The 56,537-nt window shown below is 48.8% G+C and carries 59 protein-coding genes and 2 pseudogenes (1 of these 61 running past the window's edge); 26 read left to right on the top strand and 35 right to left on the bottom strand.

Going from position 1 to position 56,537, the window contains the following annotated elements; genetic code table 11:
* Positions 1-184, top strand: the 3' portion of a protein-coding gene (locus MUG06_RS18835; protein ID WP_243079649.1) for a hypothetical protein. The gene continues 356 nt to the left of window position 1, outside the view; 184 of the gene's 540 nt are visible here — the last part of the coding sequence; its start codon lies beyond the left edge, outside the window; it ends in the stop codon at positions 182-184.
* Positions 185-702: 518 nt separating this feature from the next.
* On the opposite strand, the gene MUG06_RS18830 is transcribed toward MUG06_RS18835, so the two are convergent.
* Complete coding sequence (locus MUG06_RS18830; RefSeq protein ID WP_243079648.1) at positions 703-1,323, bottom strand: LysE family translocator; 621 nt, start codon at positions 1,321-1,323, stop codon at positions 703-705.
* Positions 1,324-1,790: 467 nt separating this feature from the next.
* Between MUG06_RS18830 and MUG06_RS18825 the strand changes: the two genes are divergently transcribed.
* Genes MUG06_RS18825 through MUG06_RS18815 form a run of 3 tightly spaced genes read left to right on the top strand, consistent with a single transcriptional unit; the run spans position 1,791 to position 3,711 of the window.
* On the top strand, positions 1,791-2,624 hold the full coding sequence (locus tag MUG06_RS18825) for an SUMF1/EgtB/PvdO family nonheme iron enzyme (RefSeq protein WP_243079647.1): 834 nt from the start codon (positions 1,791-1,793) through the stop codon (positions 2,622-2,624).
* Positions 2,621-3,169: a CpmJ protein gene (locus MUG06_RS18820; RefSeq protein ID WP_243079646.1), complete on the top strand. Its 549-nt coding sequence runs from the start codon at positions 2,621-2,623 to the stop codon at positions 3,167-3,169. The genes MUG06_RS18825 and MUG06_RS18820 overlap by 4 nt, the downstream gene beginning before the upstream one ends.
* On the top strand, positions 3,166-3,711 hold the full coding sequence (locus MUG06_RS18815) for a CpmK protein (protein ID WP_243079645.1): 546 nt from the start codon (positions 3,166-3,168) through the stop codon (positions 3,709-3,711). Before MUG06_RS18820 ends, MUG06_RS18815 begins: the two co-directional genes overlap by 4 nt.
* A gap of 208 nt (positions 3,712-3,919) precedes the next feature.
* Here MUG06_RS18815 and MUG06_RS18810 read toward each other — a convergent pair whose 3' ends face one another.
* A complete protein-coding gene (locus tag MUG06_RS18810) occupies positions 3,920-4,150 on the bottom strand; it encodes a pyridoxal-phosphate dependent enzyme (RefSeq protein ID WP_243079644.1) in 231 nt (76 codons plus the stop codon).
* A gap of 309 nt (positions 4,151-4,459) precedes the next feature.
* Here MUG06_RS18810 and MUG06_RS18805 point away from each other — a divergent pair, with 309 nt between their 5' ends.
* Complete coding sequence (locus tag MUG06_RS18805) at positions 4,460-5,134, top strand: aspartate/glutamate racemase family protein (protein WP_243079643.1); 675 nt, start codon at positions 4,460-4,462, stop codon at positions 5,132-5,134.
* Between the two features lie 812 nt (positions 5,135-5,946).
* On the opposite strand, the gene MUG06_RS18800 is transcribed toward MUG06_RS18805, so the two are convergent.
* Together MUG06_RS18800 and MUG06_RS18795 are read right to left on the bottom strand one after the other, a co-directional pair.
* Entirely contained in the window at positions 5,947-6,465 is a 519-nt protein-coding gene (locus MUG06_RS18800; RefSeq protein ID WP_243079642.1) for a GNAT family N-acetyltransferase, read from the bottom strand.
* A complete protein-coding gene (locus MUG06_RS18795) occupies positions 6,459-6,893 on the bottom strand; it encodes a rhodanese-like domain-containing protein (protein WP_243079641.1) in 435 nt (144 codons plus the stop codon). The genes MUG06_RS18800 and MUG06_RS18795 overlap by 7 nt, the downstream gene beginning before the upstream one ends.
* Positions 6,894-6,988: 95 nt before the next feature.
* Between MUG06_RS18795 and ftrA the strand changes: the two are divergent.
* Positions 6,989-7,990, top strand: a pseudogene (gene ftrA, locus MUG06_RS18790) (transcriptional regulator FtrA).
* Between the two features lie 162 nt (positions 7,991-8,152).
* Here ftrA and MUG06_RS18785 read toward each other — a convergent pair.
* The 3 genes from MUG06_RS18785 to MUG06_RS22865 form a co-directional block, all read right to left on the bottom strand.
* Positions 8,153-8,896 carry a hypothetical protein gene (locus MUG06_RS18785; protein WP_243079640.1) on the bottom strand — a complete coding sequence of 248 codons (744 nt, stop codon included), beginning with the start codon at positions 8,894-8,896 and terminating at the stop codon, positions 8,153-8,155.
* A gap of 540 nt (positions 8,897-9,436) precedes the next feature.
* Positions 9,437-9,628, bottom strand: coding sequence for a hypothetical protein (locus tag MUG06_RS18780; RefSeq protein ID WP_243079639.1), 192 nt, complete (start codon positions 9,626-9,628; stop codon positions 9,437-9,439).
* Between the two features lie 359 nt (positions 9,629-9,987).
* Positions 9,988-10,443: a DUF6790 family protein gene (locus tag MUG06_RS22865; protein ID WP_347568908.1), complete on the bottom strand. Its 456-nt coding sequence runs from the start codon at positions 10,441-10,443 to the stop codon at positions 9,988-9,990.
* A gap of 396 nt (positions 10,444-10,839) precedes the next feature.
* Here MUG06_RS22865 and MUG06_RS18770 point away from each other — a divergent pair, with 396 nt between their 5' ends.
* On the top strand, positions 10,840-11,004 hold the full coding sequence (locus tag MUG06_RS18770; RefSeq protein WP_243079637.1) for a general stress protein: 165 nt from the start codon (positions 10,840-10,842) through the stop codon (positions 11,002-11,004).
* Positions 11,005-11,083: 79 nt separating this feature from the next.
* Here MUG06_RS18770 and MUG06_RS18765 read toward each other — a convergent pair whose 3' ends face one another.
* On the bottom strand, positions 11,084-11,641 hold the full coding sequence (locus MUG06_RS18765; protein ID WP_243079636.1) for a hypothetical protein: 558 nt from the start codon (positions 11,639-11,641) through the stop codon (positions 11,084-11,086).
* Positions 11,642-13,021: 1,380 nt separating this feature from the next.
* Here MUG06_RS18765 and MUG06_RS18760 point away from each other — a divergent pair.
* Both MUG06_RS18760 and MUG06_RS18755 read left to right on the top strand, forming a co-directional pair.
* Positions 13,022-14,011, top strand: coding sequence for a YsnF/AvaK domain-containing protein (locus tag MUG06_RS18760; RefSeq protein ID WP_243079635.1), 990 nt, complete (start codon positions 13,022-13,024; stop codon positions 14,009-14,011).
* A 134-nt stretch (positions 14,012-14,145) separates the two neighbouring features.
* Positions 14,146-14,382 carry a hypothetical protein gene (locus tag MUG06_RS18755; protein ID WP_243079634.1) on the top strand — a complete coding sequence of 79 codons (237 nt, stop codon included), beginning with the start codon at positions 14,146-14,148 and terminating at the stop codon, positions 14,380-14,382.
* Between the two features lie 411 nt (positions 14,383-14,793).
* On the opposite strand, the gene MUG06_RS18750 is transcribed toward MUG06_RS18755, so the two are convergent.
* Positions 14,794-15,309, bottom strand: a complete 516-nt coding sequence (locus MUG06_RS18750; RefSeq protein ID WP_243079688.1) for a JAB domain-containing protein — start codon at positions 15,307-15,309, stop codon at positions 14,794-14,796.
* Between the two features lie 1,042 nt (positions 15,310-16,351).
* On the opposite strand from MUG06_RS18750, the gene MUG06_RS18745 reads away from it, so the two are divergent.
* Positions 16,352-16,903: a diguanylate cyclase gene (locus MUG06_RS18745; protein ID WP_215844907.1), complete on the top strand. Its 552-nt coding sequence runs from the start codon at positions 16,352-16,354 to the stop codon at positions 16,901-16,903.
* A gap of 131 nt (positions 16,904-17,034) precedes the next feature.
* Here the strand turns inward: MUG06_RS18745 and chrA are convergent, their stop codons facing one another.
* From chrA to MUG06_RS18730, 3 genes are all read right to left on the bottom strand, one after another.
* On the bottom strand, positions 17,035-18,408 hold the full coding sequence (chrA, locus tag MUG06_RS18740; protein ID WP_243079633.1) for a chromate efflux transporter: 1,374 nt from the start codon (positions 18,406-18,408) through the stop codon (positions 17,035-17,037).
* Complete coding sequence (locus MUG06_RS18735) at positions 18,365-19,336, bottom strand: chromate resistance protein ChrB domain-containing protein (protein WP_243079687.1); 972 nt, start codon at positions 19,334-19,336, stop codon at positions 18,365-18,367. Before MUG06_RS18735 ends, chrA begins: the two co-directional genes overlap by 44 nt.
* Before the next feature lie 282 nt (positions 19,337-19,618).
* Positions 19,619-19,801, bottom strand: a complete 183-nt coding sequence (locus tag MUG06_RS18730; protein ID WP_243079632.1) for a DUF1289 domain-containing protein — start codon at positions 19,799-19,801, stop codon at positions 19,619-19,621.
* Positions 19,802-19,978: 177 nt separating this feature from the next.
* Here MUG06_RS18730 and MUG06_RS18725 point away from each other — a divergent pair, with 177 nt between their 5' ends.
* Positions 19,979-20,254, top strand: a complete 276-nt coding sequence (locus MUG06_RS18725; RefSeq protein WP_243079631.1) for a metal/formaldehyde-sensitive transcriptional repressor — start codon at positions 19,979-19,981, stop codon at positions 20,252-20,254.
* Between the two features lie 34 nt (positions 20,255-20,288).
* Entirely contained in the window at positions 20,289-20,639 is a 351-nt protein-coding gene (locus tag MUG06_RS18720; protein ID WP_243079630.1) for a DUF3147 family protein, read from the top strand.
* A 332-nt stretch (positions 20,640-20,971) separates the two neighbouring features.
* On the opposite strand, the gene MUG06_RS18715 is transcribed toward MUG06_RS18720, so the two are convergent.
* Entirely contained in the window at positions 20,972-21,454 is a 483-nt protein-coding gene (locus MUG06_RS18715) for a cold shock domain-containing protein (protein ID WP_215844910.1), read from the bottom strand.
* Positions 21,455-21,754: 300 nt separating this feature from the next.
* Complete coding sequence (locus tag MUG06_RS18710) at positions 21,755-22,000, bottom strand: YmjA family protein (protein WP_243079629.1); 246 nt, start codon at positions 21,998-22,000, stop codon at positions 21,755-21,757.
* 277 nt (positions 22,001-22,277) lie between these two features.
* On the opposite strand from MUG06_RS18710, the gene MUG06_RS18705 reads away from it, so the two are divergent.
* Entirely contained in the window at positions 22,278-22,976 is a 699-nt protein-coding gene (locus MUG06_RS18705; protein WP_243079628.1) for an RluA family pseudouridine synthase, read from the top strand.
* Positions 22,977-23,093: 117 nt separating this feature from the next.
* Here the strand turns inward: MUG06_RS18705 and MUG06_RS18700 are convergent, their stop codons facing one another.
* From MUG06_RS18700 to MUG06_RS18690, 3 genes are all read right to left on the bottom strand, one after another.
* Positions 23,094-23,633, bottom strand: a complete 540-nt coding sequence (locus tag MUG06_RS18700) for a DUF2058 domain-containing protein (RefSeq protein WP_215844913.1) — start codon at positions 23,631-23,633, stop codon at positions 23,094-23,096.
* A gap of 273 nt (positions 23,634-23,906) precedes the next feature.
* Positions 23,907-24,431 (bottom strand): VOC family protein, encoded by a 525-nt coding sequence (locus MUG06_RS18695; protein WP_243079627.1) that lies wholly within the window; start codon positions 24,429-24,431, stop codon positions 23,907-23,909.
* 42 nt (positions 24,432-24,473) lie between these two features.
* Positions 24,474-25,040 (bottom strand): NADPH-dependent FMN reductase, encoded by a 567-nt coding sequence (locus tag MUG06_RS18690; RefSeq protein WP_243079626.1) that lies wholly within the window; start codon positions 25,038-25,040, stop codon positions 24,474-24,476.
* 126 nt (positions 25,041-25,166) lie between these two features.
* On the opposite strand from MUG06_RS18690, the gene MUG06_RS18685 reads away from it, so the two are divergent.
* Positions 25,167-26,096 carry a LysR family transcriptional regulator gene (locus tag MUG06_RS18685; RefSeq protein ID WP_243079686.1) on the top strand — a complete coding sequence of 310 codons (930 nt, stop codon included), beginning with the start codon at positions 25,167-25,169 and terminating at the stop codon, positions 26,094-26,096.
* A 161-nt stretch (positions 26,097-26,257) separates the two neighbouring features.
* Positions 26,258-27,427, top strand: coding sequence for an MFS transporter (locus tag MUG06_RS18680; protein WP_243079625.1), 1,170 nt, complete (start codon positions 26,258-26,260; stop codon positions 27,425-27,427).
* Positions 27,428-27,588: 161 nt separating this feature from the next.
* Here MUG06_RS18680 and MUG06_RS18675 read toward each other — a convergent pair.
* Together MUG06_RS18675 and MUG06_RS18670 are read right to left on the bottom strand one after the other, a co-directional pair.
* Positions 27,589-27,687, bottom strand: a pseudogene (locus MUG06_RS18675) (recombinase family protein); the annotation flags it as partial.
* A 451-nt stretch (positions 27,688-28,138) separates the two neighbouring features.
* The gene (locus tag MUG06_RS18670; protein ID WP_243079624.1) at positions 28,139-29,422 is read right to left on the bottom strand and encodes a DUF1173 family protein; all 1,284 of its coding nucleotides are present in this window, start codon (positions 29,420-29,422) and stop codon (positions 28,139-28,141) included.
* 168 nt (positions 29,423-29,590) lie between these two features.
* On the opposite strand from MUG06_RS18670, the gene MUG06_RS18665 reads away from it, so the two are divergent.
* Together MUG06_RS18665 and MUG06_RS18660 are read left to right on the top strand one after the other, a co-directional pair.
* Entirely contained in the window at positions 29,591-30,337 is a 747-nt protein-coding gene (locus tag MUG06_RS18665; protein ID WP_243079623.1) for an HNH endonuclease signature motif containing protein, read from the top strand.
* A gap of 467 nt (positions 30,338-30,804) precedes the next feature.
* The gene (locus MUG06_RS18660) at positions 30,805-32,163 is read left to right on the top strand and encodes an esterase-like activity of phytase family protein (protein WP_243079622.1); all 1,359 of its coding nucleotides are present in this window, start codon (positions 30,805-30,807) and stop codon (positions 32,161-32,163) included.
* A gap of 292 nt (positions 32,164-32,455) precedes the next feature.
* Here the strand turns inward: MUG06_RS18660 and MUG06_RS18655 are convergent, their stop codons facing one another.
* Positions 32,456-33,367, bottom strand: coding sequence for a LysR family transcriptional regulator (locus MUG06_RS18655; RefSeq protein WP_243079621.1), 912 nt, complete (start codon positions 33,365-33,367; stop codon positions 32,456-32,458).
* A 165-nt stretch (positions 33,368-33,532) separates the two neighbouring features.
* Between MUG06_RS18655 and MUG06_RS18650 the strand changes: the two genes are divergently transcribed.
* Together MUG06_RS18650 and MUG06_RS18645 are read left to right on the top strand one after the other, a co-directional pair.
* Positions 33,533-34,231, top strand: coding sequence for a glutathione S-transferase C-terminal domain-containing protein (locus MUG06_RS18650; RefSeq protein WP_243079620.1), 699 nt, complete (start codon positions 33,533-33,535; stop codon positions 34,229-34,231).
* 202 nt (positions 34,232-34,433) lie between these two features.
* Positions 34,434-34,805, top strand: coding sequence for a DUF427 domain-containing protein (locus MUG06_RS18645; RefSeq protein ID WP_243079619.1), 372 nt, complete (start codon positions 34,434-34,436; stop codon positions 34,803-34,805).
* A gap of 207 nt (positions 34,806-35,012) precedes the next feature.
* Here MUG06_RS18645 and MUG06_RS18640 read toward each other — a convergent pair whose 3' ends face one another.
* Both MUG06_RS18640 and MUG06_RS18635 read right to left on the bottom strand, forming a co-directional pair.
* Positions 35,013-35,744, bottom strand: coding sequence for a 2-phosphosulfolactate phosphatase (locus MUG06_RS18640; protein ID WP_243079618.1), 732 nt, complete (start codon positions 35,742-35,744; stop codon positions 35,013-35,015).
* 277 nt (positions 35,745-36,021) lie between these two features.
* Entirely contained in the window at positions 36,022-37,035 is a 1,014-nt protein-coding gene (locus tag MUG06_RS18635) for an NAD(P)-dependent alcohol dehydrogenase (RefSeq protein ID WP_347568907.1), read from the bottom strand.
* Positions 37,036-37,207: 172 nt separating this feature from the next.
* On the opposite strand from MUG06_RS18635, the gene MUG06_RS18630 reads away from it, so the two are divergent.
* A complete protein-coding gene (locus MUG06_RS18630; protein WP_243079616.1) occupies positions 37,208-38,113 on the top strand; it encodes a LysR family transcriptional regulator in 906 nt (301 codons plus the stop codon).
* 243 nt (positions 38,114-38,356) lie between these two features.
* Here the strand turns inward: MUG06_RS18630 and MUG06_RS18625 are convergent, their stop codons facing one another.
* From MUG06_RS18625 to MUG06_RS18615, 3 genes are all read right to left on the bottom strand, one after another.
* The gene (locus MUG06_RS18625; RefSeq protein WP_243079615.1) at positions 38,357-39,478 is read right to left on the bottom strand and encodes a serine hydrolase domain-containing protein; all 1,122 of its coding nucleotides are present in this window, start codon (positions 39,476-39,478) and stop codon (positions 38,357-38,359) included.
* A 127-nt stretch (positions 39,479-39,605) separates the two neighbouring features.
* Positions 39,606-40,580 carry a helix-turn-helix domain-containing protein gene (locus MUG06_RS18620; RefSeq protein ID WP_243079614.1) on the bottom strand — a complete coding sequence of 325 codons (975 nt, stop codon included), beginning with the start codon at positions 40,578-40,580 and terminating at the stop codon, positions 39,606-39,608.
* Between the two features lie 129 nt (positions 40,581-40,709).
* The gene (locus tag MUG06_RS18615) at positions 40,710-41,489 is read right to left on the bottom strand and encodes an MBL fold metallo-hydrolase (RefSeq protein WP_243079613.1); all 780 of its coding nucleotides are present in this window, start codon (positions 41,487-41,489) and stop codon (positions 40,710-40,712) included.
* 607 nt (positions 41,490-42,096) lie between these two features.
* Here MUG06_RS18615 and MUG06_RS18610 point away from each other — a divergent pair.
* Together MUG06_RS18610 and MUG06_RS18605 are read left to right on the top strand one after the other, a co-directional pair.
* Positions 42,097-42,999, top strand: a complete 903-nt coding sequence (locus MUG06_RS18610) for an alpha/beta hydrolase (RefSeq protein ID WP_243079612.1) — start codon at positions 42,097-42,099, stop codon at positions 42,997-42,999.
* A gap of 309 nt (positions 43,000-43,308) precedes the next feature.
* The gene (locus MUG06_RS18605; protein ID WP_243079611.1) at positions 43,309-43,968 is read left to right on the top strand and encodes an NAD(P)-binding oxidoreductase; all 660 of its coding nucleotides are present in this window, start codon (positions 43,309-43,311) and stop codon (positions 43,966-43,968) included.
* Between the two features lie 244 nt (positions 43,969-44,212).
* Here the strand turns inward: MUG06_RS18605 and MUG06_RS18600 are convergent, their stop codons facing one another.
* From MUG06_RS18600 to MUG06_RS18590, 3 genes are all read right to left on the bottom strand, one after another.
* On the bottom strand, positions 44,213-44,800 hold the full coding sequence (locus MUG06_RS18600) for a TetR/AcrR family transcriptional regulator (RefSeq protein ID WP_215844927.1): 588 nt from the start codon (positions 44,798-44,800) through the stop codon (positions 44,213-44,215).
* Positions 44,797-45,393 carry an NAD(P)H-dependent oxidoreductase gene (locus MUG06_RS18595; RefSeq protein WP_243079610.1) on the bottom strand — a complete coding sequence of 199 codons (597 nt, stop codon included), beginning with the start codon at positions 45,391-45,393 and terminating at the stop codon, positions 44,797-44,799. The genes MUG06_RS18600 and MUG06_RS18595 overlap by 4 nt, the downstream gene beginning before the upstream one ends.
* 144 nt (positions 45,394-45,537) lie before the next feature.
* Positions 45,538-46,170, bottom strand: coding sequence for a TetR/AcrR family transcriptional regulator (locus MUG06_RS18590; protein WP_243079609.1), 633 nt, complete (start codon positions 46,168-46,170; stop codon positions 45,538-45,540).
* A gap of 78 nt (positions 46,171-46,248) precedes the next feature.
* Here MUG06_RS18590 and MUG06_RS18585 point away from each other — a divergent pair, with 78 nt between their 5' ends.
* Positions 46,249-46,974 carry an SDR family oxidoreductase gene (locus tag MUG06_RS18585; protein WP_243079608.1) on the top strand — a complete coding sequence of 242 codons (726 nt, stop codon included), beginning with the start codon at positions 46,249-46,251 and terminating at the stop codon, positions 46,972-46,974.
* A gap of 263 nt (positions 46,975-47,237) precedes the next feature.
* Here MUG06_RS18585 and MUG06_RS18580 read toward each other — a convergent pair whose 3' ends face one another.
* Positions 47,238-48,806, bottom strand: a complete 1,569-nt coding sequence (locus MUG06_RS18580; protein ID WP_243079607.1) for an MFS transporter — start codon at positions 48,804-48,806, stop codon at positions 47,238-47,240.
* 484 nt (positions 48,807-49,290) lie between these two features.
* On the opposite strand from MUG06_RS18580, the gene MUG06_RS18575 reads away from it, so the two are divergent.
* Positions 49,291-50,469 carry an oligogalacturonate lyase family protein gene (locus MUG06_RS18575; RefSeq protein ID WP_243079606.1) on the top strand — a complete coding sequence of 393 codons (1,179 nt, stop codon included), beginning with the start codon at positions 49,291-49,293 and terminating at the stop codon, positions 50,467-50,469.
* Positions 50,470-50,579: 110 nt separating this feature from the next.
* On the opposite strand, the gene mdtI is transcribed toward MUG06_RS18575, so the two are convergent.
* From mdtI to MUG06_RS18550, 5 genes are all read right to left on the bottom strand, one after another.
* Positions 50,580-50,909: a multidrug/spermidine efflux SMR transporter subunit MdtI gene (gene mdtI, locus MUG06_RS18570; RefSeq protein WP_243079605.1), complete on the bottom strand. Its 330-nt coding sequence runs from the start codon at positions 50,907-50,909 to the stop codon at positions 50,580-50,582.
* Positions 50,896-51,249 carry a multidrug/spermidine efflux SMR transporter subunit MdtJ gene (gene mdtJ / locus MUG06_RS18565; protein ID WP_243079685.1) on the bottom strand — a complete coding sequence of 118 codons (354 nt, stop codon included), beginning with the start codon at positions 51,247-51,249 and terminating at the stop codon, positions 50,896-50,898. The genes mdtI and mdtJ overlap by 14 nt, the downstream gene beginning before the upstream one ends.
* A gap of 856 nt (positions 51,250-52,105) precedes the next feature.
* A complete protein-coding gene (locus MUG06_RS18560; protein ID WP_243079604.1) occupies positions 52,106-52,510 on the bottom strand; it encodes a GFA family protein in 405 nt (134 codons plus the stop codon).
* Positions 52,511-53,069: 559 nt separating this feature from the next.
* Positions 53,070-53,420 (bottom strand): cupin domain-containing protein, encoded by a 351-nt coding sequence (locus tag MUG06_RS18555; RefSeq protein WP_243079603.1) that lies wholly within the window; start codon positions 53,418-53,420, stop codon positions 53,070-53,072.
* Positions 53,421-53,569: 149 nt separating this feature from the next.
* The gene (locus tag MUG06_RS18550) at positions 53,570-54,211 is read right to left on the bottom strand and encodes a TetR/AcrR family transcriptional regulator (protein WP_243079602.1); all 642 of its coding nucleotides are present in this window, start codon (positions 54,209-54,211) and stop codon (positions 53,570-53,572) included.
* Positions 54,212-54,303: 92 nt separating this feature from the next.
* Here MUG06_RS18550 and MUG06_RS18545 point away from each other — a divergent pair, with 92 nt between their 5' ends.
* Both MUG06_RS18545 and MUG06_RS18540 read left to right on the top strand, forming a co-directional pair.
* Positions 54,304-55,011: an SDR family oxidoreductase gene (locus MUG06_RS18545; protein ID WP_243079601.1), complete on the top strand. Its 708-nt coding sequence runs from the start codon at positions 54,304-54,306 to the stop codon at positions 55,009-55,011.
* A 73-nt stretch (positions 55,012-55,084) separates the two neighbouring features.
* Positions 55,085-55,930 carry an alpha/beta hydrolase gene (locus tag MUG06_RS18540; RefSeq protein WP_243079600.1) on the top strand — a complete coding sequence of 282 codons (846 nt, stop codon included), beginning with the start codon at positions 55,085-55,087 and terminating at the stop codon, positions 55,928-55,930.
* Positions 55,931-55,958: 28 nt separating this feature from the next.
* Here MUG06_RS18540 and MUG06_RS18535 read toward each other — a convergent pair whose 3' ends face one another.
* A complete protein-coding gene (locus MUG06_RS18535) occupies positions 55,959-56,216 on the bottom strand; it encodes a hypothetical protein (RefSeq protein ID WP_243079599.1) in 258 nt (85 codons plus the stop codon).
* Between the last annotated feature and the right edge of the window lie 321 nt (positions 56,217-56,537).

Below are 56,537 nucleotides of genomic sequence, written 5' to 3'. Positions count from 1 at the left end.
TCTCGGTGCTGGCCCGGAACAGGTCATAATTGCTCTCGTCTATGTTGTTTTCTGCACTGCACATGCTGAAATGATTAAGAACTTACGCATCAAATATGCGGTTCACTATCACAACAATTGTATTTCGAGCGGAAGTTTTAATAGCGCTGAGAAATGGGGAGAAGTGATCCAAAGTCTGGAATGATTATTAAGTCTTTAATGTAACCGATACGAAGATACTGGTCTGACTAGATTTCATTTTATGAATAAACGTGATGCCAGCAATGTGTTAATGACTTGTGTGAAGCATTTAGGTTTACTGCTTTTTCACTTTCGACAGAGCCACACACCCGACCGCAACGCGGACACCCTCAGGGGCCACGTCTTTTTGTGGCCATTAAACGCGCTGGCATCAGCCAGCTGCAGGGGTGAGTCTTGCCGTTGCCATCAGGCCCCAGCCGTCAGGCCCGAAACCCGCAGGAACTCGGCGGAGCTTACCGGCTCTGCCGGTTAGCGGAGTGGGGCTTGACGACCCGGCAATGCCGGGGAGCCGAAGGGGGCCATCTAGGTGTTGATACTAACGTCCGCTAAGTGCCAGAAGCGGACGCCCACAGGTCCCTTAAATTTGTTAAATCTCGCTTAGCCAGGCGAGCAGGTTATTATCGATGCAACTCAGAATTTATGACAATCCCTTGATTTTCATAATTAGACTAAACATAGCTATTATCGGGTGCTAAAAGCCAGCCTGGCTGCAAAGCATAAAAAGAGCCCTCCGGTTGCACGATCCATTGCTCTGATGACGCGGCTTTTTTTTAGTATGCCGGATGCAAAGTGTGTGGACATGATAAGAGTAACTGACCACAGTGTGCCGATAAGGACATGAATGCTGACGAGGATAAATGTCCAGATTAAGGGTGAGTGCCCGGCTGGTATGAACTGAGGTAAAAACGACACATAAAAAATGCCCATCTTTGGATTGAGTACATTTCCAAGCATCCCTTTTACAAACCAGTTTCCCTGAGAAGATGTATTGCCATCATTTTCACTGAATGACGAGCGGGGACGCCTGAGCAACTGTAAGCCCAGCCAGCACAGGTAGCCTGCTCCGCAGATTTTCAGAATCGTGTAAGCAAGCTCTGAAACCGCCAGCAGAGCCCCAAGCCCGAGTGCGACAAGCGCCCCCCAGATGAAACAGCCGGTATCGATTCCAATGGCGGCCTGAAAAGCTTTCCTCCCACCTTCAGCGCAGGCAGTTCGAAGGATCAGTGCTGTATCAAGACCGGGAGTGAGGGTAAGCAACAGTGCAGCTAAAGAGAAAGCGAGAAGTGAATCGGTGACTGACATTTTCTTTATCCGAAAAAGCGGATGCTACCTATTAATTTCCGGTTGATCAATAGCTTGAAAAACAGCTCTGGAAAAAATAACAAAAAACCGATAGCGTGTGGATCAGGTCACAGCAAACACGTTGAGGCCGTATTCAGGTTGTCATGAGGTATGATGTCCGCTTTTCGCTCATAGCGACTTTTCCCCATGAGCATGCCTGCTTTGTGCTAAAAACTGATACTGGCAGAACTCCTGCGACACACATTTCATGGCCAATTTATGCTGTGAGTGAAGACGCTGTTCAAATTGCAGCGTACTGCCTGTACCGGTCAGTCAGTATAAGGGGGCTGAAAATCCGGCATTGTCGTAAGAAATTTCAGAACGTACCTGCTTAATATTCTTAACTTTAAACCCATACCGTTGCTATAGTCTGGCGACGTTAGAAACCAGCCATGTGAATGGCCATATTAAGCAGCCAGGATGGCTCTGTGAAAAATAAACTCCTCTGCCTGCTGTCTGCCTTTTCCGCCTTTGCCGCTGCAACACAGTCACCTGAAGAAGTCGTGGTTGCCGGTGGCAGGTATTATGCCGGTAACGTTTTTGGCCAACATGACTATGCAGCACACGCCAACATCACGCTGAATGCCTTCTGGATCATGCGTAATGAAGTCACCTACCGGCTTTATACAGACGTTCACGAATGGGCTCTTGAGCATGGTTATGCATTCGGTGTCGGGTGTAACGGAGCCGCTTATGAGGACTGCCGGCCGGCTGATACAGACAATGGCGCACATCCGGTTACCAGTATTGAGTGGTCAGATGCGGTGATTTTTGCAAATGCCCTGAGTGAAAAAGCGGGGCTGAGACCGGTCTATCTCAATAAGAAGGGCGTCCCGGCGCGTGACAGTTCCCGTTACGAATTTACACAGGATGACCGGGCTAATGGTTACCGCTTACCCACGGCTGAGGAATGGCAGGTCGCCGCCCGTGGAGGAAAGGCCGGGCTGGGGAATGACGCTTATGGTTTCAGATTCGCTGGCAGCGACAACGCAAAGGATGTCGCCTGGTTTCCTGACTTCAACGATCCGAATGTCGGCACTGCCCGCGTGAAAAGCCTGCAGCCCAATGCGCTCGGTCTGTATGACATGAGCGGTAACGTTTCGGAATGGGTAGATGCTTTCGACACCCTTTCCGGCGTGAAAATGTATTATTTTTGCGGCGGCAGCTTCCTGTTGCATACGCGCAGCCTCGCTGGCTGCGACACGCACAGCGCCGGCTACGCCCTGCCGGATACCGGCTTCAGACTGGTGCGAAAATTTTGAACCTGAAGATTCCTTTTATTATGTTGACGACCATTCTGATAAGCCTTCCGGCTTCATCACAGGCAGACACCCGCGTTCACCTGAATAAGGGGCTGAACAGCATTGATTTGAATGATGACGGTATAGCTGACGCCATCTTTTCCGCCACTTATGACAATAACACTTCTCATCCCAGTGAGACCCTCAACGTCTTTATCAGACAGGGAAAAAACTGGTTTATCGTACCGGTTCCGGACGACGATGGCTTTACGTGGGCAGATTTAAGACTGTCAGCATCTGCCCTGAAGGTAAGCGGCACAGAACTTCACCGCTATAAAGGGCGGGTTTACCTTATCAGGGCTGTCAAATATGCCGGCAGCGCCGGTGGCGGAGACCTTACCGATAAATCGCGAGTCAGGTTTTCACGATTCCGGCTGGAGGAAAATAACGACGATCCCGGGACGTCTGTTTTTTACTGGGATCCGGCAGGAATTTATCTCACTGAACACACTTTTGATGAAGTGAATGAAGCTTTTCAGATTCTGGACATGGAGAAATTTCGTTGAAACGTATCACAGGGATTTTGCTTTTTTTCCTGCCGTTCTGCTGCTATGCGGGGGACAAAAGTCAGTATCGTGAGCTCATACAGCAGTCACTTAATCAGCAGTCTCTTTGCCTGGGTGAGAAGCAGTGGCCGGTTTCAATAAGGACAGGCACTGACCAGTGGATTAATGCAAAAATGGAGGCGCTTGTCGATGCCGGCCTGATTACTTCGCATGTGAAAGCAGGAAGGAAAATCTGGGAGCTGACCCCGTACGGACAGGCTTCATTCATAAAACATCATGATTTCTGCTATGGAACGCTGCGCGTCAGAACCATAAAGGCAGTTTCGACAGATAACGCAGGCGTTACTGATGTGACCTTTACTTATTATATCCATGCTCTGCCCGCCTGGGCGAAGAATCACTCAGTGCGCGTTGCCAATACCGATCTCGATAATCTGGTCATGGGGATTGATTCAGTACGCTATCAGGCCCTCTTTGATACAAACAGTCAGGGAACTCCGCGGCTTATCAGTGAACCTGAACAGCTTGACTTACTGTATTAACTGACGGGCCTGAAACAGGTTTTTTGGGCTTAAAGTTTAACAGGCGACTTCTTTTAAGAGTGTAAAGACTGACTTTCCAGCAATGAACTCCCACGCCGGAGCCGTCTGTTCCTGACAGCTTCAGCATCGGATATGTTTTCAAAGCCAGCGTCTGCTGTCAGCCAGGAGCAAACTGCACGCTCCTGGCCGCCTGGTGCCAAAAGCAGACTTACCCCAGTTTGCGACCGCTGTGAGCCACCGCAATTCCGGCATTTCCGCCCGATGAACTGACAAATGCTGTAGCGCCCTTACTGGCGTAATGGCAACAGGCATGCCCCGCGCTCCGGAGTTTAAAAGAGCCGGTGGGCTGGGAAGACTCCATCTTCAGCCAGACATTGCATCCACTGTGTTGACTTAAAGAAAGGGAATGTATCAAAGGGGTCCGAATGCTTATTTCCATTTATTTAATTCCTTATGAATTCATCTCTCAGCGTAACTGCTGTTCTGCCCGAAGCCTTTTCAGAAGGACATCATAAAATTTATTAGCAAAACGCGGTGGATACACCTCTTACTGATTGGGGGGGTTAGAGTTTCATCTCTGTGTTCGAACGATGTGTTCTTACCCATGACATTTTCACTGACGGGAAGCAGCTCGCAAATTATACTCAACCCTCTTAAATAACCAGAAAAATCAAAAACATGTAATTCTTAAGTCAACTTAGCAATAATATGTTAACCGGAAAAAGGATCTTGAAAAGAGGCACTGGCGATGACTGTTTCTATAGGTGTACTTGCAGGTATGGGACCCCGATCCACAGCCCCCTTTGTTGATATGCTGGTGGCAGACTGCCAGATCGGGTACGGAGCGAAATATGATATGGATTTTCCCAAAATGCATATCATCTCGTTGCCTACACCTTTCTGGCCGGGCAAGATAATTGATGATGATGCGATGATCGCTGCCCTGCAGCAGGGGATTGCCGAACTCGTCAGGGCAAAAGTGAGTTTGATAGCTGTTCCCTGTAACCTTGCACACTGTTACTTTGCCGAAATGAAGGCGGTGAGCTCTGGTATTCCACTTCTGCATATCGCAGACAGCGCACTTGAGTCACTGCCTGCAGAAGTAACCAGGATAGCTGTACTGGCTACAGAACCTACGCTGGAAGCGGGCTTCTATCAGGCGCGGATTGAAGCTACTGGCAAAAAGATTATTGATTCACCTCTGCTTCGTGAAATGACCACCTCGCTGATTGGTCGGGTTAAAACAAAAGGCTTTCACGAGCCTGATGTAAAGGCAGAGTGGCAGAACTTAATGTCTGTAGTGGCAAGTTATAAGGTGGAAGCTCTTCTTATTGCATGTACAGATCTTAGTCCCCTGATAACTGACAATTCTTTCAGCTTTGTCATTGTGGTTAATCTGTTTAAGTCAGAAGTTAGCCGCTGAGTGTTTTCTGGGTACGCGTTTGATATGACTGGCACTTTTTGCCTTTAATTCAGGGAGAGGTATTCTGGATGAACGCGTATCAGGTTTACTCCCTGTACTTACAGACTTAATTTCAGGCTTCATCGTAACGGGCACATCAGTGTCGCGCTGGAATTTCATACAGACCGAACACTGGTCTGTTTCAGCGTAACGCTGCTTAGCCACAGCCATAGCCTGAGAATAATCATAAAATGAACCCAGGAAAGCTTGTTCCTTTTTAAGAAGATACTTACACCCTTTGCGATGTACAACTATTCCCAAAAAGCAATTATTACAAGCATAATAATAGCTCGTTTTTACCACAGTGATGTCCTTAAATTTCTGCTTATATCGTAAGCGTCTCACTAAAAATAGCCAGGGAGTTGACTTACGAAGATGTAATCATTTTTTCATTATTACTTAAGTCGGCTATATCAAAAATATATGAATTTTAAACCAACCTGTTAAATTAGCAGGTTGCGCCATAGTACCACTTGGTAAATATCACCCTTGTTAAATGCTTTAAATAGGAACTTATTTACCTTTAGTTAAGTAAGAAGTTGCTATAAACAGATCGCTTTATAAATTTCGAAGTCAGTCCTTAAAGCATTTTGAATAAAAGATGCAAATCCGGCCGGCAGCCGATGTATGATCACTAGGTTTTAACGCGCAAGTTTCAGAGCTTGTAATAAAGACGCTTAATCGAAGCTATTATTGCATGCTTTCTGCACAGGGAACACAGTCAGTCGATTCAGCCTGAAATCTCAGTTACCGCATATTCGACATATTCCAGTTCAGAAAATCCCCTGCTGGTAAATCGTTCCCGCTTCTTTTGCAGAAGATTTTAATGCTTCTTCATCCATCACGTAAGGTGTCCATTTATTATCAGGACGGCCTCCCTGCTTCATATAGAATGCCTCAGCATTATGATTGCCGGTCAACACGTCCCATTTCAACCGTCCGCTTCCCTGACTCAAAGCCCAGGCAGCGACATGGCGAAAAAGTGCAGACCCGGCTCCCTTTCCTCTGTAGCCCGGATCTACAAATAGTTCCTTAAGAACTACCGTGCTTTTTAAATCGTAGGTAAAAGGAATAATCAGCCCTACTGCATAACCCACAATAGCATCAGTACACTCAGCGACAAAAATATGGCATTCAGGATGACTGCCAAAAGCGCGTATAAGCAGCGATTTTTCGTCGACCCTGAACTCGCTGATATAAGATTCGAATTCTGCCAGCGAACGCATATGACCAAGTAGAGCTGGTAAATCATAAGGCTGTGCTGACCTGATATTTATTTGACGGGTTAACATGCGCAGGAAATTCCATCAGCTCGAGCGGAAGGACTCATTCCCTGCAGGGGAAGGCCTTCGTCAAGCCAATCAGTAAGACCACCGATCATTTCTTTTACATGAAAACCCAAACCAGCCAAACGTACCGCTGCCCGGTGAACGCCATTACAATGAGGACCTGCGCAGTAGACAACAAACAAGGTTTCGCCTGGATACCCGGACATCCGCTCCTCAGTAATGAAACGAGTTGGAATATTAACTGAGCCCGGAACATGCGATACCGAAAATGCCTCATGACTCCTTACATCTACCAACACATAGTCAACATTGCCCAACTTCTGGCTTTGATGCACATCGGAACAATCGGTTTCGAAGGCTAAACGACGGCTAAAATGTTGCAGAGATTCCGGGGGACTGGCGGGAAGTATTTCACTGATTAAGCTTGGCATAAAAAATGGCTCCTGTCTGAATGTGCGTTGATTGTATTAAGCAGTTTCATACTGATAAAGTGGCGCATCTGACAATAAGTGGTAATTTTCCGCCAATGTTAAATCAACCGGATTTAGTTGATATCCTTGCCTATGACGGGCTTTGCACATTTGAGTTTGGTATTGCCGTAGAAATTTTTGGCCTTCCACGCCCTGAATTTAATTTTCCCTGGTATAAACACCGTATAGTGTCTGTTGATCCTTATCCCATGCAGGCAGCAGGAGGGATTCAGATCATGTCCGGTTTCGGCCTGAAATCTCTGAAGGAAGCCCGAACCATTATTATTCCTGGCTGGCGTAATCGCGACGAAAGACCACCTCAGGAGTTACTGGACGCATTGTGTGACGCCTGTCATCGCGGAGCACGCATCCTATCGATATGTTCAGGTGTCTTTGTTCTCGCCGCAGCAGGACTGTTGGACGGGAAGCGCGCAACAACACACTGAAGGTATACGGATGAACTGGCAGAGCGCTATCCCAACATAACTGTTGATCCCAATGTTCTCTATGTCGACAGTGGCCAACTCATCACATCAGCGGGTAGCGCGGCGGGTATCGATGCTTGCCTTCATTTGATTAGTCGTGATTACGGCATGCATGTTGCCAACATTGTTGCACGACGTCTGGTAATGGCTCCTCAACGTTCTGGCGGGCAAATCCAATTCATACCTTCTCCTGTTGCACAGAAGCCTCGCGATGAAATTGCACCTGTACTTGAGTGGGTACTTCAAAATCTGGACAGTGCACTGTCAGTCAGTCAAATGGCGAAGAGAGCATTGATGTCAGAACGAACTTTTTTGAGGCGTTTCAGGGATGCGATGGGTAATACGCCTAAAGCATGGTTGCTGCAAATGCGAATGAACCTTGCGCGTGAATTACTGGAAAGCAATTATTATGATAATGAGCAAATTATGGAACGCTGCGGGTTCGGATCCATGGAAAGTTTCCGTGCTGCGTTTCGTAAATCTGTTGGGATCTCACCTTCTTCCTACCGTAAAAATTTTGGAGGGGCAAGCACGGATCGGGTTAGTTCATCGGGTTCGTCCCTCTCTGACTAACCTTCCAGCGTTTTTAATCTGTAGGTCCGTTTTTCGCTCATAGCGGACCTTGTACTGCGAGCATGCTTGTTTTGTGCCTAATGCGGACGCTTATGGCATCTGAGATGGTCATATTCAGGAAGCAGGTCACGTCAGGTGGAATGAGCAGACAGGACTTAAACGCTAGTTTTTAGATCTGACAATCCTTTTTGTTATTTTACCACTCAATACTAAGTCATCTTGCGTTGAAACGAGCCACAACTCCCTGAGGTCATCTTCCCAAAGCGTTTCATTACGAAAGCTGCCGAGGATAGTAGAAAGTTCCTGCGTTTCATGCTGGTCGAGATGGTCTGTCAGGTTAAAATATCCAACAAGAAAGAACTTCGTATGCTTAAGCCCAAGCAGTGACTGTATCTCCCCGAAGATGTGTCCCGCACCGTTTGCTTCGGGATATACTTTTAAATACAGTCTTCCCGTGTTAACCGGCCCAATGAAAATTCCGCCAAGCCTGTATTTCTTATAGGGAGAAGTATTTATAAATGACTGAAGGGCTTTTGTGACATGCTCGGTGCAATCATTAGTCAACCCGCTACTTATAGTCGCATGTAGTAGGCTTTTCCGCTTATCCAGTAAATCCCAGGCTATCTTCCCGGAAAAAGATGCGTTGCGCAGTGCCTTTTCAATCTTGATAAAAATAGCCGTCTCGCGCAGACGCCCATCGCTGACAGGCAGCACAAGAGAATTGCGTTTAGTGGTATAAGTACCCATACAGTAGTCTTCATCAATGGCTATAACGTCAGGGTGTGACGGATTAACCAAAGGAAGATGAGCGCGACGGTAATGGGTGTCCAGAACAATCTCGTCTCCGGCTGAGAATGCCCGTTGAGCACTACCGTACCCCAGCATGCTATCGTCAGTAAAAATCATCCCAATAATCCTTTTCTGCGGATTAAAAACTGCGACGGCTTACCCATTAACTGTTAAATGTAACAGTCAATCGAGCTTAAGCATTCCCTAGAGCTCCACGCTAGCAGGCCTTTGTTACAGTCAAATTAGGGAATTATTTGTTGGTGTGATGACCCGTTCCCCGTTCATTAACACAATCCGATGTTAATAATTACTCCATTTGTGGTGGGAACGATTGCGAACTTCAGCTTCTCGCTGACAGAAGACTGTGCCCTCACCTCACCCGCAACTGGGAACCCACTTAATTTGGTATCAGAACACGGACCATTTTCTTTTTCTTCGATCTCATTTGAGGCCAGCCGGCGCAGTCAGTAGCAGGAACTGGCCTTGCTGTTGCCATCAGATTCAAAGGGAAACGCGGAATGCATTGCGCTTTTGTATGAACTCAGATCATTCAAAAAAGAGCCGGCATAACTTAACTTTCACTGGATTTTCAGGGGCAAAATGAAAGCTATAAGACACTTTACCCGCCCTCACCTTTAATACGTAGGGAGTCCTGACTCAGTTAGCGTTATGTTTAGGGACATTCAGGTAGGCCTGAACGTAGCGGCTGAATTTGCCAACAAATATGCCAGCGAAGAAGCCGTAAGTCAGAACCTCTGACACCATTACCCAGGGTCGTGTAGCCAGCTCCGGGTCAGTTGCCTGCAGTACGCCAAATGCATATTTGCTGGCGAAGGCCAAAAGCATCACCGGGAGTACGGTCAGATCGGCGGGGCGATGGATAACTCCGCGAGCACGGCCGACGGTGAGTGGATTTTATACTGATAAGCCGCGTGCCAGTTGCTGTGCCCGCAAGCAGCGAGGCCAGCCAGTGGGATACGGTTTCCAGCGTAAACCCGTACAGCCGCTGCATCTCAGCCAGTCCCATAATGGTGAAAATCAGCGGAATTATTGCCAGTTTCCCCAGGGTAACCTCACCCGGTTTTCTGGCTTTAATGCCGCGCAGGATCAGGTAAAGAAACAGCAGGTAAACCCAGAAAGGTGTGTCTGTCAAAAAACGGGATAATATTTCCATCATCCTCTCCGGATAAAATCTGTAATGGTGCAGCTCACTGCGTGTTACGTCTGTCCTTAGCGGCCAGTATCAGGAGAAGCGGTAACAACACAACGTGAACTATTGTTAATCCCAGTAAAACCCCGACGTTGCCAGCCTGATAATCTCCGGCGCTGGTGATTTGGTGAAAATGTCCGTAAGCCAGCCCGGCAAACTCAATAGTTACAAACATTACCACGGCCAATTTAAATTCAAGTGTGCGCCAGAAAGACATCACAGCCACTATGCCCAGCGCAATATCCGACATCCCCATTTCGAACTGAAAGGGACTGCTCTGCCAGCCAATGAATGCGGCTGCAGTTTGTGGGAAAACTGTGTGGTAAAGTCCCGCCCACAGAGACGTGAAGCCTGTTGAGAGCAACAGTAACCATGAAAGAAGATTTTCAGCGCGACTGACTGTTTTTGGGGCGTGAATTAACGATATGAGTAGCGCAAGAATAAACGCTACCAGCGGGATATTCGTTAAACCAGGCGGATAATACTGGCAGCCGTAATCGTTCTCTCCCGGAATGAAAGCACCTGAATTATATCCCCCTGTTTTTGGTTGCGCCTCTCTTCAGTCAGACGCTCAGATTGTTAATGGCCCGGCAAAACACAAGCCTTTAAAATTTTTGCTCTGCTTAATACAGGTGATAAGGGATTTTTCTTTGTTGCTAAGGCATTCACGCTGCAGCATCTTCCTGATGAACGATCCAATATAATGAATCTACCCAGCCGTTGAGAATTATCTTAAAAGCCAGTAGTGCCACTCTTATATCCCCCTGTTTTGCCGCAGGTGAACTTAGCTTAAGCGGAGGCGTTTATTCTGTCGGACATACCGGCATCTCTTTACAGGCTGAGGTTTCTCATGAGTGAATACCGTGGTGGTGCAGGTAATTTTGCAGTTAATCGTGAAAAAGCCGTTGAGGCAGGCAGGAAAGGCGGTCAGCTGAGCGGGGGAAATTTCAAACATAATCCCGATCGTGCTGCAGAGGCAGGAAGAAAAGGTGGCACAGTCAGTCGCCGGAAGTAATCACCCGTTTGCCCTGCCGTTTTGTTATGGCAGGGTACGCTCTGGCTTTTGTAGGCGGGTTATAACTCATTCTGTTCACCTATAATGCAGCATTTGCATTGTCCGGATGTTGCCACCCCAGTGCATCAGCTATAGCGCGACGATAGGCAGTATTAATTTGTCGGGGGACCTGGTCGATGTAACGCCGGGCGTGATCGCGTTTTTCACCTTCAAGCTGCTGAAGATAGTTAATTACCTCTTCAACGCCGGGAACGCGCCCTTCAGTTGAATCTGTACGCGCAGGCAATGCCGTCCATATCAGCGCATCAATGTTTTTGCTGCGCGCCCACGTTTCCAGCGGACCGGTTGCTGTATGGCTGGTAAGCATGATACCTGCCCCGTCCACGCGTTGTTCCGGTATGCCTTCACGTTCGCGTAACGCTTTGCAGGCCGTATCCAGTGAAGCCGTGGCCAGCAAAGCCCAGAATACCTGCACCGGCCCGGCATTCAGACAAAGTGCAGTTGCGACTTCCCCGCCATCACTGACGCGGGCAAATTCAACCGGCACTTCCGGGCCATCCGCATACCAGCTTCCTTCGACAGGCAACTGACCGGGTTTCCAGATCAGCGAGCCCCAGCCGAGGCAGGCAATTTTCATGCTGCTGACTCCTGAACTGAGTTAATCATGAATGTGCATTATGACTAAAGAGTAGCTGGTACTACGCAACGGCGGAAAAATTTATACGGTGTACGTATACGGCCTTCGTCATGAGCAGTTAATGCAAAAATCTCTACTGATAAGTAGCATTCGCTTTAATTCGCAAGTAGTCCTCTGCTCTGGTTGTTGGTTATCAGATCCCAGCCATAAGACCCGGAACGCACTTTTTGCGGTCTGGCGGAACTTGCCGGCTCTGTCGGCCAGCACAGTAAGGCTGACGACCCGGTTCATCGAAATGTCGGGAGGAACCATGCGGTAGTTATTTCTTTCACAGCTTGCAGGCAAAAAAATACCCGCACAGGGCGGGCTAAAATTCGTTACAGAGGAGTCCTCCTCTGTAACTGTAGACAGACATGCCGGCGTAAAGTTCATTAATTGTCTGTTTAATAATGATTTAACCTGACGGTAGTTTTATTCCGGGCCAGTCAGATTAATTAATACTGTTGTCTTCAGCCTACTACCAGATTTCTTCACGAATGGCTTCCTGTTCCTTTTCATCCGCCGCGGCTTCAGGTTCAGCAAACAGCGACCAGATTCTTTCTTCCAGTCCCGGTTTCTCATACTGATGGTCTGAGACACTAGACTGCGTGTCATTACTCGCATAACGCCCGCCGCTCTTTGTCCGGGTGGATGAAAAAGAAAAAAGCCCGCAAACAGAGCTGCGGGCAAAAGTAACAAGGATTTCTCTTAGGTGCACATTTCGTACTTTCTGTGCAGCTGTAGATTCTGGCTAAAGAGTTTATGTTTGCAAGCGAGGCGTATTCCGGCTGCGCAGTTTCAGCCCTTCGCCATCAGTCTCCGGCCAGTAAGCGCTGCAGGGCTGGCTCTCCTGCCCTGCCGGGGAGCCAGAAGAAGTCTGCGAGGTGTTGATGAAACTCCTTTTAAAAAAGGCCATTATTCCTTTTCCTGCAGCAGGATTCAGTAGGGCTACGCGAAACCAGGCGCGGGCAGATTCATCTTGTGTTGTTACCCCGTCTGTTAAACACACTGTCATTTCTCAGAAACCGCCAGCTTTTGCTTACGAATTTATGACGAGCCGTATGGGCTTGCGTCATTTTTTCTCATCACGGCCTCTTCACCCGGCACTTTCTGTCAGTTTCTCCAGGTTATGCCAGGCTTGTTTGTGTACATGCCAGTGATTTCGCCGGAAAATTTGCAGGGGAACATATTTTCTGTCGCTCGAGTCGGGCATAAGACCATGCTAAAAGCATGCCGGCCCCAGCCCGATTAAAGGGTTATGCCCGCGAGACCCGGTAAAAGGCACGTATGTACAACCGTTGCAGGATATAACACATCTGAACTGTCACCCAGGAGAGACCAATGGCTCATGAAACAATCGTAACAATGTTCAGTACCCTAACTCTGGCAGAAGGTGCGAAGCGGAACCTGATTAAGGCCGGCTTCAGCGATGATGATATTGATATTATCTCAGGCGAACGCCTCCGTTCTGAGGGGCATGAAGCGCGTCATCCCGGTTTCTGGCAACGCCTGTTTGGCAACACCCTTGAGGAAGATCAGGAAGAAGTTTACGAAGATGCGCTGCGTACTGGCGGGGTGGTTCTGTCGCTTCGTGCCGATGAGGATGAGACCCCGCGCGCGCTGGGTATTCTGGATGCGCATGAGGAACTTACAGGGCGCAGCGCAGCGGCCCCGGCTGATTACACGACTGATGATGAGCTTACTTCGCCTCCGAGTGGCAAAAGTAACCAGACCGGCACGGATGCAGTACGGACATCACTGACCGGTGATGAAAGCGAGGAAGACATTCTTCGTCTGGCTGAAGAACGTCTTGAAGTCGGTAAGCGACTGGTCAGTGAGGGCTCCACCCGTGTCCGCCGCTATACCGTTACCGATCGCGTTTCCGAAAATATCACATTGCGCGAGCAGCACGCCGAAATCTTCCGTCGCCCGCTCAGTGAAACCGGCGCGCCAGACAGCGTTGACTGGTCAGAAAAAACGGTAGAAGTTGCTGAAACCCATGAACAACCCGTCATTAACAAAACGGCGCACATCAAAGAAGAAGTGGTGGTACGCACAGATGAAAGCGATCGGGTGGAGACGGTCAGTGACTCAGTGCGCCGTCAGGAAGTGGATATTGATCATGCAGATACCGCGCAGGCCTCAGACATAGCTCATAATGCCGGGACATTGCCGGAAGCATCCCGTTCAGATAATGCCAGAGAATATGACGTCACGTCAGGCCAGGCACGAACAGATCGCCCGGAGCACAAAGAAAGCTTAGCCGACAAGGCAGGTGACAAAATTGCGGAAGCCAAAGAGAAAGTCGAAGACAAGTTCAAAAAGCCGTAATTTATTTCCCTGGCGATAACCACCGCTCAGGCCCGCATCCCGGAATGCGGGCTTTTTTTTATCTGTTAATTACCTGCTTCTGTGCGTGCTTTCCGCTCACAGCGGCCCCTGAAAACCTGCTCAATGACAGCTTTATGGCAGGTGCGGATATTACAAACCTGAAAGTGACTGAAACTGGTCATAGTGATTATTTGTCAGCCCTGCTTTTGCCTGAGGATATAAATGAAGTTTTCCTGCCTAAATCGCTCCAGATTACCGGAAGATTATACAGTCCGCGCGAAGGCAATATATCTGTTTTTGGCTCACAGAGAACTGTGCCCTCTCCTCAACCACAACTGAAAACCCCACTTAATTTGGTGTCAGAACGCTGACCATTTTAGCTTTTTTCAACATCGTTTGAGGTCAGCTGGCGCAGTCAGCTGCAGGAACTGGCCTTGCCGTTGCCATCAGACCCCAGCCGCAAGGCCCGACACCTGCAGGGGTTCGACGGCGCTTCCCGGCTCTGCCGGTTAGCGCCGTCGGGCTAACGACCCGGCAACACCGGGGGAGCCGGAGAATGGTCACCAGGTTCTTAAAGCTGTTAACCTCAGAGAAGACAAACCCGGAACCGCGACATAGCCACGGTAAGCAGCAAGAGAAAACCATAAGACAGCGCTCCGGAGAGAGAAAGTACAGGCGGAGGGAGATGACCGGTGCATCAGCACCGGTCCTTCCCGGCCCGCAGGGCCGCTCGCCTGAAGCAGGCAGAGTCGCCCCCGCCTGGCTTACTTTTTCACAGCGGCTTACTGGTTAATCCCCAATCCCACCATTGATACCGTTTCGTTACCCGCCACCACGATATGATCGAGTAACCTCACTTCTACCAGGTTAAGTGCATGACTTATGCGGATCGTAATTTCTTTGTCAGCGCGTGACGGCTCCGTCGTAAATGAAGGGTGGTTATGGCTCAGTATCACCGCGGCGGCATTCAGCCGCAGCGCCTCACGCACGATTTCGCGCGGATGAATATTGACGATATTAAGTGACCCACTGAACATTTCATCGTAAGCCAGCAGCTGATACTGATTATTCAGGAACGCCACCGCAAAAATCTCGCGCTCACGTCCGGTGAGTTTTGCCCGAAAATACTCCTCAGAAACCTCAGATGAGCTGAAGGTGGTGCCACGAGGATAGCGATAGTCGATGGCGCGCACCGCCTCAGCGAGGATCTGCACGTTTGATGCCATAATAAAATTGCCCTGCGCATCACGAAAATGAAGTGTACTGAAGAAGCGGACGTTATCGCCGACAGCCTCCATTGATGATTCGGTATATTCTGAAGCGGTGCTGTTGACGTTCTGTGTGTTCATGCTGGTTCTCCTCTCAGGTGGTTGTGATGTTTCGGTGAATTCGTCGCGGTTAAGGGCTGGTCAGCAGCGTCATTCGTTCAGCACAGGGGCGCGCAGCGTGCATTTCACCCTTGAGCTGAACGAATGACGCTGCTACTGAAAAAACCTCCGCGCCGGACGGACCAGGACATCAACACCGGGAACATAGATGAGTAGGAACGCACCCGCACACCGGAGCGTGAGGCTACAGACGACGGAGCTATCCGGCGTGGTCAAGGCGCTGGTGCAGGCCAGCTGCAGGGGTGGCGGTTAGCCATCAGACCCCTGCAGCAAGGCCCGGAACGCATTTTTTGCGGTCCGGCGGTGCTTACCGGCTTTGCCAGTTAGCGCAGTCGGGCTGAGGACCTGGCAAAGCCGGGGTGCCGGAGGAGACCATCAGGGTGTTAAAGCATTTGACCTTTGCTGACCTGCAGGAATACCAGCAGCAGAAAGCAAAGAGAGGAAACCGTGAGACAGCGTCCCGGAGAGGGAAAGCGAAAGCAGTAGCTTCTGTCTCTTTCTGAACGGTGTAGGAAAACGCGGTAACCGGAAGAAAACTGCGTTGAGATACCTATCTCTTGCCAGCGGCCTGAAACCGTAGTTCATCCTACCTTGCCAGTTTGCGTGCATGCCGTGCGATTCTCTTTTTCGGTGCCAAGGTTAGTGGATGAGTCAGTTAAATGCATTTAAGCTTTGGGTAAACAAAGCTATTCATGTCAGTTGGTCATGCAGGTGAATGGGCACGCATAAAAATCAACGCTCAGACAAGCTTCCTTATAAAGAGGATGAAATGACGGTCAGCCTCGCAGAAGCAAAGCTGAGTATGACACGGCGTCAGGTTGTTTAAGGCCGGGTCAGAGTAGAGCGCTTTCTATTTATTGATGAAGAAACGGTAAATAGCGTGTTCCAAATTTCTTGGACATAGCCTGCAATGGCTATGCTTTACCTCCTTACGATATGCAGGAAAAATGTGATGTATCATTCCGACCCACAGATGCTGCTGCTGCTGTATTTCGTTCTGCCTGTATGGCTTATTGCCGGATTTGCCGACTGGCTTTGCCACAGGGCAACGGATATAGAAACGACTACTGGACTTAAAGAAACTTACATTCATATCTTGATGTTTTTAGAGATGGGCTTGCCTTTACTTTCAGCCCTCTTTCTAGACGTTAACGCGTTGGTTATTGCGTTCATGATTGTGTTGTTCTTTTGTCATGAGGCCACCGCCTTATGGGATGTCAGTTATGCAGTGACCGCAAGGCGAGTTTCCCCGGTTGAGCAACATGTTCACAGTTTCCTTGAAATGGTTCCCCTTATGGCCCTACTGCTGGTCATCTCCCGGCACTGGCCGCAGTTTCTGGCGTTGTTTGGTTTCGGGGAAGAACCTGCCCGGTTTGAACTGAAACAGAGAGCAGACCCTTTGCCGACCGGTTATATTGTCGCCGTCCTTACGGGGATTTTTCTCCTGGAAGTGCTGCCTTATCTTGAGGAATATTGGCGTGGAAGAAAAGCCAGGAAAGGCTGATAAGGTGCAGGTTAAACAGGAGAGCAAAATACCTTTATGGGCGATTCAGGGTTTCCTCTTTTACAGACTGTAATTTATTACGCCGATTTCATGTTGTTGACAGACGCAATTCAGCAATGGCCATACGAATATCACACCGGTGAAAAGCCGAACAGATGCACCGCAAGCCCCATCATTGCTGCAGCAGCAATGACATGAGTGACTTTCCACTTATAACGGAAAAGCGCCACGGCGGAAGCAACAGCAATAACAGCTGCCCAGACATCAATGCCGCCTTCTGCGCCTGCGGGCCAGATGATGTGCCAGATAAAAAATAATGCCAGGTTAAGAATAACTCCCACTACAGCGGCGGTAATCGCCGTCAATGGGGCAGTGAAGCCAATTTTATTGTGCGTTGTTTCAATAAAAGGGCCGCCAGCAAGGATGAAAATAAACGAGGGTAGGAAGGTAAACCATGTCACCAAACAGGCAGCTACCGCGCCTCCAATGAATAGTGTATCCGGGCCGAACACGGCTTTCGTGTAACCGCCTACAAAGCCGACAAAGGTTACGACCATAATCAGCGGTCCAGGCGTGGTCTCGCCCAGCGCCAGACCGTCCATCATCTGTCCCGGCGTCAGCCAGCTAAAATGTGTAACCGCGCCCTGATAAACATAAGGAAGTACCGCATAGGCACCGCCGAAGGTCAGAAGCGCGGCTTTAGTGAAGAACCAGCTCATCTGCGTAACCGGATGGTCCCATCCCAGCAGGACAACCAGCGATACCATCGGAATGAACCAGAGCACTGCACCGGCAGCGATAACTTTTGCCATACGCAGCCAGCTGAAAACGGCATGGGCCGAAAGCGGTGTGTTGTCGTCAATAACGGCAGCACCATATCTCTTATCCTGCACCTTGTGCTCGTTACCGCCCGTAAAATTTTCCGGTGCCATGCGCCCACCAATGAATCCGGCTACGGCTGCAAAAATGACAATCAGCGGGAACGATACGTTGAGGGCAAAGACGGCGATAAATGCCGCCGCCGCGATGGCCCAGTGTGTGCCATTTTTCAGTGCGCGGGAGCCGATGCGGTGTGCGGCCTGAAGCACAATGGCCGCCACGGCAGGTTTGATACCATAAAATATGCCGGCCACTACGGCTACATCTCCCCAGGCAATGTAGATCCACGAAAGCGCAATGAGAAGCAGCAGCGAGGGGAGTATGAACAGCAGTCCTGCCAGCACGCCGCCCCACGTTTTATGCATCAGCCAGCCAATATAGGTTGCAAGCTGCTGCACCTCCGGGCCAGGCAACACCATACAGAAGTTAAGCGCATGCAGAAAACGCCGTTCGGATATCCAGCGCCGATTTTCGACCAATTCCTGATGCATAATGGAAATCTGCCCAGCAGGTCCGCCAAAGCTGATAAAGCCCAGCTTCAGCCAGAACAGAAAAGCTTCACGTAAAGTGACCGGAGAGATTTTACTTTCTGTCTCCGGTAGAGCGACGGATGATACTTTGTTCATGATTACCGCACCTTTTTTCACAAGAGTTCAACAGACCGTCAAACACCAGGCAGGCTGCTGACAGCAGTTCGTCATCATCCGTTATATTTTGGCGTAATCCTGCCAAGATGCTTTCGACGCCTACTGCCTCAGCGGGCTGAATACCACCCACATCGAGATAGTGCACCAGCTGCCCGAAGGCATTCAGTGCCTCCTGCTCAAGACCGAAGCGGGTGACGAGTACTTCAAAAGTCACCCGCATGTCTATGTGACTGAAAAGCGCGCCGTCAAAATCAAACCCAATGGCGTCGGGCGGACAGGCATTTGCATTTTCAAGCCACAGAAACCGGGCTTCGTCATCAATGAATCGACGGATAAGCCAGGCGCTGGCCAGCCTATCAACCCAAGGCCGCTTACGCGTCGCCCACACCTGGCGGCGAAAATCTTCTTTATAGAGTCGGGTCAGATCTCCTTGCCGGGCATGCGGCTCGTCAGGAGAAATCAGCCAGTTTATATGCAGTTCACATTCAGCAAGAGCGGCTCTGGCCTGTCTCTGCGCTTCGCTGGGAAAAAAGTCAATGGCGCTCAGCTTGTCAAACTCGCGGCGCAATTTCCTGAGCGGCTTAAGCTGGCTGGCTGCGGTATCGCTGGTCAGTCCGTTTCTGCAGGCCGTCAGGTTCTGCAGAAACGCGCCGTACTGTTCTGAGCGGTCAAACAGCGGACGAAGTGCATCTTCTTCTGCAGAATCTGCGGTAAACACGTACGCTGAGCCACCTTCGTCGCGTATCTCCTGACTTGTCTGGACGAAAGTCGCATAACCCTCTTCAACGTCAGGAAGCAGGTATACGCCGTCGCGCAGCACGGCTGCACCTACATTTTTCAGCGATCGCCATACGCGCATGCGCAGCGTGGCCTGCTCTGTCGAGAGCGTCAGTACAAGAATGTGTATTTTCATTATGTAGAAATTACTACAAAAAATAATAAACGCTACAAATTTATTGATTCTAGGATTAGGCCGCTTCCTGTGTCATTCGAAAACTCAGGAAACAGGCTGGTTTTTGTTTCAGAAAGGGAACCCAATGAGGAGGATGATAAAACTGCGTTACGCCATAATCGCTATGCCACCCGCATGCTTCCGGCCAGCAGTGGCTCCGCAGAAAGAAAGCAAAAACAAAGATTACCTGGCATCCGGTGTCATTATGGCAACACGGTACAGCCGGAGCCGGTGACTTTATTCTGTTTCAATACGCACGATTTTGAGGCGAGCCGGTAGAACGCGCTCAATTTCCTTGCGGTGGTAAGGTGAAAGTTTACGCCACTCCCGCGTTTCCTTCAGCGTACGTCCGCAGCCCCGGCACCATCCTTTGGCATTATCGAAAGCACATATGTCTGTGCAGGGTGATTTAGCGGCCATAAGAACTCCTCATTAAAGATATCAAAACCCCTTCCGGGGGATTCCGGCATGAATGCCAGCCAAAATGTGAACCGGGACATTATCCAGAAAGTATCTCACTACGACTTAAGCATGCCATAACGTTAACCTTTATATATACTATACCCCAGTATACTACATAACAACATGGAGGCACCTTTGTCGCATACGCTGAAAGACCAGAAAAAATTGCTGTTGCGCGTTAAACGCATTAAAGGTCAGACAGAATCGCTTGAAAAAGCACTGGAATCAGGCACGGAATGCCTGAAGGTGTTGCAGCAGGTGGCTGCTGTCCGGGGAGCCATCAACGGGCTGATGAGTGAGTTGCTGGAAGGCCATATTCGGGAACACCTGATGAGTGAATCCGCCACGCCGGAAGATCGAGAAAACGACCTTGAAGACATCGTGGCGGTTATCCGCGCCTATATGAAATAACCGATAAGCCGGATTACCGCAGAAAGGAGAACAAATGCTCTGGATCATAATAAAATACGCCATTACCGCCGGTATGGTGGTTCTGATTTCTGAAGTGGCAAAACGCAGCGACAGGCTTGGAGGGTTGCTGGCCGCCCTGCCTTTGGTTACGGTCCTGGTGCTGGTGTGGATGAAGCTTGAGGGGCAGACGCAGGAAAAGATTGCCAACCACGCCTGGTATACGTTCTGGTACGTAGTGCCAACGCTGCCGATGTTTATCGCCTTTCCATTTTTGTATCAGCGTTTTGGTTTCTGGCTCACCCTGGCGATATGCTGCGTAATGACGATTCTGCTGTTTGCGGTCTGGGCCGTCATATTGCGTCGCTTTGGCATTGAGCTGATGTAAATTTACTCGCCTCCTTTCCTGCCGGACCTTTCACACTTTCAGCAATGACGGAGTCAGCATTAATCCCGCAGTCTGGTGAGCTGATTTCATCATGCGTGCGACTTGCCCTTACAGGAAGACATTTCAGGCTAACTAACCAAAACCATTAATAGAATGATGTAACTAAACTGGCAAAACTATCACTTACCGTATCGATAAAAACTTCATTATTCTGCAACCCACCAGCAGGGTTCCGCATTGATGGCAAGAAAACGTATTAAGCTCAGTAAGCAAGGCCGAAATCCTGCTTATTAATGGCGCAGGATTTCGGCCTGAAGTTAGCCCAAAGTATTTCAGACCTTGAGCATTTTCACTGTGGTATCCACGTCAATCTCATCTTCCGAGAAAATGAGTGTCGTTCCCTGAAAAGTGGTGATCGCCAGTTTTTTCAGTGAGCGCATTTCACCCGCTTTAGCAGATGTTTTCGGCCTGATACTGCCCATCAGTAAACCCACAGACAGTACCGCATTTTCTTTATCAATGCGGGTATCAGCAGGGACTTCTTCGCTGTAAACCAGGTAAGATTTGATTGATGTGAGCTTGATGCGCTCGCCAGCGATATAGATGTATTTGCTTTCCGGTGCGACTTTCACAGCATAAGCTGACAAGCCTTTGTTATTTGTGGTGGGTTCAAAAGTCACCGACGCATCTTTCTTAATCAACTCCGGGTTAGCGACCTTAATCACATGAAAATAACGGTTATCACCGTTTTCATCTTTGATAAATCCAAAACCTTTATCTTGAAACCAGGTTGTGATCGTTCCGTTCATCGCCATTACCGCCTACTTATTCGTTTATCTACTCAATTTTTTTCAGCGCGCAGTGTAAAACACAATGCGTGCTCAGACTATGTCTTCAGTTTAAGTCTGGACGATAAATTTCTGCTATGCGAGTAGACAGTCAGAAGAAGGCGTAAGCGACGCCAACTGAAACGCTGAAGAGGCGACAAGAGAGAAGTGAAGGGACCTTAAGGCTGCGCGCTCGGCGCAGCTGGAAACCATTTAGACGTACGTCGGAACGGGTAAGCGGACACAACCCACTCACTTTGTACCCTTCTCAAACGACGCTAATAAGCGCTACTCATTGCCCCATTGATTCAGGAACGTAGCGATATCATCAATATGCATCTCGTCGATACCCGCTTCAACGGCTATCTCTTTCTGGGTATCTTCACTGATCTCTTCGTTATTCATTAAGCGGGTGATCAGCTGCTGAAAATAGCGCGCCAGTGCATCGCGTTCTGAATCGCTTACCGGCTTTGCGGCTTCCGTAGAATACTCATCTACGATGTCATAGTATTTTAATGGTACTTCATTGTTCATAAGTCATTCCCAGAGTGAGTACGTATGGCAATTGCTGCCTGCATCCTATGGCCTGAATAATAACATTATGATTTTGTTTTTTCTGCTCGCCATGCATAACTCAGCGTGAAATTAACACCGTTGTGCTTGCACCGCCAACAGAGTAAATCGCGAAATATCTGGCGCCGTCATTACTGTGACAGGGTGTTCTTAAACGCTTTATTAGACTAACAGCCAGAGTCGTCAGTCGACTTAAATTTCGTTATCATCCGCTCCCCTTTTCCATGCGGATAGCCTGATGTCTAAGATTATCGATACCTTTATTGCCCCGCCCTGCCATGAAAAGATTGAGATTCTCTACCAAGACGATCATCTGGTGCTTATCAATAAGCCCGCCGGGCTGCTCAGCCTCTCGGGGAAAAATCCGCAAAATCTCGATTCTGTGCATCATCGGCTGGTACAGATATTTCCCGGCTGCACTCTGGTTCATCGCCTTGATTTTGGTACGTCCGGGTTGATGGTGATTGCCCGCAATAAAGCTATCAATGCCGCCCTCTGCCAGCAGTTCAGCCAGCGCAGTGTGACCAAGGTGTACAGCGCGTTGCTTTGCGGACACACAGAAAATGACGAAGGGGTAATAGACGCTGCGATTGCTAAAGACCCTGCGCTGTTCCCGCTGATGACGATTTGCGCAATTCACGGCAAGCCCGCTCGCTCTCGCTATCGGGTCGTTGAACGCTTTTATCATGAGTTGGACAATGGGATGTCTCTGCCGTTAACGCGTGTGACGCTAACCCCGGAGACCGGGCGTACCCATCAACTCCGCATTCACTGCCAGCAGTTGGGCCACCCTATTTTGGGCTGTGACCTGTATGGTGGTCGTATGCTGCCCGGTACTGAACAGACGCCGCGGCTGATGCTGCACGCCAGCGAGTTGCATTTTGTTCATCCCATCAACGGAGAGGGGATCAACGCCCATAACGCCTGCCCGTTCTGAATGCAAATGAATCGATGACGATGCCGCCGTAAAGTCACCCGACGTGATGCTAAAGACCCTACGGGGAGGCTAAAGTAGATGAGCTTGAACGTAAAATCCGACCTCTGTAACCGCTGATTACCACATCAGATCATCGGGCACTTTAAAATCAGCATAGGGATCTTCTTCATCCTGCTCTTCCTGACTGAGGGCGCTGTTTAATACAATACTGTTTGCATCTCGCTGCGCAATTTTATCGGCTACGCTCGAGGGGATAATCGCGTATTCACTCTCGCTACTGTTATCAACAACCAAACGAGCAATGGCGAGACGCCCACTAATCAGCTGAGCTTGCGTCATCTTATCCACAACTATTTTTTTAATTAAATTACCGTCTGTGAAGTTGAAACCAATATCCCCTTTTGAAATGTCGATTCTGTTCATTTCAATGAGTTGCTTCACCTGAGCTTTATATTCTTTAGATAAAGCGGCTTGTTTTTGTTGTTCGCTTAGCTGTTTGTCACGTTCTAGCTGTGCTTTTTTATTTTCTTCAACCGCTTCTCTTGCCGCACGGGCCTGAACGCGTGATTTTTTAGCTGTTCTTTGGACTTTATCCATTTTTTTGCTGGTTACTAATCCAGCTTTAAGCATCTGCTCTTGTAAGGTAAGTTTTGTCATCTTTGTTTCTAAACCAGTTGAATAATTTGCGGGATTATACCTGTAATTTTTGCGGCTATACCAGATCGCAAGCGCTTATCACGATGTGGCTTGAGTTTGAAAGGGTCTAACAGCGCTGGCGTGACCTGTTATCAGGCTTAGACAACCGCTCTGTTAATAATGCCCGTTTATGGCAGGAAGCAGACAGCAAAGGAGTCGTTCTCTGTCCGCTATGAGCAAAGAGCGGACATTCTGTCCTTACGGATACGCCTGCCTAGGCGCACCCAATCACATTCAAGGCTTCCAGCGGCGCAGAGAAGTATGATCTTCATAAGGCAATCTTGTTGGCAGGGATATCAGCTCAATGACGCTGCCCCACGGCGTGCGGCCGTAACAGAAGAAGTTATTGTCTCCGACCTCAGTCGGAAACATCAGCGGCTGAGGAGAGGTAAACATTTTCCCGCCGGCACGTTCAAACAGGCTGATGGCTTCATTGATATCATCAACGTATACGGCGAAATGCTGTAACCCGTAGTCGCTTGGCCGCACAGGCTGATTCTGCTCTGGCCCTTTCATTTCAAAAAGCTCAAGCCCCGGCCCGTGCTTTAGCGTCATCATTCTGACTGTGGTGATACATGTTCCCGGGAACAGATTAAGGATGTTTTCCGTATCTTCCCCTTTCACGTCGTCGTCCGATTGTGAAACGGAGTCATAGATAACTTCTGCACCAAAGGCTTCTTCGAAGAAGCGGGTCGCCTCATCAATATCAGAAACGGTGATGCCAACGTGGTCCATACCGCGAATAGTTTCGGTAGACATAATTTTCTCCCAAGGGGTTTACGGATAAGAGTGATGGGATGATCAGCCCTGGTTGGCCGTCATTTTTGCAAGTGCAGCGAGCTGTGCTGATATCAGGCTGCGGGTGTCAGCATCCGTTATGCTGTCATTTTCGGGATCCAGTCTTGAAGGGGCCTGACCGATCATGACTTCAGGCTTGTTAAGAACCCTTCCGTCCAGAAAGACCAGAATCTGGCGCAGGTGATACTGGGCCCTTGCACCGCCTATCGCCCCGGGTGACGCCGTCAGTATGGCAACAGGCTTGCCGGCAACTGGGGTGTTCGGCAGGCGGGAAAGCCAGTCCAGCGCATTTTTCAGGGCGCCCGGGACGGAGTAGTTATATTCAGGCGTGACGATAATCAGCGCATCCGCTGCCGATATTGCTTTTCCCATTGCCACCACCGCATCGGGGAAGCCATGCGCCTGAAGGTCTGCATCATAGTGCGGTATCTCTCCTACAGAGCCGAGTGCGCTAATCTCCACATGTGTGGGTGCAAGTGAGGCAAGATTGCGCGCCAAAATGGCGTTAAAAGATGCTTTGCGAAGGCTACCCAGAAGAGACACAAATTTAAGTGGTTTTTCCTGTGACATAGCTGTTCCCTGTGGTTAAAAATGAATTATCCGACGGCTGCCGGTGCTTTATTTACTGTCGGGGATAAGCCTGGTATAGAATTACACATCGATAAACACACCCTGAGTCGCCACAGAGTCAACTTTATGTCTACCTTGTTTACTGCCGATTCCCTGCGGGGAATTACCAACTTCGTCATTACGGCAAAATCGAGCAGTTTTACCGAGGCTGCGGAGCAACTCGGGATTACTAAATCAGCCGTCGGTAAGAGCGTGGCACGGCTTGAGGAGAGGCTGGGAACGCGTCTTTTTCACCGATCAACGCGTAAACTGAGCCTGACGAGTGATGGAGAGGCTTACCTGACCAGTTGCCTCTCGGCGCTTGAAATTCTCGACTCTGCCGAGAATACGCTCAGCAGACGTCAGGAAAATCCCGCTGGGACGGTCCGTATTGATATGCCTGCGTCTTTCGGACGGAATCTGATGATGCCGGTATTAATCGAGATAATGACCCGCTACCCGGCCCTGCGGCTGGCGCTAACTTTCAATGACCGTCTTATTGACCCGGTGGAGGAAGGCGTTGACCTGGTTCTGCGACTGGGAGAGCTACAGAGTACCGATGAGCTGATCGCCCGTCGGCTGAGCCGGCAGCGGCTTATCCTGTGCGCCTCTCCAGCCTATCTTGAACAGAACGGGCTGCCTGCCGATATGGAGGATTTGAAAAGCCACTACTGCATTATGGGCTACCGTCGGGGCGCCCCCCTTGCCTGGCGGCTGCGAAAGGCCGGGGAGCGTGAAGTGAAATATATATCCCCCACAGCACATCAGATAAGCGACGGAGATGCCATGATTCAGGCCTGTCTGGCTGGCGTGGGGCTAGCGCAGTTTCCTGAGTCTATGGTTAACAGCCATATCGCCGCAGGCAACCTGATTTCCGTGATGGCAGATCATGCCCCCATCCCGGTTGAGTTGAACGTCATCTGGCCCCGAACAAGGCACCTCATACCCAGAGTTCGCCTAATCGTTGACGCACTGCTGAAAAAGGCCGGAGAAGGCTATTTCGGTTCGCTTAGGTAGACTTTTTGTCGTCACTGAGGAGATACCAGGGCCGTTTATCGCCTTTTAGCAAACTTATATCCTTATCGTCCCGCTGCTTTAATTGCCTTACGGGCTGAAACCTTCCCGTCTGCCGGAGCAGTTAAAACGTAAAACATAATGTTACTTACAGGATATTTGTTATGCCATTAGCTCTATGGGCGCTGGCGATAGGTGCATTCGGTATCGGAACAACTGAATTCATCATTGCCGGGCTGCTCCCCGTCATTGCCGTTGATTTTAACGTCACCATCCCCGTTGCCGGCTACCTGGCGACCTCATATGCGCTGGGGGTCTTCGTCGGCGCACCGGCCCTGATTATTCTGGGTTCAAAAGTCCCGCGTAAAGCCATGCTGGTTTTCCTGATGCTGCTCTTCGTGGCAGGTAACCTGGTGACGGCGTTTGCCCCGACACTTGGCATTGCCATACTGGGCAGAATTATTACCTCGATGACGCACGGCGCTTTCTTTGGCCTTGGTTCGATTATTGCAGCAGATATGGTTGCACCGTCTAAGCGCGTGAGGGCCATTGCGTTCATGTTTATGGGGCTGACCGTAGCAAACCTTATAGGCGTACCCGCAGGTACCTGGATAGGTCAACACCTCTCCTGGCGTGATGCCTTTATGGCCATAGCCGTGATAGGGGTCATTACGGTTATCAGTATCGGAATGCTCATCCCGCACCAGCCAAAACCCCATAACCAGAGATTTGCGCATGAGTTTAACGCCTTCAGAAACGTCAACGTGCTGCTGGCAATGGGTATTACTGTTTTCGGGCCGGGGGCATTTTTTACATCAATTACCTACATCGCGCCAATGATGACGGAGCTGGCAGGATATAGTGAAAGCAGCCTCGCGTGGCTGATGCTGCTGTTCGGACTGGGATTGTTTACGGGAAACCAGCTTGGTGGCCGTTATGCCGATCGCGCTCTTATGCCGATGCTCTACATCACGCTGGCTGCTCAGGCCGTCGTGTTACTGGTATTTAACTTTACGGCGCACAGCCAGGTTATGTCAGTTCTCTGCATTTTCCTGATGGCTGCGTTTGGATTTGCGACAGTTTCACCTATCCAGAAACTGGTGATGGATAAAGCACGGGCAGCGGGTGCCCCCACGCTGGCCGCTGCGGTTAATATCGGTCTTTTCAACCTCGGTAATGCCGTAGGAGCCTGGCTGGGTGGCGCAGTGATTGCTGCGGGATTCGGTCTGCAATCGCCAAATTGGGCAGGCGCTATATTGTCTGTCATTGCACTGATACTTGCGGTGTTGTCCGGTCTTACGGATAAAACCGGGCACGCTGCAGAGATGAATTAGACGGTATTTTGACTGGCCAGTGAGAAAGTCATCTGAATCATTCACTGGCTATAACAGTTAACGCAAAAATTATTCGCACTTCACTTAACCGGTTAACTAACGTCCGCTCCTGACACAAAGCGGACGGTCAAAGTCGGTAGCGTCTGAAGCCGTTTCAGTATTCAGGATTGTTGCTGCCCTGCTTGTATCCTGATTATGGTTTGTCGGATTGTATTAAATTCACGTGCAATGGCGCTGGCACTTACCCCGGTATTAAGACGTTCTGTCTCTACATATCAACCTTAGCGGGGATTACGTCTGGTGAACAAACCTCAAATTGGGACAGGCTAAATACCGCGCATTACGCTCAGTGGATAGTAGTCTGTATAGAAAACAGGCTTAGCGTAGGATATTTTCCGTTTTCCAGGCAGCCCCTTTTAGGTTGATTTAAAAGTAACTTTACCTGTTAAATCACAGAATGTATTTCTGACTTCCTCGGCCAGCGTTACGGCTAAGGTCGGCCTGGTCATTACAGACTCCTGTGAACGCTGATTTTTGTTCATGTCTGTCCTGCACCCGGACCTTGTAGAGGCCGTGCACAACTCTCACTGGAAAGAAGTTCTTTTAAGCCGCCTGGTCGGCTACAACCGTAATTAAATAAGAGAATGCGGGCAATGTGAGGGCTTTTGCCCTCTTCTGGCTATCGGACATTTCAGGCCTTGTATCGACTGACTACTTCTGAAGAGCCTTATGTTTACGTATTTTGGCTGGTGGAAATACAGGGATCATTGCCGTATCTGGCGAGTTATATGCATCCCAGTGCCACCAGCCTGCTGTACCATAGCGGGAATTATAGATCGCCATCTTCTGGTTCTTCCTGATGACATACTCAGGCGTACCCATACCAAACACTTCCATCGGCAGATGGTTTGTTTCAGTATCCAGCAAATGAAAATCAGCAAACACATCATCTTCTTCGGAATCGTATCGAAGTGGTTTCATAAAGCTTCGTTCTTCAGCAGCCAGCTTTTCCTCGATAATTCCTTCCAGTGAGGAATCCAGTGGTATCCACCGGGAACTGACGTACATCAAAGCCATCCTCAGCACCTTTGCCTCTCTGCCTACAGGTACGTCAGTCAGGGCAATAAGGATAACCCGCTCTCCTCGTTTCCAGGCTGCATGTTCTGAGGGATGCCGTCTGAGGGTTTCTTGCCAGGTTCCGGCATCAGTTTCAAGTTTCGGTAGACCAGCAAAATCTCTGACGGGTACGTGTGTGTTTGCAACTTCGCGTTCTTCATTCCACCCGGCCAGTGAGGTAATGACGACAAGCCTCTTTTTTGCAGATGCCGCTGAAGCCAGTTTATCGCTGTTTGCCTCAGCCTGCGGTGTCGCGTTTTGAGCACCGATCAGCAAAACATCGCTCAACTGGGTGCGACCGGCACGTACGCGGCCTGCAGCCTGTTCCAGCCAGCCATGAACCGAGCCGGTGAAGCGCTTATTCTTCATTGCAGGATACCAGACGTTAAGTCCCGCCTCCGTCCAAAGAAGGCTCAACAGCCCCAGCAGTTTCATAACCGACTGTGTCTTTCCCCCCGCCTGATTACCAGGAGGTCCGTCTCCTCTTGGTTGCCGATCAACGGGGTTCTCGCCATCAAGGGAAACGGCAAGCTGTACTCTCAGTGTGCCATCGATCTCCTCTTCCACTACTCCCTCTGTATAGCTTTGTTGTCCACTAATCGAGGCTGATGAGTACCAGACACATTCCGGGAAATGCTCAATGCCACTGTTGCTGAACCGGCTGAGATGATATCTGCCAGATTCTCTTCGCAGCCGGATTGCAAACCTGCGGTCACCCGTGCCCGGACAGCAGCACTGCACGAGTGGATCATGACCGTGATGTTGTTTCAGAACGGATTGCCATGATCTGACGAATTTCTCTTCTGTCTGAAATCCCACGCTGTAAGACTTCGTTTCCCCACTACGGGTAATATTAATTTGGTACCGGTTCTTTTTCACGGTCGCCCCCTGTCGTTTTTAACTAACTTATCAGCTCCGATAAAACAGACCAGTCATAACATGAGGTAAAACAGCACTGTCCTGCCAGTTTTCTGAGCCCCTCCCCTGAATTATCTGTAAAAGGCGCGCATCCATTGCCGATAGTACTTAATCACACCAGGAGGATTCATGAGCTTACCGGAACTCAAGAAAGGAACGACAATATATGCCCTGCTTAAAGAGGCGGGTATGGAACTACAAGACTGGCCCCACGCAAACTATCCTCGCCAGAACATGAGATGGGCATGGATTGAGGGCGATATCGTTGTCATGAATATCTGGATGCATAAAGTGGAGTCGCCTGCCGCACCGGAAGGCAGCTATGTCACCCGGTACATATCCCGTGGTCAGGGTCATGTTGGCGAAGAGACAGACAGAATTTACCAGGCCGTTATCGAGCGAAACCTTCCCGTTCAGGTCATCCTGCATAAAGAAAAAAACAGTAACCTGCGAGTTCTGGACAGCGTCCAATGGAGTGCGGAATATGAACCGTCAACGGGTGAGATCACACTGACCAGAGGCAAACCGGCCAGGTATATCGATCAGAAAGGATCGGTAGACAGCACATCTGATTCCGAAGAATCACCAGCGGTTAAGCGAAGCAGGAAGTTGCGTGAGATGGCTATGGTCAGAAGCAGCGGCACGTGTGAGCTCTGTGGGAAAAAAGGATTCCGTACGCGCAACGGCGCAATCTTTGCGGAAGTGCATCACATTGTGGCCTTAAAAGATGAGGGGCCTGATGAGCTGTCTAATCTGATCGTACTTTGCCCGGATGACCATCGCAGGGCTCACCACGGTGATGATGCGGTTGAATTACAGCAGGCGTTTGTGAAAATAAGGAATACGAAAAACGGCGTGATGGCTACAGGCAGTTAGTTTTCTTTTTTAACGGTGAGGGATGTTTTGATTGTAGTGGCGACTGTTTAAGTTGCATGGCTTGGCATGGTGATCCAGATGCAATTGATGCTGTTGAGAGACTTACGGGCGAGAAGGTTGATGTCCGTTCATGTAACGTTAAAATTCAGTTATGAGCAAAAAGCGGACGTTACCGGTTCAGGGAAAAGACGCCACCAGGCTGAACATCTTTAGCTACCTTGCCAGGCGACGCCTGTTTCAGTGAACTTCCTGCCTTAGGCATTACGGGCCAGTGTCCGCATCAATGTCACCCCCTTTGTCCTGGAATTTTGACCATAATATCTAAACATACAGGTTCATTCTCTCACCATCCACCTTCTTAACGGTGAAGAAATCAACCTGTTAGCAGCCAATGTTTCCCGGAGATTTCATTTTTCTGTCATTTTTGTTCTTTATGCTGTTAGCTTCCCTACATGGATATTAACAATATGAAAATGAAAGCTATTTCTCTGGTTATTGGCTGTGCGCTCTCTTCATCAACGCTCGCGGCGCAGCCGCAGGTCGAGCGCTACATCGTCAGTTTTCCCGAAGGTACGCGCGTAAGCTACAACGGCGCGTTTGCCAGCGCGTTTCCAAATGGTTTACCGGTGGGGATCGGCTCCGGTTTGCTGTTTACCGGCAAACAGGGGGATGCGCTCACCTTCGCAACCGTCACCGATCGTGGGCCTAATGCTGACTCGCCGGATGTGGGTAAGAGAGAGGCAAAAATTTTCGTCACGCCAGAGTTCGCCCCGCTGCTGATGAATATTCGGGTGCAGAACGGCAAAGCGGAGGCCACGGACGCCCGACCGTTGCATGACGATAAGGGCAATATTAACGGATTGCCGCTGCAGGATGGCGTTATCGGATCAACCAATGAAATCGCGCTAAGCGATACGTTGAAAGTGCTGCATGGCGATAACCGCGGTCTGGATACGGAAGGTATTACGCCGGATGGCAAAGGAGGGTATTGGCTGTGCGATGAGTATGGTCCGTTCCTGATTAACGTTGATGCGCGCGGCAAGATCCTGACAATTCACGGGCCGCAGGCAGCAGAGGGAGAGAAATCGATCGCGGGCGGTCTGCCGAACGTTCTCAAATGGCGTCAGCCAAATCGTGGTTTTGAAGGGCTCACCCGCATGCCGGACGGGCGTATCATCGCCGCGGTGCAGAGCACGCTGGATATCAACGGTAAAAGTAAAAAGCAGGCGCGCTTTACCCGCCTGCTGAGCTTCGATCCGGCGACCGGGAAAACCGCGATGTATGGTTACCCTATCGACAGCGCCGCTTACGCTAAAAACAGCGACGCAAAAATTGGCGATATCGTGGCGCTCGACAATCAGCATATCCTGCTGATTGAACAAGGCAGCGACAAAGACGATGCGATGCGCAATCTTATCTATAAGGTGGATCTTAGCTCGGCTACCGAGCTTGCAGCGTTCGATAAGCCTGGCGAGTATCCGGAGTTTGACGACGAGAAAGCGCTGGCGCAGCGCGGCATTAAGCTCGCCGCTAAAACGCTGGTGGTCGATTTACGTCAACTCGGCTGGCAGCAGGAGAAGGCCGAAGGTCTGGCGCTGATCGACAATAAAACGCTGGCGGTCACCAATGACAATGACTTCGGCGTGAGAACGGTCATGCAAAATCCGGTTGAAGGTAAGAAGCGTAAGGATTATCGGGTGACCGAACAGGGGACGCTTACGGTAGATGATAAGCCGGTTGCAACGACTATCGGCGTAAAGCCGCTGAAGAAACCTGAGTCGGACAGCGAATTGTGGATTGTTACGCTGGCGGCACCGCTGAAATAAACACTCTCCTCACCCCAGGCTGCGCCCCTTAATTGCATCACTTTTTGTAAAAGAGCCGGATGCAGCCCAGTTTTGCCATCGACAGATCATTCCTCGGCGTCTGGTCACAGCGGGCTACGGGCCAGACATCGTCCGCTATGAGTCAGAAGCGGCGAGGTAGGGAATGGTAAAGCGCCCCCTGAAAACATTGTGATTTCGCGTTTTTATACAGCCTGGGCCGCCAGCAGACGCTGAGAGAATGGCTGATCGTGCTAAAAAAGCTGCGACTTCGATATCGAGCGCATCCTGTAAGTTACGATTTCACTGCAGATCGCAAGAACTCTACAAATGCGCGTACTCGCGCTGATAGATGACGATTCTGGGGGTAGAGAATCGAAAACGGGCGAGAGCGGCCTCCGTATTTTTGAAGGACCTCTACAAGGTCTCCACGCCTTAAAGCGTCTCCCACGGCAAAGCGATAGGTTTGATAAAGGCCTCCGCCCGCGTTAACCCAAGCGACAGCCCCTAACGCATCATTAAGTACACGCATCCGGCTCGTTATCTGTTTCTCGATTGAAGTACCTGACTCATCGGTGAACAGCCACTGCAGCGGGCGCCCTGTATTCGGTGATATGTACTGGATGCAATCGTGTTGATTGAGGTCATCAATACGGTATGGTTCACCTTTTTTTGCAAGGTATGTCGGCGTTCCGAATACCCCAAGCGAGGCGTCCTCAAGCTTGAAGGCGACAAGACGCGAATCTTGCAGAACGCCTAGCCTAATTGCCAGGTCAAAGCCCTCTTCAACAAAGTCGATTATTTTGTCCGAGATACTAATCTCGATATCGATCTGCGGATAAAGCTCAGTGAACTTGGGCATTAAGGGTAAAAGGCGAAACGTGCCGTAAGCAGCACTGACGCTAATGCGTAGCGGTCCGCTTGGGACGGTTTGTGAACCCGTGATCGCTCGCTCAGCTTCGGCGATTTGCTCAAGCGCCAGATGACATTCTTTCCAATAGAGCTCGCCCTCAGCTGTAAGCTTGACGGCGCGGGTGGTCCGCAAAAAAAGACGTACTCCGAGGCGCTGCTCGAGCCGACTGATCGACCGACTGACTGCGGCCGGCGTCAAACCGAGAATCTCAGCCGCACTGGTGAAGCTGCCGGTCTCCGCTGCTCTACAGAACTGTTCAATGCTGCCAAGCTGAAGTGGATTACCCGCTGCCATATTGATTACCATTTGTAATAAATGAATTGATTATTACATGGTTTATCAACCACGAACAACGCATTAAGGTACATCTACTGCTACAGCAACAACGCGACAAGGCCGCGCTACTCAAGCAGTGCACGGTTTTGGCCTACACCTCGACATACTTTTAGGAGCTACACTATGACCAGCAAACTGAACGTTTTCACTTCGCCTTCGGCTTTCCCTAACCCACAGCGCCTGCGCCTGTTCATGCATGAAAAAGGGATCGCTGATCAGTTCCAGGAGACTATTTACGACATGACGCCGGTTGGCGAACAGCGTGGATGGCGTCACTTGAAGATGAATGCCTGGGGTGAGACGCCGACCCTCGAGCTTGCTGACGGTAGCTATATCTCCGAAACTGCAGCTGTCGTCCGTTATTTGGACCAGTCCTACCCCGGCCGCAAGATTATGGGGGAGACGCCGCTGGAACAGGGCTTTGACAACATGTGGGATAACCGCATCTGGGTTCACATCCTGTATCGAATCGTCACGGCTTTCCACGTTCTGCATACCGGTCTCGGCTTCAAACTCGAACTGACGAAGAACGAAGCCTGGGGCGAACATTGCCGCAAAGAAGCATTGGCCCATGCTGCACTGGTCAACAAACATCTTTCGGACGGACGCCAATGGCTGCTGGGGGGCGACGAGCCTACTTTCGCCGACATCACGCTGGCAACCGCGATCGCGTTCTCGAAGTTCCCGGTGAATGCTACGCCGCTGGACGAACGATTCGAGTTCCTGGACGCCTACTGGCAGCGCTGGCAGCAGCGTCCAAGTTTCCAGGCTGCATATGCAGACCGTAGCAGCGGTATCCCTGAGCTCGATAACAAGGCGTGATCTAACTTTAAAGTCGCGCGAAATCCAACCGTGGATTTCGCGCAATAGAAGAGGTCTACTTAGAGGCGGTAGCGAGCAGGCGTGGTAGTCTGCTTCCGCCGAGGGTAGTCGGTTCAGTGAGATTAAAGCTAACGTCTAAAGCGTTGCGCGGCAGGTGTATAACCCGCTGCGCTTCTTCTGTCATTTTACGGATGTGTAACCTATGAACAAACCTATAAAACTGCCTGGGCTGGACCATCCGATCACGATTACGCCCGAATTTCGCCGCGTTACAGTGACGCTGGGCGGAACGGCCATCGCGGACACCACCCGAGCGCTATGCCTGAAGGAAGCAAGCTACCCGGCAGTCCTATACATCCCGCGCGACGATGTTCGCATGGAGCAGCTCGAGCGTACCGACCATGGAACGTATTGCCCTTACAAAGGGGACTGCGCTTACTACAGCATTCCAGTGGGTGGAGAACGTAGCGTGAACGCCGTATGGACTTATGAACACCCGTTTCCTGGAGCAGCACAAATAGCCTCTTACCTGGCGTTCTATCCTGACCGGGTTGACGCTATCAACGTCGCTTAGGGCGCGACAGAGCTTTTTTGCTCCTTCAGAAATCCGAACCTTGACGCGCTTCACTCCTTGTACCGTCGGTTGATTTACATGTCTGCTTTTGGCACAAAGCGGACATGCGGCAGGGCAAGGTCTGCTAAGAGCGAAAAGCGGGCATTGGCTTTCCAAACATTATTCAGGCAATCCTGAATTCTGGCTCAGCGTAGCTGGATTAAAGACTCATGCACCTGATGCATAAAAATTGCCATATAACTGGCACGCCAGCTTAGCTGCATCTGTTTCAAGGCAGAGTTCGACATCCTTACTGAATCCGCGCTGTTGAAGTTCACAGGCTGAGGAACATTTATAAAGAGGAAGCAGATTTTGCTGCTGATAAAACTGCCAGGCTGCAACCGCCGCCTGTGCTTCTGGTGAGCAGTTTCCGCACCCCATCACATCGATAATGCCGCCAGCTGCTACGTAATCTTCGACACAGGGACGGATGCTGCCATCAGGCCATCGCTCTCCACAGGGAATGATCAGTATACGTTTAAAAATGCCACATGCATTCGCAGTTGCAGACATGTTCCTGAGACAACCACTGAAAACCGCAATCCCGGTATCCCGCGCCCGGAAAGAAAGGGTCGATCCGTTAGGGGATGGCAGGACAAGCCTTTCGCCATCGCTTATGTTTTGAACAGAAACGGGCGACAGGCTGTAACCTTCACCGCTGAATCTTCTCTTCGGGCTGGCTACCTTCGCGCCGATTTTCATACCATATTCGTTTGCGGATTCATCTTTCCACGGATAGGGGTAAATGCGGGCACCTTTTTCAACAGCCAGGCTCACACAGGTGGAAAAGGACATAACGTCGACTATTACGGCGCAGTCTGCTTTTTCGGCTAAGTAATCTACAGCCGCCTGGCCCCATTCAAGGCGAACCTCGAACCCATCCTGGCTAAACCATTCCATTATTTTCTCTCGGTTAAAGTTTTTCTGTGAGTCGAATTTAACATAGCTATGTTGAGCTTCGTTTCTTTAAAACCCTAACTAACAAATGTCCGCTTTTGGCACATAGCAGTAGTGATAGGCAAAAAAGTGTTATAAGCAAGGAGCGGACATTTAGATTATGTTCAGGAGCACGATTAAAAGCATTGTTAAAGCGATTTAAACGCTTATGGCTAGTGAGTTCGAATGAATCGGGCATTCAATGACAACTGCCCGATTTTGGTAAAGTCAAAAATCGTTATCAGCCATCAATCTTGATGACGATTTTGCCAAATGCTCCACGAGAAAGGTGCTCAAAAGCTTCTACCGCCTCGTTAAAACGGTAAACCTGTTCAATTACGGGTTTGATTTGATGTTTATTGAGAAATGGGTTCATCCGATCAAAAGAGGAACGTGGTGCAACCGCAATACCCCTGATTGTCGTCTGGCGGAAAATTAACGGCATCAAATCAAGCTGTGCTGTCTGGCCAGTAAGAAAACCTACCTGAGCAATCGTTCCGGCAACTTTTGTCGCAGCGATCGACTGGTTGATACCATTGCCACCGGCGACTTCCACCGTTACGTCAGCTCCCTTACCTTCAGTCAGTTCGAGAACTTTGCTTTCCCAATCAGGATATTTTTTATAGTTAATCCCCTCATCTGCCCCCAAGGATTTAATGCGATCGAGGTTAGCATCGTTACTGGACGTTGCAATGACGCGGGCGCCATATGCATGCGCTATTTGAGCAGCAAAAACGGAGACGCCGCCAGTTCCCTGTACCAGAACGGTTTGTCCGGGCTGCAAGTTACCAATATCCATTAGCGAGTACCATGCCGTCAGTGCAGCGATAGGAAGCGTTGAGGCTTCCTCATCTGTCATGCTGTCAGGGGCTTTTACTGCGCTATCCTCATGCAGAATCATGTATTCAGCCAGCGCTCCCGGTAACGGCATTCCAATACACCAGGCAGGTTCATCGGCAGCAGGTTCGCCATCTAACCAGCGGGAATAGAGATGTGAGTTAACGCGATCGCCTGTACTGAAACGGGTCACACCTTCACCTGTAGCAACAACGGTTCCTGTCGCATCAGAGACAGGGATAAGTGGCTTTGGAACAAGATGAGGTTCATAGAAACCCTCCACGATTGCCTTGTCCCTAAAATTAAGCGAAACCGCGCCTACTTTAACCAAAAGTTCACCCGGCCCTGGTGTAGGCGTATCAACCTCTTCAAGCTTTAAGTTTTCAACACCAAAGTCTTTCAATAACCATGCTTTCATTTCTGTCATTTCCCATAGGTTTGCATTAGATAGGACAATGATAAGAAAGACGGGCAGGGGTAAAAAGCCGCATAAAAGATTTTCAGTGTTACTGCAGGAGAAACAATCTGGATGAAATATAATCCGCATTATCACAATTTCGGCTGGAAAATAACTGCGGAGTTGAAAAATTATGCGCTCAAATATGCTTGAGTTGATGGATATTTTTGTTCAGGTCGTTGAATTGCACAGCTTCACCCGGGCCGCTGATGCTCTGCAATTGCATCGGCCTGCGGTTAGTAAGGCTGTACAGCAGCTGGAAGATACGCTGGGCGTTAAACTACTGCATCGCACAACACGCAGCCTGAGTGTAACGGCTGAAGGAGAGGAAATTTATCAGCGAGCTAAAACGCTTCTGACCGATGTCAACGACATGATGGCCTCTTATTCTCCAGGTCAGCCTCCTCGCGGGCAGCTTCGTATTGATGCCCCGTTGGCTCTAATACATAGCATTCTGATACCGGGTCTAAGCGAGTTTCAGGCTTTGTATCCACAGATTGAAATAGTATTGACGGCTTCAGATCGACTGACTGATCTGATTACAGAGGGCGTCGACTGCGTTATTCGACTCGGTGAACTGGCTGATTCAAGTTTTATTTCGCGTCGTATGGGCGACCTTCAGATGGTCACCTGTGCAGCACCGTCTTATCTGGAAAAATATGGCACGCCTCTAACGCCGGATGAACTTGATCATCATAAAGCCGTTTATTTTTTCAGTGAACACAGCCGGGATGTACAGGAATGGAAATTTGTCATGAACGGAGAGATTGTTTCACGGCGTCCAGGATACAGTATGCGGGTTAATAATTCAGATGTTCTTCTGTCCTGCGGTCTGTCGGGCCTCGGTATGCTCCACGCATTACGTACTGCATTAGAACCTTACATCGAAACCGGCAGGCTGACGGAAATTTTATCTGATTATGCAACGGTGACTAAACCGGTTTCCATCCTCTACCCTGACCGGCGCTATCTCCCCCCTAAGGTTCGGGTTTTTATCGAATGGTTCTCTGAATTATTTAAAAAGTACCATCAGCGTTAACGGCAACGATTAACATCTGCACTGGCAGTAAATGCTGAGCATTTTTTTAGATATGGACAACGTAATGCATGCAGCCATTCAATTCAGAAAACGGAAACGTCATAGCCACGGCTGTAAATAACAGCCTGGATACGATTATAAATATGATGCCGCTATGGAGTCGGGCTTTTCGCGAGGCGCTGCTCTTAGTAAGCAAAATAGATCAGATCACGCCAAAGTTCAGACGTAAAGTGAGTGTTATTTTTAATAATAAGAACATATTTCCTGTGCTAGTTTACCCACTTCTGCGTTTTTGAAAATTGTACTTGCACAGTGAGCATCAGGACTAGCGTGCATTGATCCAACATTGGTGAGTATGGCAAGTGCACAGTTTGTTTTTTCATACCACCATACGCAGGCGCTGGCACCAAGAACGTTTCCACCGTGACCTATGGCTGTGCCGTAATCAGTATCCATTCTAAATAAACTTAATCCCATTTCAGCATTATCGGCTGGCATCCACTGTTGCATTTCTTTCATGCTTTTGGGATTGAGCAATTCACCGTTTTTGAGCGCCAAAATAAAATTAACAACATCCTGTGCAGTAGAAACGATCCCTCCGGCCGCCCACTCTACAGAGAGATTGATCGCGGAAACATCCAGAATATTGTTAGGCTCAATCTTAAAATAGTCTGAAACTCCGGCTTTTTTAATAAAATGAGGATCCAGCCTGTGGAATCTTTTGGAAGAATACTGATTTTCTAAAGAGGCAACCGATTCAAGAGAGGTGCTTTTCAGCAAAAGCGGATTAATAATTCTTTTATATAACTCCTCTTCGAGGCTATTAGAAGTAAGTTTTTCGATCAACAGACCTAATAAAGTGAAATTACTATTAGAATAATGAAATGCTTCTCCTGGAGCACACAGCGGTTTTTTACCCCGGATATAGTCGAGGTTTTCCTGTGGCAGCCAAATCTTTTCCGGTTTGACCCTCTTACCGCGAGCATCATGAATCCATGAGTGCTGATCTTCCCAGCTGGGTATACCTGAATAATGCGAGAGTAAATGCCTTACAGTCACGCTTTCTGCATTTGCGACGTCTGCAAGGACATTTTTGTCCAGCCAAGTAGATATAGGTTCATCGAGAGCGAGATAATTTTCCTCGTTTAACTGGAGAATTAACACTGCAACAAAAATCTTGGTTATGCTGCCAATACCAAAAATCATTTCTGGATTGTTTTTAATTTTATTTTCAGCATCAGCATAACCCACTCCATGCTGCCATATTGTTTTGTCTCCTTTGCCAATAGCCATAGTAAGGCCCGGAAAGGTTTTCAATGCCATCTGATTAAGCAGATTCATTAACGCAATTTCACAAGGACTCATTCTCTCCATTCCTTTATTTTATCTATTATTTTATCTATTCCACTGCGTACAGTAATTTTAAGCCACCAGCAGGTAAATACCGTTCGTCAGCGAATCAATTTAATCACCCCCGCTTTCTTAACTGCTCTCACATCCTTTTGTGATCAACAGGCTCAGGCCCTCGAAATGCCCGGCGCCATTCGCTTGGGCTGACACTGAATCTCGCTTTAAAACTCTGGCGAAAAGAGATGGGCGACTGAAAACCAGCCATTTCAGACACGCTTTCAATACTGCTATCCGTTGTTTCCAACAGTTCCTGGCTTCTTTGAAGGCGCTCCGCGTTCAGCCATTCTCCGAGTGTCGTTCCGGTTGCCTTGGAAAAATGACGCGTCAGCGTTCTCCGGCTCATATTGGCAAATCCAGCCAGCGAGTCGAGATCGTGCGGCTTGTCCAGATTGCGACGCAGGTATTCAATCAGCTCGTTGATTTTGCTGTCTCGCGTCGAGGCCGGGACCGGGCGTTCAATAAACTGGGCCTGCCCGCCCTCCCGGTAAGGTGGCACAACCATTCTTCTTGCAACGCGGTTGGCAATTGCAGAACCGTAATGGTTACGAATGATATTCAGACAGCAGTCAATACCGGCCGCCGTGCCTGCAGAGGTAATAAGACGTTCGTCGCTGGTATACAGCGAGTTGCTGTCAAGATGAACGGCAGGAAATCGTTTGATGAAGTCCTTTTCATATTCCCAGTGTGTTGCAGCACGGTGCTGATTAAGTAAGCCTGAATAGGCCAATACGTAAGTGCCTAAACAAAGACCCACCACCTCAGCGCCACGCTGCCATGCGCTTATCAGCTTATCCAGCAGAGCCTGCGAGGGTTTTTCATCAGGATTATGCCAGTAAGGCACAATGATGATGTCTGCAACGTCAAGCTGCTCAAGTCCGTGCTCTACGTTGATGGACAGCCCAATATCAGAGAGCACTACACCGGGTTTTTCGGCACAGATTTCCAAATGAAATAAGTCTGGCTGCGGCATCGACTGCCCAAAAAGAATACAAGGTACTGAAAAGTGAAACGGGCTAAATCCAGCCGTGGCGATCACGGCAACCGTCAGAGCAGACATGAAAGTCACCTTACCGTAAAGAATAACTACCGGCTTACCGGCAGATAAGTCACTGATAGTTTAGTTTAAAGAGGGGAACAGATAGCACTGCGTGAGTGTATGCTCCCCTCAACCGGGCGGAAAGCGCTATTAGAAAGCCATTGTCTCACCGTCTGCCGGAATAAGAACTTTATCCTGAATGCCGTGCTCAAGCGAAAACTCGCGCAACTCAGCGCGGGTGAGAAGACAGTGATTTATTGATTCCATGTGCGAGGCCACGACGGTCGCAGTTGGCAACATCTTAAGCGTGCGCAATGTGTCTTCTTTGCCCATGATAATCGGTCCGTAAAGATCGTTAACAGCATAGCCAGTGTTAAGCACCACAACCTCCGGCTGGAAACGCTGCAAGCTTCTTACATAAGGTTTAACCCAGACGGTATCACCTGCAATATAGAGCGTTTTCTCATCATGATGTGTGAAGACCAACCCACACGCATCGCCTAGCAAATCGCCCCACAGCGCATCGGCATATAATTCGTTACTGCCGTGTTGACCATCGGTTTTATAAATAGTCAGCCCATCGACAAAATGATTTTCTTCTTTCAGAACACGCATATTAAGAAAACCCTGCGAGCTAACCAGCGCTGCGTCACTCTCGTTCTGCGTATAAACAAGCATGTTTTTAGGTACTGCCTGCTGCGCCGCTTCGTCCCAGTGGTCGGTATGTGTATGTGTCAGGATAACAGCATCTACAGACAGTAAACTCTCAACATTAACCGGCAAGGAAACCATAGGGTTGCGAAGATGGGGTCGTGCATTCCCGGCAAAGCCATCCCAGGCTTCTTTCTCTGCCAGCATCGGGTCGATAAGGAACTTTTTACCGGCATATTCCAGCACAAGCGTAGCATTGCGAATTTGTGTTAATTTCATTTATTACCCCAGTGATTAATCAGATTCAGGCTCAGCCCTGTATGTGTTGTGGTACCGCAGCTGCCTGCGAGATGGCTTACTCTAAGAGGAAGAAGGGAGGATACGTGACAGGCTCTCAGGCCATTAGTCGATGAAATCGGGTCAATATCAGTGGTCCGTTTTTGCCGCGCATTTGTAAACAAGCAGCAGGCTATACAAGGTGATTCGTGTTATTCCTGAATCAATAGCAGCGATTGCGGTCAACGATCATGAAGACTTAACAGAGCAAGGGGAAAGCTTGCGTTGAGTTAAATTGATTAATTTATCCTCAGTAAATATCTATTGATCACTCAGAAGAAAAATCTTCTTGCCTAAAGACAGCGTTTTAGATAATTATTTAGGAAATGATTATTCTATAAATAGATTGTGATAGTTCATGCCAAAATCGTTTGCAGTAAAAATCCGTGGTTGGACACGGCTTTTCAATAAATATTGATTTTTAAAATCAATTAATTGCGCTGATTTCCTTAGCGGATTACTCAGCAGTGGAAGGGATCCATACAAATTGGTTTGCTTTGAAAAAGCGATGCCTCACCCACTAACCGTTTACAAACATCCGGAATTAATAATGCAAAAATTTGATATGCCCTCTGCGCCAAAAGGATTCGAGCACAAATTTGTGCGCGTCAATGATTTGAGATTCCATTACGTTGATGGGGGCGCGAATACGTCAGAAACTATCATTCTACTCGCCGGCTTCCCGGAATCTTGGTATGCGTGGAGGCATGTTATGCCCACGCTCGGTGAGCAGTTTCGCGTGTTAGCGATTGATTTACCCGGACAGGGAGACAGCGACAAACCTTTAGATGGCTATGATACACAGACCGTTGCAGAACGCCTTCATGATGCTATCGCCTCGCTAGGTCTGGATAACTATCATCTTGTCGCTCACGATGTGGGTGCCTGGGTCGCTTTTCCCTATGCATTAACTTTCGGTAGCGAAGTCAGCTCCTTGGTTTTAATGGATGCGGGCATACCCAGCGTCACAATGCCGGAGTTTCTTCCCACTTCTTCTGATAAATCATGGAAAACATGGCACTTTTCATTTAATGCTCTGCCAGATCTTCCCGAAATTCTTTTACAGGGACGGGAGCGTGAATATCTCGCCTGGTTTTTCCACGAGAAGACCGTCAATCCTCATTGCTACTCTGAAGAAACGTTAGATGAATATGTTCGTATTTTCAGTGCGCCAGGCGGTATGCGAGCAGGATTGAGTTTTTATCGGGCGGCCGCAATGTCTACATCTCAGAATAAATTATTGCTGAGCACAAATAAGTTGACCATGCCGGTACTCGGATTAAGTGCGGACCAGGGATCGATTCCGGACATCGCAGCTGCGGTAAGACCCTACGCAACAAACATCAGAGGCGATTTGATTAAGAATTGCGGGCACTTTCAGCCAGAAGAGCAGCCGCAGGCAGTAACAAATGCTGTTCTTAAATTCATTGAAGACGTTAAAGCGCATGAATAATTAACACATTATGCAAAAGCTGAGGCAGATTATGTGGGCGGTTACGAGGCGGGATTAAGGCATTTTTTTGATCAGCCTGCGCATTGCTTTCCCGGTCACAGACGACGATAAGGCATTGTTCCGAACTGACAACAGACGACATAAAGCAGGCTGCTGCCAGGATACGGGCACCTGCAAACCGAGATGCGCTCATCAATCATTTCATGGCAGCCAGCGGCCTGCTCAGCCATGATTATGTTGTTGCCTGCAACCGTACCCTAACTCCCTAAATGCACCGTTACTCCCAAGAATCATTGAAGAGAGGTATTGATGGCTAACGTATTTATCATTGGTGGTGCTGGGAACATAGGTTATCGCCTGTCATCCCTGCTCGCAAAAAAAGGGCACACTGCTCGCCCGCTTTATCGCAAAGATGACCAAGAGCCGTCGTTGCGCCAGATTGGTGCCGAGCCGGTAAAAGGCGACCTGACGAAACTGGATACCGGATCACTTGCATCGCTGATGGCAGGAAGCGAAATTGTGGTTTTTTCAGCCGGTGCAGGGGGAAAAGGCGGAGAGGAAATGACGAATGCTATTGATGGCGAGGGGTTAAAAACCGCCGTTGCCGCTGCAAGCCAGGCCGGAATCACGCGCTTTTTGCTGGTCTCCGCATTCCCGGAAGCCGCCAGAGGAAAAGGCCTTCCGGCTAGCTTTGAGAATTACATGCGCGTCAAAAAGATGGCAGACGTCGCGCTTGCGGAAAGTGAACTGGATTGGGTGATTTTACGGCCCGGAACGCTGACTGATGAGAAAGGTAGCGGACTTGTTCGTGCCGGCCTGGCGATCCCCTATGGCGATATTTCCCGTGATGATGTCGCGATGACACTGCTGGAAATCATAGAACAGCCTGATGTCAGCCGCATCATTATTGAACTGACGGGTGGAAGTGTACCCGTGCGTGAAGCTATGCAGCGGATGGCAGCGCGATAAAATGTGCCTTCCGATGTCGCCACCAGCAAGTATCAGTCTGCTCCTGCATGGAGCAGACTGACGGGTTGGCAGCGCCCTTTTACAGCAGCTTGCTAAGCTCGCTAGTGTCATTTTCATTGCGCCCAAGTGCAGCAATTCGCGAACCGATCCGGTTTGATAAACCCTCATTGGGGCTTCAGTTCCCACAATGAGCGATCCCTAAATAAGAACAGGGATGCTGCTGCGCTTTGGGTGATTTAACGCATTAGCGATATCGCTCTACCAAATTAATGATCAGTAAAGTGAGCTCCTGAAGACCTTCCTGTTGAAGAATATCGCCACAGACAACCGCATTTGAAATGGCGTCCGCCGCACCCAGCATTCCCCACAAACTTGATTGTGGGATGCCGGCTGGTTTAACAAACTCAGCAAACCAGTTGCGAAATTTTTCCATAAAGTCGCGCTGATATTTGAGCTTGATTTCAGCAAGTTCTGGCGTGCTATCCAATGCTGACAGCACATCAGGGATTTCACGCCCTTGCGTCAGCACGCAGTCAACATAGCGTGATGCCACTACAGCTGCCTTCTCTTCCAGGCTGTTGTCCGCAGCAGCCATTGCGGCATCGATAATCGCAGTCTGTCGCACATCAAAATCTTCATAAAGGGCTACCAGCAAGCCTTGCCGTGACTTGAAATGGTCATAAACCACTGGCTTACTCACACCCGCTTCAATGGCCAGACGTCCCAACGCTAACGCATCAGTGCCTTCATGGCGCACGAGATTCCAGCCTACGGTAAGTAATTGTTGTCGCCTTGCCTGATAAGTCATGCGCTGACGAGGAGCCTGGATCATGCGGGTTCCTTTTGTTCAAAAAGCCGCTCGCCAAGGTTATATGCCAGAGCGTAATGTGAGTCAGGAAAGTTTTTATCCGACGCTAACAGTAATTCACTGGTCACTACCGGCGCACCGCAATAGCCAAAAATTCCGTGGTCAATTTGCGTGCGCATACTGCCGAAATAACCGTGGCGAACATAGGTACGCTGGCTCGCTGCGCCCACCGCAATCAGATGCACCTGTAAATGTTCAAGCTTCTTGATAACATTCTGGCCCGTATCGTCGTACGCCCAGCCTTGTGTAAACACTCTATCAATCCACCCTTTTAGCAGGGCTGGAAATGACCACCAGTAGATTGGATAAACCAGTATCAGTGCATTCGCGCGATCTACGCGCACCTGTTCGGCAATGACATCAGCAGGTGAAGCTAACTTGCCCTTAAATTGGTCGAAATCCGCTTGATTGAAACGAGGATCAAACTGTTCAGCTGCTAAATCAGCATGCTCAACGGTGTAATTGCCGCTGGCAACAACGCCTTTGGCCAAGTGTGATGCCACCGTTTGGGTATGTGAATTGCGATCAGGATGGGCAGTAACGATCAGTGCGTGCATGTCGGCAATCTCCGTTAAGGCATTACCTACTAGTAGTAACCTACGATTGGTAGGTTGTCAAACCACGTCTCAAACAGCAAAGGCTAAATAAACGCTGTTTTTCTTTTATCCCCGACAGGCTTGATGTAAAGCAGCAGCGTTGATTTAGGGCAATTTCGCCCTATTCAGATAGGTACAGAACATTATTATCAGCTGTTCCTGCAACTGACTGTTGAGAAGCTCTGGTCGATTGCGGTCAAAAAAAGTCCGCACGGTTCCAAAAAGCACGTTCAATAAGGTCACGTTGAGAGAGGAAAGGTTCTGAAATTTCGCATCCGATGCTGAAGCAAGCATCCCTTCACTGGCTACCTCAATGCGCCGACACATGCTTTCAACAATATCACTCACGTCGATTTCAGCAGCTGCGCGATAAAGTGCGCAGGTAACGTCATAACGTTCTGTTTTAATGTTGATGTATTCACTGATAACGCCCTGAACCATTTGGGTATACGGGGCGCCCTGCAACGTCTCACATACTTTTTCAATTCGTCCGGCGAGATGGTCTAAATAGTGATCGTTCAATGCAAAGAACAGCGCCTGCTTGTTAGGAAAATATTGGTAAAGCGAACCCACCGACACCCCTGCCCGCTCGGCTACTCGCGTAGTGGTCAATTGCGAGGTTCCAGTACTCAGTAAAACCTGAATAGTGGCTTCGAGAATAACGTCGACGGTAGCAGCTGATCTTCTCTGGCGCGGTGATCTACGCGGGTTATAGCTGGACAAGGTTTTCAACGTCATACGCGAATTCTTTTTAGTGAAGGATTCTTCATATTATAGAGGACACCCTCTTCACTAATAAATCTAAAGGAGTAAGCGATGACCGTTTCACTTGCGCTGGTCACGGGCGGCAACAAAGGTATCGGCTACGAAATCGCGAAACAGCTGGCGCTGGCGGGTACCAAGGTATTACTTGGGGCACGCAATTCAGCCCGCGGGCAGGCGGCGGCTAATACATTGATGAACGAAGGACTTGATGTTTCATTCCTTCAAATTGATATTTGCGACGGTGAAAACATCGCTGCGGCGGCGGAACACATCGAAAATGCATACGGTCGTCTGGACATTCTGGTTAACAATGCCGGCATTGCAGATGCCCGTGATGGTTTACCGGGTAGCACTTCGCCAGACACAGTACGTCATGTACTTGAAACCAATTTTATCGGACCGCTGGCTGTTACCCAGGCGATGTTGCCTTTGCTGCGTAAGTCATCAGCCGGGCGTATTGTGAATATCTCAAGTAGTCTTGGTTCGCTTACGCTGAATAATGATAAAGAGTCACCGTTTTATAATGTGAAACTTATAGGCTATAACACGTCAAAAGCTGCACTTAACATGCTGACTATTCAGCTCAACGCAGAACTGAAAGATACCGCGATAACCGCTGTCTCGGTTTGCCCCGGATTAGTTAATACTGATTTAAGCGGGCATTTGGGCGACCGCACGCCCCATGAAGCAGCGGCTTTCCCGGTCCGTCTAGCTTTGCAAACGGCGCCAAATAATGATGCCGCGTTTCAGAATGAAGCTGTCGTGCTGCCCTTGTAACTCTCTGACTGTATCCGTGATGCTTTTCCGTATTAATCACCGCTCACAAGTCTTTAGCTTTCCACATCTATGGATAACAGGAAAATCTGCTGCTACCCACGGTAGTTGGGAAATATCACTATGATATTCACCTGTTTTGAGGCAGTTCAGATCGGGCAAAAGGCTCCTTACGGAGCCTCATAGCATAAAGTGTATTAAAAGCGGTTTTGAAAAGAGTGAAATAACTGGCCGGATTCCCGGCCAGAATGGGGATGCAAGCCTGTTTATTGAGAACTTTTGGTGATATTCACAGGCTGTCTGGTATTTATTTGGCCATCATTTGGTGTATCGAATATATTTCGGCACACGGCGCTATTACCCCAACACTGCTCGTAAACGTGTCCCGTAAGCTCTTCGATAACGGCGCGAGCTTCGGGGTCAATTTCACTGATTTTCCCCCCTGCTTTTATACGCGACACTTCGTTGAGAACCACCAGATGTGTTTTGCGATTTAACTTCATTTGATAGCTGAAAACCATCGACATAAAAGCAAGGCTGATCACGCCAATGCCAAAGACCATGGCTATCGCCGTGACAGCACTTTCAGGCTGGGTATGGGATTTAGACTGGAAACCGTAAAAACTCAGGATTGCCCCCATTGCGAAGACAATGACCGAACGCATTAACCTTCCTGAGAAGGTCATCGCTCCAGCATAGATGCCCTCACGACGGCGGCCAGTAAATACTTCATCAATATCTGCCAGGAATGTGTAAACCGTCCAGGGAATGTAGTACACACCGCCGGTACCGATACCGAAAATCACCGTGATAGTTAACATGGCTACAGTGACATACTGTTGCGGTAGTTTAAGGAAATGCAGCAGGCTATAACAAATAACGGCGAATACAACAATACAGAGTGCCCAGATATAAGGTTTACTGAAACCGTGCTTTACACAGATACCGATAAAGATCGCTGTAGAGAATAATTGAAGAATGGAATTAAGGCTGTTAAGCCCAGCTACCATGGCGGGATCGTACTGTAATACGAATATTATAAAATAGGTGAAGACCGAGGCAAATAGCCACTCTGCACCAAAACCGCAAAGGTACATTCCTAAGTGCTTACGAAAAACGCGCAGATGAAAGGTCGATTTCATGTCCCGCACCAGCGTTACTGCTGTTTTCGCTAAACCTATTTTCTTCTCTTCGGCTATCGAGGTTTCTTCTACTGGCCGTTCCCACGAATAGAAATAGAGTAACCCAATAGCGATAAACAGAATGACGCCATAGGTTAAAGCGGTAAAAAAGAAGGGCTGCGCAGAGTCTTTGCCATAGATCAAAATGAACTGGCCCGGGATTAAAGCAGCCAGGAAGTTAGCTATCTTACCGAAAATGGCTTTGTAACCGGTAAGTTTAGAGCGAGCGGAAAAATCGGTCGTCATTTCTGTCGCCAGCGTTTCATACGGCACCATCACCGACGTATAAATCAGCTCGAATAAAACATAAGTAGATAAGTAATACCAAAAGCCAAAGCCCTCTATCCACAAGAATGGATAGAACATCATCAGTGGTATGCCGAGTAAAATGAAAAATCGACGTCGGCCAAAACGTTTGCCAAGTCGCGTTTTACCAAAATTATCAGAAAGATAGCCCATCAAAGGATTACTTACGGCGTCAATGATGCTTGCGACAGAGAAAATAACTGAAGCCTGTAAAAGCGTCAGCCCACAGAAGGTGGTGTAAAAATACAATAGCCAGATGCCGGCGATAGCCAGAGCCCCGCTACCGAGTAGATTCCCTCCTCCGTAAGCAAGTTGATGTCTGAATAGAATTCTTTTTTCTACGTTCATCCTGATACCCACCCAGATAGCATTTGTAATATGAAACACTGTTTCATTTTTATTGATAGAGGGCTTTATATGTCAATCTGTGATCGATAGCTGTGAATGACTTCACATTAAAGAGATTGTTAAACAGTACCTATGGAATGAATCTTTCGTCATTGATAGCTAAATCATCGACTATTCATGTTCAGAGCGAAGCATATAAGTGAGCTGATCCCAATCATTACGGTTATTGAGGGAATAATTTCTACAGGAGAGCAGGATTTAGAAAGAAATAACGCCACGAAAATATTGCTATTGAATCAGTTTTAGGTCGGTACAAATAATTATTTGAAATGTGATCAACTCTACATTTTCAAGGGTGATTAGCGTCTCATGGAGCAAATCGTTAATGTATCATTATAAAAATGAAACGATGTTTCAATTTAAATTATATGAATTAGCCTATTTATTTCAGTGAGTTAATGTAAAGCCACTCATGGAGAACATCATGGCCAAGGGTTCAAGCATTCAGTTTAACTTCTCTACATTTAAGGATCCGAAAACCGGCGCCTCTGTTACACGCTTAACGCCTCCCGATGTCCTGTGCCATCGCAATTATTTCTATCAGAAATGTTTTACCAACGAAGGTAATAAAATACTTTTTGCGGGTGAATTTGATAAAAATCGCAACTACTATCTTCTTGATTTAAGATCGCAAAAAGCCGTTCAACTCACAGAGGGGAAAGGTGATAACACTTTTGGCGGCTTCCTTTCACCTGATGATAAGTTCCTTTATTACGTTAAAAACGAACGTAATCTATTACGCGTTAACTTAGATGATTTAAGTGAGGATATTGTTTACCAGGTTCCAGATGAATGGGTTGGATACGGTACTTGGGTAGCAAACAGTGAATGTAATAGTTTAGTAGGCATTGAAATCAGCCGTGAAGACTGGAAACCGCTGTCTGACTGGACCATATTCCAGGCGTTTTATCACAGTAATCCACACTGTCGTCTGCTAAAGATTGATCTACTGAGTGGCAAATCGAAGGTAATACATGAGCGAAATGAATGGCTAGGACATCCCATTTATCGGCCGTTTGATGATAATACCGTCGCATTTTGTCATGAAGGACCTCATGACCTTGTTGATGCACGCATGTGGTTAATGGATTCAGAGGGCAATAATGTCCGTAAGGTAAAATCACATGAGTCCGGTGAAAGCTGTACACACGAGTTTTGGGTGCCTGACGGATCGGCGCTGATTTACGTGTCGTATCTTAAAGGTCAGCATGACCGATATGTGCGCCGCTATGATCCGGTCACTCACGAAGATACGTGCTTGATGAAGATGCCTGCATGTTCGCATCTAATGAGCAATGAAAACGGCACAATGCTCGTCGGCGATGGCTCTGGTACTCCTGTGGATGTACAAGACACTACCAGCCATACGATTGAAAATGATCCGTGGTTATATTTATTTGATGTTAAAACACGCCAATATACGCCGCTTGCGGCACATAATAGTTCATGGCGCGTTCTAGATGGCGATCGCCAGGTTACTCATCCTCACCCTTCTTTCTCCCCAGATGATCGTCATGTCCTGTTCACCACAGACTATGAAGGATTACCTGCGTTATACCTGGCAGAAATCCCTGATGCGATGCGTCAAGCTCTCAGAGAGTAACAGCGACAATCAGGTTAAGCTCACTCAAACCAATGGCGACGGTCATCACCGTCGCGTTTTGGTAGAGAATAGATGTTATGGATGAGTTACCCGCTGACATCTCTCTGCTTTTAAGCGAATTTAATCAACACCATGCCCACTAATAACAATCCCACGCCTAACCAGCCTCGGGAACTCAATCGTTGCCCGAATAAAATCCAGCCAGCGGCGACCGTAGCGACCAATCCGAAACCGCCCCAAAGCGCATAGGCGACAGACAAATCGATGCCTTTTACGGCCTGAGCCAGCGCACTGAACGCGGTCAATACTGCGATAAGTGACAATACACCATACAAAGGGCGGCGAAAGCCATGGGAAAACTTCAGAAAAACATTCGCTATGATCTCTAATCCAATCGCCAAGGCTAACCAGGCAATATGCACCCAATCAAAGGTGGCCATGTTGTACCTCCTTGTGCGCTAGCGTGCCAGATTTAATCAATACAATGCCCGCAACCAGCGTCAGCAATCCGGCGATTTTCATCGCGGATAATGCTTCCTCAAACAGCATTACACTAAACAGAGTAATAAACAGAATGCCAACACCTTCCCACATTGCGTATGCCACACCCAGCGCAATGCGCTTAATGGCAAACGACAGGAAAATATAAGAAAGCGCGATCATCACTAACATAAAAATATAGCCTGCACTGCCACCATTAACAGTGGCCCATTTCATTGAAACGGTGCCAATAATTTCCGACGCAATTGCCAGCGCTAATAAAATCCAATAGAACATGATTTCTCTCCTAAATGAGAAATAATGGCCAAGCACGCGAAAAAAGGCGCATTAGCCCAGTTAAATTTAAAAAAATAAAAGGAGAGAAAGGAACTACAGTGCGAAACGCCAGTGCTGATCGCAGATCAGACGGTTTGAGCCAGAGAGAAATAAAGAGAGTTGAGCCATCATTGAAGCGAACATTTTGTCCATAATTTTACAACTTATCCACGTTGTTGCTTTTCGTCAGTGTGGATGAAAAATTGTCCTCTGTCGTTATACACGCGCTTATTCTCGCATAAGTGAAATTATATTTTAAGGGATTTTCATTTCTTTACGTCAGTTCGTTTAATAATCTGCGCATTGGTTTCCTGCTTCCATTCTAATTAACCAAACTGAATAATAAACATTAAAATTCTAACATCCTTAACATTCAGGCATGTTAAATAAAATTTCAATAACAAGAAGGCTCAGGCGACGTCAAGTCATGCCACAACACACTACGATCCTTGCTTTATGTTCAGTACTTATCAAGCGCACGAACAGGGTGACGTTAGAAACAGGTCAGCCTGACACGATTGATAGTTTTTCATCTTAAAGACAGTTTCCCTACGCTAAGCTTGAGCGACGCCGTTGACCCCGGCTTTAACCTGAATTTCTGCACTGGCTCTGTTCACCAAACAGGGCCAGTGCAGCAGGTCGCGCAACGTTTCAGCGAAAATCCACAACGCAATATCTTGTATAGGCTGAGGCGTCCTAATAGGCGTTTTTTCAGGATATGCAGGGCATCACGTCCAGATTGCATAAGGTTGAACAACCCGTTTTTGCCAGCACTCAGGTATGACCGAAATCCGCCTTAATGTCGCTTTTTTAGCGAACGTTACTTAGGGACATAAGAGAGATAACCCGCCACACCGCCCTTCCCGCCATCTTTAGGATGATTATTCCCATCACTTACAATGACCGATGTAAAATCAAACGGCGATATCCCTTTAATGCAGGCAACATTGACACCAAATTTTTCAGGATCAGAACGGCTCTGATGAAATGTATAGATGCCGCAAACTGAACAGAAATAATGTGCAACTTCTCGACTATTAAAGCGATATTCAGTGAGTTGGCTTCGCCCCTCTGTTACTTCTACGCCTGCGGCATAGACAACCACGGCACCACGCATACGGCAAAAAGAACAGTTGCAGCGCCGGACTGAGTCAAACCCGTCGATCAGTTCCACAGTGAAAGCGACCGCACCACAATGGCACTGAGCAGACATTTTATCTGGCATAGCAATCTCCCGGTGATGTTCGGTGAAATTATTCGAAACGCCATAACAGGGCTTACTTCTGTAGAATTGGCGTTTTACCTAATAATCTTATGCTGAGTAAGGCAAAAGATACAAACGTTATACTCACGTGTTCACGTTGCAGACGTAGCGTTACTATCTTTTAGCGCCGTATTAATCTTATACCTTTTGTGCTGGCAACTATCTGTATTCATAGAATTCCTGGTATAAAACATTTTTCGGTCAGAGTTAAAATATGAAAACTCTGTTTTTTGCCAGAAATAGCATGGGATTTAATAAATCTTAGAAATTATTATTATATAGCTCATGCCTTATATAGGATTTTTCATTGATACCCGTTTGTACGCCTGTGTCTCTCATCAATATAACCTCAGATGGGCAACTATTGTGAAATTAATCTTTGGCATGATTTTCAGGTAATTTATAAAAAATAATCCAATGAGAAATAAGATAATCACATGGCATTGAATTATGATGTTAGATCTGTGATACAACCCTGTTTATAAAAATCCAAACAGCGTCTTATAAAAAAGATAATCTCTTAAGATGTGATATCGGGAATGTCGAAGCGATCGCCACGCGTGGTAGGTTGAGAGATAACAATAAACTCAACCGGGTTATTTGAATCGTTTCTGGCCTGATGTTTTGCCTCGGGAGGGATTTCAATTCCCTGCTGGGCTCCGATCGCATGTTTCTCTCCTTCCAGTTCCATTGTCAGGACGCCTTCAAGAACGAAAAAAAATTGTCTCGATACAGCGTGATAGTGCCTTTTTTCTTGTGTACCGGCAGGCATTTTCTCATGAATAACGAGCATATCCTGGTGTTTGACCAAATACCATCCGTCGCACTTATCACCCCAAACGTAGTGCTCTGCATTATCCTTAGAAATCATATTCACCTTAATTATGTCGAATTTTCATTTCACAAAATCAGTGTTTGCGCTAAACATCGAAAGCCTGAACGTCCCCGAAATGCCAGCGTATTACTAAGAGTCTTTCTTCAACGTTTAACCGAAACAGCAAAATCCTTGTTCTTAAGCGCTTACGCTGGCCAGGCCTGCATAGCAGCCTGAACGACCAAATCGAGTTCGGCGCGTTCTGCACCATCCACCGCAGCAACCGAAAGCCCTTGTAGGACCGTTGCATAAAAGCGGGCGAGCGCAGCCGAATCTACAGTAAGCGGCAGTAATCCCGCCTCCACGTCGCACAATATACGTTGCTCCAGCGCCTCGCGTAGTTCCGCTCTCATCGTGCGCAACTCCGCTGCGATATCCGCGTTTTCTACGCCAACCATGAGCATTCCGCTGGAAATCATACAACCAACCGGTTTACCCGGCTGCGTCACCGCTTTAACGCCGAACGCCAAAACGCTTTGTACCGCTGAACGGGCAGAAGGCATCGCCGCGATCTCCTCTACGGTTAGATTGCCCGCGGCATAAAGCCGCAGAGCACTTCGATAGAGATCAGCCTTGCTGCCAAAGGCATGGTAAAGACTGGGCGGCGCTATACCGATCGCCTGACACAAATCGGTTATCGATACGCCTTCATAGCCATGCCGCCAGAAGAGATTCAAAGCAATGCTGAGCGCGTCGTCCCGGTCAAACGTGGACTTGCGACCACGGGATTTCGAATCAGCGGTGGGAGAGGTATTCGTTGTCATTTGCGCATTATATCTGCTTGACACCTCTGCGCAAGAAAGTATTGTTTATCGCTCACTAAACAATAAGGGCGCCTCAGTGCCCGCGCCACATTTTGAAAAAGGATGAAGATTTTATTATGAATGATCAGCAGGTTGTGATTATTGGCGGCTCAGAAGGGATTGGTCTTGCCGTCGCTAAAGCCGCCACCGCACTTGGCGCACGCGTGCTAGCCGTCGCAAGGACAAGGGAAAAACTCGAGGCCGCACAAAGAGCTGTGAATGGGCTGGAAATCCAGGTCGCTGACATCAACAACACAGAATCCCTTCAGGGCCTCTTTGCTCAGCTCCCTTTTGTCGATCACGTTTATATTGCTGCGGGTAGCACCAAAGTAGGCAGTCCACTTGAAGCTGAAATCGGTGATTTTCGACATAAGTTTGATGAACGTCTTTGGGGCTCCGTTGAGGTGGTGCGTGCTGCGCATGGTCTTATGCGGCCTGGTGGATCATTTACATTTACCGGTGGGCTCTCATCAGACCGCCCCGTCAACGGCGCATGGGTATCTGGCATTGCCACAATGGCAACTGAACAATTGGCGCGCGTGCTGGCGCTGGAACTCGCTCCCCTTCGCTTTAACGCCGTTGCACCCGGTTATACGGACACGCCAATGTGGGACACTATTTTCCCAGAACTCGGCGTGCGAGTACTCGATGAGGTCGCAAAGAAAAATCCCGTTCCTCGTCTGGTAACTGCTGATGAAGTGGCACAGGCGGTGTTGCTCCTTATGCAGAACAAAGCCATCACCGGTGAAACCATTCATGTGGATTGCGGAGCCCGCCTGGTCTGATCCCCTCTAAAAGCCATCAATGCTTTAAGCCATGCCGATAGATTTCGCTGAATGGAAGGAAGGAGAAGACAGCATGAATATTGAGAGTTTCGAACACCTCAGGGTAGTAGCTGGCGACATTAACATTCATGCCGTGATTGGCGGTAGTGGATCGCCACTTGTGCTGATTCACGGTTTTCCGCAAACGTGGTGGGAATGGCGTCACATGATGCCGCAACTTGCTAAACGGCACACTGTCGTGGCCGTTGATCTTCGCGGAGCCGGGCATTCTGAGAAACCTCAGGGCGGATATGACAAGCACAGCATGGCCAGTGATGTTCACGCCGTTATGACAACATTGGGTTTTACGAAATATGCAGTCTGCGGTCATGATATTGGGGCGATGACGGCTTTGGCGCTTGCCCTGACGCAGCGGGATGCCGTTACGCACCTGGCCGTGTTGGATGCATCTCAACCTGGCTGGAGCCGTTGGGTGCAAAACTCGCATGAGCAAAAGGTCTGGCATTTCGCCTTCCACATGAAACGTGATTTGCCAGAGTTATTGATACAAGGCCGTGAGCGGGAGTATGTCTCTGCCTTTATCTACGATCGGGCGTTTGATCATGGCGCGCATTCGGTTGATGAAATAGACACATTTGCGCGCGCGCTGGCACAGCCGGGAAACCTGAGAGGCGGTCTGGAATGGTACCGCGCCTTTCCGCGCGATCACGAGAATGCCCTTGTCTGGAAAGAAGAGCGGCTCTCCATTCCTGTGCTGGCGCTTGGGGGCGAGCATTCGTACGGTTCTCTGATTGTGCCAATGCTGGAGGAGTTCGCATCCAACGTGCGCGGTGGCAGCGTTTCAGGCTGCGGCCACTGGCTACCGGAAGAACAACCCGATGAAGTGGCAACGCAGGTAATGCAGCTTTTGTCCGCGTAATAGAGTGATGGCGCCGAACAGGTCGCCGTCATCCCTTCTTGTCGCCGGTTGCGGCCAGCCGCCAAATTCGCTCCCGAATCACCGTTTTCTCATGTTCATCCGTTTCAGCTTCTATTTCCCCAAACAAACCCCAAATTTCTTCTTCCAGCTTATTGCTCTCCTCATTGGATTTACTGGTTTTATCGACACGCTGAATCGTAAACCCATTACAGGGCATCACGACTACTGCATCATGCTTGATCATCATCACTCCCCTGATGCCGGTCATCGGCCACGCCAGATGCATACACCGTTAATCCCGGACATCATCAGATGCCTCAAGGTTAGTCACCGCAGGGAATCCAACAAGCGTAAGCGCAAAGAATTATCTGAGTCTTTTTTTGATAATCATCCATTGAGAAGGTAATGGCTTAATGCCAGTCAAATGAGATGCAAGAGATGATGTCTTGACGCTACCTGCCAATGCCCTGGAACTGTCAACCTTGGCCTAATACCAGCGGGCGATCTTGGATCACCGTCTTCATCACCAACGTGGAAGTTAAACGTTGCGCCAGCGTAATCGGCGGCACCTGTTTAACGGCTTACTCAAAAGTGTTTACAGCTTGCT

This window comes from Pantoea sp. MQR6 (genome assembly GCF_022761075.1).
GTDB lineage: Bacteria > Pseudomonadota > Gammaproteobacteria > Enterobacterales > Enterobacteriaceae > Pantoea > Pantoea phytostimulans.
The sequence above is the reverse complement of the archived record's forward strand: the minus strand, read 5'-3'. Positions and strand labels throughout refer to the sequence as shown.

Coding starts and splice junctions, on each gene's coding strand:
- MUG06_RS18830 (WP_243079648.1), bottom strand. CDS start 1,323: ATGTCAGTCACCGATTCACTTCTCGCTTTCTCTTTAGCTGCACTGTTG.
- MUG06_RS18810 (WP_243079644.1), bottom strand. CDS start 4,150: ATGGAAATAAGCATTCGGACCCCTTTGATACATTCCCTTTCTTTAAGT.
- MUG06_RS18805 (WP_243079643.1), top strand. CDS start 4,460: ATGACTGTTTCTATAGGTGTACTTGCAGGTATGGGACCCCGATCCACA.
- MUG06_RS18800 (WP_243079642.1), bottom strand. CDS start 6,465: ATGTTAACCCGTCAAATAAATATCAGGTCAGCACAGCCTTATGATTTA.
- MUG06_RS18795 (WP_243079641.1), bottom strand. CDS start 6,893: ATGCCAAGCTTAATCAGTGAAATACTTCCCGCCAGTCCCCCGGAATCT.
- MUG06_RS18785 (WP_243079640.1), bottom strand. CDS start 8,896: ATGATTTTTACTGACGATAGCATGCTGGGGTACGGTAGTGCTCAACGG.
- MUG06_RS18770 (WP_243079637.1), top strand. CDS start 10,840: ATGAGTGAATACCGTGGTGGTGCAGGTAATTTTGCAGTTAATCGTGAA.
- MUG06_RS18765 (WP_243079636.1), bottom strand. CDS start 11,641: ATGAAAATTGCCTGCCTCGGCTGGGGCTCGCTGATCTGGAAACCCGGT.
- MUG06_RS18760 (WP_243079635.1), top strand. CDS start 13,022: ATGGCTCATGAAACAATCGTAACAATGTTCAGTACCCTAACTCTGGCA.
- MUG06_RS18755 (WP_243079634.1), top strand. CDS start 14,146: ATGGCAGGTGCGGATATTACAAACCTGAAAGTGACTGAAACTGGTCAT.
- MUG06_RS18750 (WP_243079688.1), bottom strand. CDS start 15,309: ATGGAGGCTGTCGGCGATAACGTCCGCTTCTTCAGTACACTTCATTTT.
- MUG06_RS18745 (WP_215844907.1), top strand. CDS start 16,352: ATGTATCATTCCGACCCACAGATGCTGCTGCTGCTGTATTTCGTTCTG.
- chrA (WP_243079633.1), bottom strand. CDS start 18,408: ATGAACAAAGTATCATCCGTCGCTCTACCGGAGACAGAAAGTAAAATC.
- MUG06_RS18730 (WP_243079632.1), bottom strand. CDS start 19,801: ATGGCCGCTAAATCACCCTGCACAGACATATGTGCTTTCGATAATGCC.
- MUG06_RS18720 (WP_243079630.1), top strand. CDS start 20,289: ATGCTCTGGATCATAATAAAATACGCCATTACCGCCGGTATGGTGGTT.
- MUG06_RS18715 (WP_215844910.1), bottom strand. CDS start 21,454: ATGGCGATGAACGGAACGATCACAACCTGGTTTCAAGATAAAGGTTTT.
- MUG06_RS18710 (WP_243079629.1), bottom strand. CDS start 22,000: ATGAACAATGAAGTACCATTAAAATACTATGACATCGTAGATGAGTAT.
- MUG06_RS18705 (WP_243079628.1), top strand. CDS start 22,278: ATGTCTAAGATTATCGATACCTTTATTGCCCCGCCCTGCCATGAAAAG.
- MUG06_RS18700 (WP_215844913.1), bottom strand. CDS start 23,633: ATGACAAAACTTACCTTACAAGAGCAGATGCTTAAAGCTGGATTAGTA.
- MUG06_RS18695 (WP_243079627.1), bottom strand. CDS start 24,431: ATGTCTACCGAAACTATTCGCGGTATGGACCACGTTGGCATCACCGTT.
- MUG06_RS18690 (WP_243079626.1), bottom strand. CDS start 25,040: ATGTCACAGGAAAAACCACTTAAATTTGTGTCTCTTCTGGGTAGCCTT.
- MUG06_RS18685 (WP_243079686.1), top strand. CDS start 25,167: ATGTCTACCTTGTTTACTGCCGATTCCCTGCGGGGAATTACCAACTTC.
- MUG06_RS18680 (WP_243079625.1), top strand. CDS start 26,258: ATGCCATTAGCTCTATGGGCGCTGGCGATAGGTGCATTCGGTATCGGA.
- MUG06_RS18665 (WP_243079623.1), top strand. CDS start 29,591: ATGAGCTTACCGGAACTCAAGAAAGGAACGACAATATATGCCCTGCTT.
- MUG06_RS18660 (WP_243079622.1), top strand. CDS start 30,805: ATGAAAATGAAAGCTATTTCTCTGGTTATTGGCTGTGCGCTCTCTTCA.
- MUG06_RS18655 (WP_243079621.1), bottom strand. CDS start 33,367: ATGGCAGCGGGTAATCCACTTCAGCTTGGCAGCATTGAACAGTTCTGT.
- MUG06_RS18650 (WP_243079620.1), top strand. CDS start 33,533: ATGACCAGCAAACTGAACGTTTTCACTTCGCCTTCGGCTTTCCCTAAC.
- MUG06_RS18645 (WP_243079619.1), top strand. CDS start 34,434: ATGAACAAACCTATAAAACTGCCTGGGCTGGACCATCCGATCACGATT.
- MUG06_RS18640 (WP_243079618.1), bottom strand. CDS start 35,744: ATGGAATGGTTTAGCCAGGATGGGTTCGAGGTTCGCCTTGAATGGGGC.
- MUG06_RS18635 (WP_347568907.1), bottom strand. CDS start 37,035: ATGAAAGCATGGTTATTGAAAGACTTTGGTGTTGAAAACTTAAAGCTT.
- MUG06_RS18630 (WP_243079616.1), top strand. CDS start 37,208: ATGCGCTCAAATATGCTTGAGTTGATGGATATTTTTGTTCAGGTCGTT.
- MUG06_RS18625 (WP_243079615.1), bottom strand. CDS start 39,478: ATGAGTCCTTGTGAAATTGCGTTAATGAATCTGCTTAATCAGATGGCA.
- MUG06_RS18620 (WP_243079614.1), bottom strand. CDS start 40,580: ATGTCTGCTCTGACGGTTGCCGTGATCGCCACGGCTGGATTTAGCCCG.
- MUG06_RS18615 (WP_243079613.1), bottom strand. CDS start 41,489: ATGAAATTAACACAAATTCGCAATGCTACGCTTGTGCTGGAATATGCC.
- MUG06_RS18610 (WP_243079612.1), top strand. CDS start 42,097: ATGCAAAAATTTGATATGCCCTCTGCGCCAAAAGGATTCGAGCACAAA.
- MUG06_RS18605 (WP_243079611.1), top strand. CDS start 43,309: ATGGCTAACGTATTTATCATTGGTGGTGCTGGGAACATAGGTTATCGC.
- MUG06_RS18600 (WP_215844927.1), bottom strand. CDS start 44,800: ATGATCCAGGCTCCTCGTCAGCGCATGACTTATCAGGCAAGGCGACAA.
- MUG06_RS18595 (WP_243079610.1), bottom strand. CDS start 45,393: ATGCACGCACTGATCGTTACTGCCCATCCTGATCGCAATTCACATACC.
- MUG06_RS18590 (WP_243079609.1), bottom strand. CDS start 46,170: ATGACGTTGAAAACCTTGTCCAGCTATAACCCGCGTAGATCACCGCGC.
- MUG06_RS18585 (WP_243079608.1), top strand. CDS start 46,249: ATGACCGTTTCACTTGCGCTGGTCACGGGCGGCAACAAAGGTATCGGC.
- MUG06_RS18580 (WP_243079607.1), bottom strand. CDS start 48,806: ATGAACGTAGAAAAAAGAATTCTATTCAGACATCAACTTGCTTACGGA.
- MUG06_RS18575 (WP_243079606.1), top strand. CDS start 49,291: ATGGCCAAGGGTTCAAGCATTCAGTTTAACTTCTCTACATTTAAGGAT.
- mdtI (WP_243079605.1), bottom strand. CDS start 50,909: ATGGCCACCTTTGATTGGGTGCATATTGCCTGGTTAGCCTTGGCGATT.
- MUG06_RS18560 (WP_243079604.1), bottom strand. CDS start 52,510: ATGCCAGATAAAATGTCTGCTCAGTGCCATTGTGGTGCGGTCGCTTTC.
- MUG06_RS18555 (WP_243079603.1), bottom strand. CDS start 53,420: ATGATTTCTAAGGATAATGCAGAGCACTACGTTTGGGGTGATAAGTGC.
- MUG06_RS18545 (WP_243079601.1), top strand. CDS start 54,304: ATGAATGATCAGCAGGTTGTGATTATTGGCGGCTCAGAAGGGATTGGT.
- MUG06_RS18540 (WP_243079600.1), top strand. CDS start 55,085: ATGAATATTGAGAGTTTCGAACACCTCAGGGTAGTAGCTGGCGACATT.
- MUG06_RS18535 (WP_243079599.1), bottom strand. CDS start 56,216: ATGCATCTGGCGTGGCCGATGACCGGCATCAGGGGAGTGATGATGATC.